This is a genomic window from Bacteroidales bacterium (assembly GCA_023229505.1).
In the GTDB taxonomy this organism is placed as follows: Bacteria; Bacteroidota; Bacteroidia; order Bacteroidales; family JAGOPY01; genus JAGOPY01.
This window is the reverse complement of sequence record JALNZD010000025.1, coordinates 1-57142: the sequence shown is the minus strand read 5'-3', so window position 1 is coordinate 57142 and position 57142 is coordinate 1. Positions and strand designations below refer to the sequence as shown.

The 57142-nt window shown below is 42.5% G+C and carries 42 protein-coding genes and 1 pseudogene; 23 read left to right on the top strand and 20 right to left on the bottom strand.

The window, feature by feature from the left end; genetic code table 11:
* Positions 1–336 precede the first annotated feature (336 nt).
* The 3 genes from M0Q51_10270 (at position 337) to M0Q51_10260 (ending at position 4777) form a co-directional block, all read left to right on the top strand.
* Positions 337–1953 (top strand): leucine-rich repeat domain-containing protein, encoded by a 1617-nt coding sequence (locus tag M0Q51_10270; protein ID MCK9400359.1) that lies wholly within the window; start codon positions 337–339, stop codon positions 1951–1953.
* Positions 1954–2809: 856 nt separating this feature from the next.
* A complete protein-coding gene (locus M0Q51_10265; protein MCK9400358.1) occupies positions 2810–3349 on the top strand; it encodes a hypothetical protein in 540 nt (179 codons plus the stop codon).
* Between the two features lie 159 nt (positions 3350–3508).
* Complete coding sequence (locus M0Q51_10260) at positions 3509–4777, top strand: ABC transporter substrate-binding protein (protein ID MCK9400357.1); 1269 nt, start codon at positions 3509–3511, stop codon at positions 4775–4777.
* 333 nt (positions 4778–5110) lie between these two features.
* Here M0Q51_10260 and M0Q51_10255 read toward each other — a convergent pair whose 3' ends face one another.
* Both M0Q51_10255 and M0Q51_10250 read right to left on the bottom strand, forming a co-directional pair.
* On the bottom strand, positions 5111–6226 hold the full coding sequence (locus M0Q51_10255) for a beta-lactamase family protein (protein MCK9400356.1): 1116 nt from the start codon (positions 6224–6226) through the stop codon (positions 5111–5113).
* A 57-nt stretch (positions 6227–6283) separates the two neighbouring features.
* Positions 6284–8020: a S41 family peptidase gene (locus M0Q51_10250; protein MCK9400355.1), complete on the bottom strand. Its 1737-nt coding sequence runs from the start codon at positions 8018–8020 to the stop codon at positions 6284–6286.
* A gap of 420 nt (positions 8021–8440) precedes the next feature.
* On the opposite strand from M0Q51_10250, the gene M0Q51_10245 reads away from it, so the two are divergent.
* From M0Q51_10245 to M0Q51_10235, 3 genes are all read left to right on the top strand, one after another.
* A complete protein-coding gene (locus M0Q51_10245) occupies positions 8441–8890 on the top strand; it encodes a Cache 3/Cache 2 fusion domain-containing protein (GenBank protein ID MCK9400354.1) in 450 nt (149 codons plus the stop codon).
* 230 nt (positions 8891–9120) lie between these two features.
* Entirely contained in the window at positions 9121–10899 is a 1779-nt protein-coding gene (locus M0Q51_10240) for an aconitase/3-isopropylmalate dehydratase large subunit family protein (GenBank protein MCK9400353.1), read from the top strand.
* A 133-nt stretch (positions 10900–11032) separates the two neighbouring features.
* Complete coding sequence (locus M0Q51_10235; GenBank protein ID MCK9400352.1) at positions 11033–12373, top strand: metallophosphoesterase; 1341 nt, start codon at positions 11033–11035, stop codon at positions 12371–12373.
* A gap of 13 nt (positions 12374–12386) precedes the next feature.
* Here the strand turns inward: M0Q51_10235 and M0Q51_10230 are convergent, their stop codons facing one another.
* The 3 genes from M0Q51_10230 to M0Q51_10220 form a co-directional block, all read right to left on the bottom strand.
* Complete coding sequence (locus M0Q51_10230) at positions 12387–13850, bottom strand: aminotransferase class V-fold PLP-dependent enzyme (GenBank protein ID MCK9400351.1); 1464 nt, start codon at positions 13848–13850, stop codon at positions 12387–12389.
* Positions 13851–13914: 64 nt separating this feature from the next.
* On the bottom strand, positions 13915–16902 hold the full coding sequence (locus tag M0Q51_10225; protein MCK9400350.1) for a hypothetical protein: 2988 nt from the start codon (positions 16900–16902) through the stop codon (positions 13915–13917).
* 94 nt (positions 16903–16996) lie between these two features.
* Complete coding sequence (locus M0Q51_10220) at positions 16997–17647, bottom strand: ABC transporter ATP-binding protein (GenBank protein ID MCK9400349.1); 651 nt, start codon at positions 17645–17647, stop codon at positions 16997–16999.
* 329 nt (positions 17648–17976) lie between these two features.
* Here M0Q51_10220 and M0Q51_10215 point away from each other — a divergent pair, with 329 nt between their 5' ends.
* From M0Q51_10215 to M0Q51_10205, 3 genes are all read left to right on the top strand, one after another.
* Positions 17977–19407: a glycosyltransferase family 39 protein gene (locus M0Q51_10215; GenBank protein ID MCK9400348.1), complete on the top strand. Its 1431-nt coding sequence runs from the start codon at positions 17977–17979 to the stop codon at positions 19405–19407.
* Between the two features lie 327 nt (positions 19408–19734).
* On the top strand, positions 19735–20925 hold the full coding sequence (gene sucC / locus M0Q51_10210) for an ADP-forming succinate--CoA ligase subunit beta (protein ID MCK9400347.1): 1191 nt from the start codon (positions 19735–19737) through the stop codon (positions 20923–20925).
* A 73-nt stretch (positions 20926–20998) separates the two neighbouring features.
* Complete coding sequence (locus M0Q51_10205) at positions 20999–21661, top strand: protein-L-isoaspartate(D-aspartate) O-methyltransferase (GenBank protein ID MCK9400346.1); 663 nt, start codon at positions 20999–21001, stop codon at positions 21659–21661.
* Positions 21662–21671: 10 nt separating this feature from the next.
* Here M0Q51_10205 and dnaB read toward each other — a convergent pair whose 3' ends face one another.
* The 4 genes from dnaB to M0Q51_10185 form a co-directional block, all read right to left on the bottom strand.
* Positions 21672–23204, bottom strand: a complete 1533-nt coding sequence (gene dnaB / locus M0Q51_10200) for a replicative DNA helicase (protein ID MCK9400345.1) — start codon at positions 23202–23204, stop codon at positions 21672–21674.
* Between the two features lie 232 nt (positions 23205–23436).
* Complete coding sequence (gene rho, locus M0Q51_10195) at positions 23437–25221, bottom strand: transcription termination factor Rho (GenBank protein ID MCK9400344.1); 1785 nt, start codon at positions 25219–25221, stop codon at positions 23437–23439.
* Positions 25222–25407: 186 nt separating this feature from the next.
* On the bottom strand, positions 25408–28287 hold the full coding sequence (gene gcvP, locus M0Q51_10190; protein ID MCK9400343.1) for an aminomethyl-transferring glycine dehydrogenase: 2880 nt from the start codon (positions 28285–28287) through the stop codon (positions 25408–25410).
* A 54-nt stretch (positions 28288–28341) separates the two neighbouring features.
* On the bottom strand, positions 28342–30780 hold the full coding sequence (locus M0Q51_10185; GenBank protein MCK9400342.1) for a sodium-translocating pyrophosphatase: 2439 nt from the start codon (positions 30778–30780) through the stop codon (positions 28342–28344).
* Positions 30781–30934: 154 nt separating this feature from the next.
* Between M0Q51_10185 and M0Q51_10180 the strand changes: the two genes are divergently transcribed.
* Genes M0Q51_10180 through M0Q51_10160 form a run of 5 tightly spaced genes read left to right on the top strand, consistent with a single transcriptional unit; the run spans position 30935 to position 35117 of the window.
* Positions 30935–31519 carry a bifunctional nuclease family protein gene (locus M0Q51_10180; protein MCK9400341.1) on the top strand — a complete coding sequence of 195 codons (585 nt, stop codon included), beginning with the start codon at positions 30935–30937 and terminating at the stop codon, positions 31517–31519.
* A complete protein-coding gene (locus M0Q51_10175) occupies positions 31516–32901 on the top strand; it encodes a Na+ dependent nucleoside transporter (GenBank protein ID MCK9400340.1) in 1386 nt (461 codons plus the stop codon). Before M0Q51_10180 ends, M0Q51_10175 begins: the two co-directional genes overlap by 4 nt.
* A 54-nt stretch (positions 32902–32955) precedes the next feature.
* Positions 32956–33750 carry a thymidylate synthase gene (locus M0Q51_10170; protein MCK9400339.1) on the top strand — a complete coding sequence of 265 codons (795 nt, stop codon included), beginning with the start codon at positions 32956–32958 and terminating at the stop codon, positions 33748–33750.
* A complete protein-coding gene (locus M0Q51_10165; protein MCK9400338.1) occupies positions 33747–34235 on the top strand; it encodes a dihydrofolate reductase in 489 nt (162 codons plus the stop codon). Before M0Q51_10170 ends, M0Q51_10165 begins: the two co-directional genes overlap by 4 nt.
* Positions 34236–34283: 48 nt before the next feature.
* A complete protein-coding gene (locus tag M0Q51_10160) occupies positions 34284–35117 on the top strand; it encodes a hypothetical protein (GenBank protein ID MCK9400337.1) in 834 nt (277 codons plus the stop codon).
* An 8-nt stretch (positions 35118–35125) separates the two neighbouring features.
* Here M0Q51_10160 and M0Q51_10155 read toward each other — a convergent pair whose 3' ends face one another.
* Both M0Q51_10155 and M0Q51_10150 read right to left on the bottom strand, forming a co-directional pair.
* Positions 35126–36394 carry an asparagine synthetase B gene (locus M0Q51_10155; protein MCK9400336.1) on the bottom strand — a complete coding sequence of 423 codons (1269 nt, stop codon included), beginning with the start codon at positions 36392–36394 and terminating at the stop codon, positions 35126–35128.
* Between the two features lie 48 nt (positions 36395–36442).
* The gene (locus M0Q51_10150; protein MCK9400335.1) at positions 36443–37225 is read right to left on the bottom strand and encodes a hypothetical protein; all 783 of its coding nucleotides are present in this window, start codon (positions 37223–37225) and stop codon (positions 36443–36445) included.
* Positions 37226–37416: 191 nt separating this feature from the next.
* Between M0Q51_10150 and M0Q51_10145 the strand changes: the two genes are divergently transcribed.
* The 8 genes and pseudogenes from M0Q51_10145 to M0Q51_10110 all read left to right on the top strand — a co-directional run bounded on the left by M0Q51_10145 (position 37417) and on the right by M0Q51_10110 (position 45808).
* A complete protein-coding gene (locus M0Q51_10145) occupies positions 37417–39675 on the top strand; it encodes an aconitate hydratase (GenBank protein ID MCK9400334.1) in 2259 nt (752 codons plus the stop codon).
* Between the two features lie 64 nt (positions 39676–39739).
* The gene (gene porQ, locus M0Q51_10140) at positions 39740–40804 is read left to right on the top strand and encodes a type IX secretion system protein PorQ (protein ID MCK9400333.1); all 1065 of its coding nucleotides are present in this window, start codon (positions 39740–39742) and stop codon (positions 40802–40804) included.
* A 136-nt stretch (positions 40805–40940) separates the two neighbouring features.
* The gene (locus M0Q51_10135) at positions 40941–42047 is read left to right on the top strand and encodes a DNA replication/repair protein RecF (protein MCK9400332.1); all 1107 of its coding nucleotides are present in this window, start codon (positions 40941–40943) and stop codon (positions 42045–42047) included.
* On the top strand, positions 42044–42334 hold the full coding sequence (locus M0Q51_10130; GenBank protein MCK9400331.1) for a DUF721 domain-containing protein: 291 nt from the start codon (positions 42044–42046) through the stop codon (positions 42332–42334). Before M0Q51_10135 ends, M0Q51_10130 begins: the two co-directional genes overlap by 4 nt.
* 316 nt (positions 42335–42650) lie before the next feature.
* A pseudogene (locus tag M0Q51_10125) lies at positions 42651–42755 on the top strand (IS4 family transposase).
* Between the two features lie 427 nt (positions 42756–43182).
* Positions 43183–44052: a hypothetical protein gene (locus M0Q51_10120; GenBank protein ID MCK9400330.1), complete on the top strand. Its 870-nt coding sequence runs from the start codon at positions 43183–43185 to the stop codon at positions 44050–44052.
* A 72-nt stretch (positions 44053–44124) separates the two neighbouring features.
* Entirely contained in the window at positions 44125–45360 is a 1236-nt protein-coding gene (locus tag M0Q51_10115) for a hypothetical protein (GenBank protein ID MCK9400329.1), read from the top strand.
* A 133-nt stretch (positions 45361–45493) separates the two neighbouring features.
* Complete coding sequence (locus tag M0Q51_10110) at positions 45494–45808, top strand: helix-turn-helix domain containing protein (protein MCK9400328.1); 315 nt, start codon at positions 45494–45496, stop codon at positions 45806–45808.
* Between the two features lie 165 nt (positions 45809–45973).
* Here the strand turns inward: M0Q51_10110 and M0Q51_10105 are convergent, their stop codons facing one another.
* The 8 genes from M0Q51_10105 to M0Q51_10070 form a co-directional block, all read right to left on the bottom strand.
* The gene (locus M0Q51_10105; protein MCK9400327.1) at positions 45974–47794 is read right to left on the bottom strand and encodes a hypothetical protein; all 1821 of its coding nucleotides are present in this window, start codon (positions 47792–47794) and stop codon (positions 45974–45976) included.
* Positions 47779–48393, bottom strand: a complete 615-nt coding sequence (locus M0Q51_10100; protein MCK9400326.1) for a fumarylacetoacetate hydrolase family protein — start codon at positions 48391–48393, stop codon at positions 47779–47781. The genes M0Q51_10105 and M0Q51_10100 overlap by 16 nt, the downstream gene beginning before the upstream one ends.
* Before the next feature lie 4 nt (positions 48394–48397).
* Complete coding sequence (locus tag M0Q51_10095; GenBank protein ID MCK9400325.1) at positions 48398–50002, bottom strand: NADP-dependent glyceraldehyde-3-phosphate dehydrogenase; 1605 nt, start codon at positions 50000–50002, stop codon at positions 48398–48400.
* 51 nt (positions 50003–50053) lie between these two features.
* Positions 50054–50857: a 3'-5' exonuclease gene (locus tag M0Q51_10090; GenBank protein ID MCK9400324.1), complete on the bottom strand. Its 804-nt coding sequence runs from the start codon at positions 50855–50857 to the stop codon at positions 50054–50056.
* Between the two features lie 89 nt (positions 50858–50946).
* Positions 50947–52152: a 2-oxo acid dehydrogenase subunit E2 gene (locus tag M0Q51_10085; GenBank protein MCK9400323.1), complete on the bottom strand. Its 1206-nt coding sequence runs from the start codon at positions 52150–52152 to the stop codon at positions 50947–50949.
* Between the two features lie 106 nt (positions 52153–52258).
* Positions 52259–54229 carry a glycosyltransferase gene (locus tag M0Q51_10080; GenBank protein MCK9400322.1) on the bottom strand — a complete coding sequence of 657 codons (1971 nt, stop codon included), beginning with the start codon at positions 54227–54229 and terminating at the stop codon, positions 52259–52261.
* Between the two features lie 60 nt (positions 54230–54289).
* Entirely contained in the window at positions 54290–55528 is a 1239-nt protein-coding gene (locus tag M0Q51_10075) for an NAD(P)/FAD-dependent oxidoreductase (protein MCK9400321.1), read from the bottom strand.
* Between the two features lie 16 nt (positions 55529–55544).
* A complete protein-coding gene (locus tag M0Q51_10070) occupies positions 55545–56417 on the bottom strand; it encodes a universal stress protein (protein ID MCK9400320.1) in 873 nt (290 codons plus the stop codon).
* Positions 56418–56529: 112 nt separating this feature from the next.
* Here M0Q51_10070 and M0Q51_10065 point away from each other — a divergent pair, with 112 nt between their 5' ends.
* On the top strand, positions 56530–56790 hold the full coding sequence (locus M0Q51_10065) for a DUF4342 domain-containing protein (GenBank protein MCK9400319.1): 261 nt from the start codon (positions 56530–56532) through the stop codon (positions 56788–56790).
* A 122-nt stretch (positions 56791–56912) separates the two neighbouring features.
* On the opposite strand, the gene M0Q51_10060 is transcribed toward M0Q51_10065, so the two are convergent.
* A partial coding sequence (locus M0Q51_10060) for a hypothetical protein (GenBank protein MCK9400318.1) occupies positions 56913–57142 on the bottom strand: 230 nt, incomplete at its 5' end.

The following is a 57142-nucleotide window of genomic DNA, read 5'->3' as shown; positions in this document are numbered from 1 at the left end:
AACTCTTTTCATAGTACTGAGTTTTTAAAGGTTAAAACTTAATTCGGGGAGCTGTCACTCCCTACTCAGTACTATTTTACTAAATTTGTTGGAAACTATCCCACGAATGTGGGATTTAGTTCAACAATCGCGCAAAGACCAGGCCGGCGCTTAAAATTGCTCCCCGTGGCAGGCGCGTATAAGGAACATGGATCAAAGAACAAAGAAAAAGTGTAAATTTATATGCGCCTGCCACGGGTAGCAAAAACCCGGCCCAGGCCTTTGCGCGCGAGCGTTACAGGGCATTTAGAGAATTTGATTAATAAATGTTATTCAACTAGATATCAAAACCTTCAGATGAAAATACTACTTTTAATATCAATAGCTTTGTTGCTTTCATCATTAGGTTCATCCCAGTCTTGCATTCCTTATGGTATTGAGTTTTCTACTCAGGGTCAAATCGATAGTTTCCAGGTAAATTACCCTAATTGCACAGAAATTGAGGGAAATCTTTGGATAATTGGAAATGAAATTACAAATCTGAATGGATTAAATGTATTAACTTCTATTGGGGGAGAACTTTATCTTAATAATAGCGATGCTCTTACCAGCCTTATCGGGTTGGATAATGTGACTTCAATCGGGAGGCTGATCATTTATTCAAATAATTTACTCACTAATTTGGAAGGGCTGGGAAATGTTATTACTATTGAATATCAATTATTTATAACCACTAACATTTCCCTTACCAGTTTATCAGGATTGAATAATTTGACTACTATTGGACAATTCCTTGAAATTATTTACAACGATTCTCTGACCAATCTGGCAGGACTCGGAAATCTAACTTCTATCGGAACTTACGTTTGGATTGCAAATAATCCAGCCCTATCTAATATATCGGATCTGGGGAATTTGAATTCAATAGGGGGTTATCTTACAATTTTTTCAAACGCAGGATTGACCACTTTAGATGGATTGGATAACTTGACTTCAATAGGGGGTGATAATTATGAAGGCGACCTTGCCATTTATGATAACACTGTATTGACAAGCATAGCAGGATTGGACAATCTTGACGCAGGTGCAATCAGAAACTTAGCGATATATAATAATCCTTCTTTAACTATCTGTGATGCCCAAAGTGTATGCAATTACCTTTCAAACCCTAATGGAATAGTTCAGATATACGCCAATAACACAGGTTGTAATAACCTACATGAAGTGGCAAATGATTGTGGCATTACTATTCCTTGTCTGCCCTTTGGTAATTATTATTTCACAACGCAAGCGGAAATTGATAGTTTTCAGTCATTCTATCCTAACTGTATTAATTTGCAAGGTAGTGTATACATTGAAGGAGGGGGTGATATTGCAAACCTGTTTGGATTATCGGTAGTGACTTCCATTGGAAATAATATAGAGATCCGACTTAATGATTCATTAACAAGTCTGAATGGGCTGGATAATTTAACTTCATTAGGTGGAAAATTGATTATTCGCTACAACGATGCTCTAACCGATATAAAAGGAGTGGGCAATATAGATGCTGGCTCAATAACTGACCTTTGGATTCATAATAATGCTTCTTTATCCTCTTGTGAGGTTCAAAGCGTTTGTGATTACCTGGCAAGTCCGAATAGCACTGCTATTATCCAATTTAATGCAGCAGGATGCAATACCAAGTTGGAAATATTAGCCGCTTGCCAGGTAGGTCTGAACGAAAATACCAATACAGAAAGCGACATCATTATTTACCCCAACCCTGGATCAAACCAAATAACCATTGAAACATTAATAATACCAACAAAAAGTCAGATATTAATGTTCAACTCTCAAGGTCAGGCAATTATCCAAAGATGGATAACGGGGCCAAGGACAATAATTGATATTAGTGATTTAACACGAGGAATTTATTATATGAAACTGACTAGTGATAGTACCGTTAAAATATTTAGAATAATAAAGAACTGATTGCTAAATTTCAGTATGGTACAATGTTATTAAAACGCCCTGTAATCGAGTAGGCTGCCCCGTCAGCATCGCCGACGGGGAGAGCCTCTCACACCACCGTGCGTACGGGTCACGTACACGGCGGTTCGTTAAGCATAGCCCAGCCGCTCTTTACACCAGATGAGCTTGTTCTCTTTAAAATAAGGCTGGTAAACTCAAGGTTTAAACCTCCTGATTGAATCAAGAACGACTTAATGTTCAGTCCTTCGCTACTTTTGTGAGCCATCCGGCTATCTATGCCGGCTCGTTTCGGTAACTACTATGACCTCTGCTGACTTCCCGGTGTATCGTTACCGACACACATGGATCTCCCCCGGTAAGAGCATTTTCCTTCCTCCGATTCCTGCGACATCTACATAACTACCCTTTTTATGTTCTTTGGGCGTTGTAAAGCTGTGGTTACTTACCCGGATAATTATGCCTCATATGCCGTTCCTGTTCGTCAGTACCGGATTTTGCAGTCTCGCTTCCTTCAGTGTATGGGTCACCCCAAGCCACCTTGCGACTTGCTAATACTTCAAGGCGCTACACCTGTGTATAAGGGACTTGCACCCTCTGGAAAATATATACCACACTTGTCGTTGGCTCTTGAAATTTTATTTGTATTTTTAAACTTTTTCAACAGCGTCCAACAAGTGTGCGCAGCATGCTCATGCAGGGCACACACAAGGCATATAGTTAATTGGCGGGTGAGCAGTTTTCAAATCTTTTGTACTTTTATGCAAAGTAAGTTGTAACCAGATAGGAAAGTACCTTAAAACGCGAACTAACCATATGCCAACCGTCGTGCGCTATTTCAATTACAAAATGGGGAATTATGACAAGAATTGAAGAAATCTTGCAGGAAAAAATAAAACCGAAAGAAAAGCAGATAATTTTAGTCGAGTCTTTAGTCTCGAAAGAGATTTCAATGGAAGATTTTATTATGTTTTTTGAATCTGCTTCTGATATTGATAAAGGCACTTGCGCAGACGTCATGAAGCACGTTTCAGATCAAAAGCCCGAACTACTCAAGCCTTATATTGATATCCTCGTGAAATATATAAATTACAAAGCCCCAAGAGTCAAATGGGGCGTGCCGGAAGCGATTGGCAATCTCGCAAAAGATGACGCTGAAAAAACAGCGACCGCCATCCCCTATCTGCTCAAAAATACTACTGATGATAAAATCAATACCGCGGTAATAAAATGGTGCGCGGCTTTTGCCCTTACGGAAATTGCTAAACATTATCCTGGTTCCAGAAAACAGCTGATGCCGATTTTTGAAAAGATTATTAGAGAAGAAAAGAATGACGGCGTGAAAAATGTTTATGTCAAAGCAATTAAAATAATTGAAAAAAATGATGCAAATATTTAATCCAAATTTTTAATATATAAAGAGGTGTGAGTTGGAAGCCATAAAAATTGACATTAGTATTTAATTAGTTGATAATGACTCTCGTCGAAATACATCGCCACTCATATTCACAAAAATTTATGTTCATAAATAAAACTAACTTTAAAGCAAAAGACAGATATGAAAAGAGATTCAAGAAATTTGACTTACTCATTATTAGTAGTGATGAGTTTTGTGTTGATTTTAGCCACCGGTTGTGAGGAAACTGTATTAAAAGATCCTCTGGACGGAAAAACTATCCAATTTGGGGCACTGCTGGATCTTAGCGTTAACGATCCTGAAAATGGACTCTGCACGAAAACTGCCATTGAAATTGCCCTGGATGACCTGAACAATTATACCGGGACAGTCGGCCGGGACATCAACTTTACCTGCAGATTCGAAGATACGCACATGGATACGACCGAAGCGAAAAACCTGATCAGTGAAATGTACGAAGATGGGATTGATATGTTTGTGGCGGGTCCTTATTCCAGCAGCGAGCTTAAAGCCATAGCTCCCTTTTTAGCCCAAAATCCGGTCGTATTGATCAATTCAAACAGTACGGCAGTGGGACTAAACCAGGCTGGTAGTCATTTTTTCCGGATTATCTCCGATGACAGTTTTCAGGCAAGAGCCTTAGTCAGAGCAGTGGTAACAAACGGAGTGAAAGCCGTCATCCCAATTGTACGAAATGATGTCTGGGGCAATTCGTTATTAGAAGACTTTACAACCGGATTCGAACAGGAAGAAGGAGTGATCTACTCCGGGGTAGTTTACGAACCTTCCGAAACCTCTTTTTCAGCAGCAATAAGTACAATCGAATCACAGGTGAACAATGCTCTGGCAGTCTACGATACATCGCAGGTCGTTGTGCTGGCGCTGACTTACCATGAAATTGAGATGATTTTCGATGCCGCGCGCCAGAGCGAATCGCTGGGTTCAGTGACATGGTACGGTTGTGACGCCACTGCCCAGCTGAAGGGATTGATTACCGACAGCGATCTGGCGGAATTTGCGATAAAAACGGAATTCCTATCACCCATTATGGGTATCATAAACGCATGGAGTACGCCCGCTTTTACAGCAGATCTATCAGCCAGGATTGAATCCCAAACCGGTAACATTCCGAATGCTTACGCATTATCGACTTACGATGCCACTTTCATCATGGGCTTGGCATGTCTGGAAACCGGCGATACCGACATTGATAAAATACTCGCAATCATCCCTTTGATATGCAATAATTATGCGCAAATGGGAATATCGCGGCGACTCAATGCCAGCGGCGATCTTGAGACGGCTGATTATGTTTTCTGGAGGGTGTCACATAACCAGAGTGGATATTACTGGGAAAAGATTGCCACATATCTTTCTAACAGTGATTCGTTTCAATATAAGTGGGAATAAAATATTTCATTGTCTGTATGATGAAGTCCTGAATTTTTATCTTGATTCTTACCGTCAGTATTTTCAACTTTCGGCATGTTGAATTTGAATTATTTTTGTCTGATTTACGAAAGCCGAATTGATTATTAATACTCTTTCCGGCAACATTTCCCGTTCTTTTGCCAAATTTCTGAAAGGTGAGTTCGCACACCACGATTCCTACGACTACTAACAAACGCGCAAGCGGGAATCTGTTTGTAATTTGCATAAATAAATTCTAACTTTACACATTAAACCCGGCCCGGGCCTTTGCGCTCGAACGTTGGGGCAGACTTGTGTATTTGGAGGATGGTTTTATTTTTTTACAGCCTCCAGATAAATAGTCATTAGCCTGGTTGCAAGAACCATTGGCTTGTCGGTTGTCGCATTGTAATTGATCACGATGGTGACATTTTCCGAAGGACAATACCCCGCCCAGTTTTTATATCCCGGGATGGTTCCGGTATGGCCCCACATGGGAGGATAAATCTTATGCATGATTCCCAGTCCATATTCTTCGCAATCTTCATCCGTGGCAGGAACAACTGTGAGCCGCTGAGTTTGTGTTTCCGGTGTAAGCAAAGTGCCTTTGTAAAGATGTTCCACCCAGGTCTTCAGGTCATACACATCGGCAATGATGGCGCCGGCAGCACCGGCCATGGAAGGATCATACGCCTGTGACACATCGGTGCTATCCCCTTCATACCACCCGTAACCGTGAACAAATGCACCCGTCATCACCTGGTTGGTAGGGTAGATGGTATTTTCCAGGTGAAGGGGATCGAGGATCCGATGCTGAATCTTTGCTGCAATAGGGTTCCCTGTGAGCTCTTCCACAATCATCCCGGCGATAATGGTATTGGTGTTGGAATATTTGAAAGCTGTCCCCGGAGAAAAATAAAATGGTTCCGTTTTAACCATGTCGATCATCTCCTGGCTGGTCCACTTTTTTAACGGATCCGTGATAAGACTCATCTGAAACAGGTTTGTTTCCGTATAATCAAAGATGCCACTCGTGTGATTGCACAACATCCGGATGGTGATGCTGTCGGCTTTAGGGAAATCGGGGAGAAACAAACTAAGCTTATCCGAAAGATTGATTTTTCCTTCATCTACCAACTGAAGAAGAACCGTGTAGGTATATGTTTTTGTGAGACTCCCCATCCGGTATTTCATCGATGGGTCAGGTTTTTCGCCGGTAGCCCGATTGGCTTTCCCTTTTCCTACGACCCACGAGAGGTTTCTGTCTGGAGCCCAGATCCCGATAATCATACCGGGTACCCCGGAATTAGCGAGGATGGAATCGCTCACATGTTCCCATTCCGCAACAATCTGTTTATTCAGATCGCCATACGGATCACTCTCTTTTTTACATGTGAGCAGGCCCATACACATCAATGCGAGGATCAGTAAAAACAGTTTTGATTTCATGGTGCTGATATAAAATTATAAGACGAATCTAAACTTCAGTTACTATACTATCCGTTGTTACAGAACGATGCATTTCCGGGTAACACTAACATTACCGGTACTGATCCTGTAAAAATAAATCCCGGGCTTTGTATCTCCTGTACTCCATTTGACCGTATATCGTCCCTCATTTTGTGGTTCATCCACCAGCGTTGTCACCACTCTCCCGCAAAGGTCGTAAATTGCAAACGCAACTACAGCGGCTTCCTCCAGCCGGTACGAAATCGTTGCATAAGATGTGATGGGATTGGGAAAGATATGATCCAGGATCAGTCCTGCGACGCCCGGATGCTGTTCGTTAATTCCAAGCATGGAATTAAGTTCCTGTATCGCATAATTCAACTCCACATCAATGCTGTCGATATAGAGCTGATCGAGGACCGTATCATTTATGGGAACACGGATATCAGGTACGATACCGCCCACCATGTTTGAATCGCTATCGAGCTGGATATTAAAGTCTTTGTCCAGGGAGCGTCCCACGGGGAATCTTAAGTATAAATCATCGGGTGGAGGGTAGAGATAATGGATTGACCACCATTCTATCATGCCAAAAGAACCGTTGCTCCCGTAAAAGCTGACCACTTTGTTGTTGGGCAACCGTTGCAATGACATCGGAATTCCCTCTCCGGAGCTTATATTGCGCGGACCTACCATTACCATCACAGGGTTTGAAAAGTATAAACCCTGAGGTTCGGTGAATAAAGTACCGTTGGGATATGCCGGGTTGATATAGGGACCTAAGGTTTGTGGATTGAAATGTAGAATGGGCAGAGGCCAAAGTTCAAACTGGCCGCTGGCAGGATTATAAAAACTCTGCTGTTCATACAGAATGGTATCGGTGGAAAAAAATCCAGAAAGCGCGGCCGACAGCATATCTTCTCCACCGGTGTTCACGCGCATATCCAGGATCATACCAGGTGAATCATTCGTGTTAAAGAGAGTGATCGCTTCCCTGAAATCAGTGTAAATGCTCGCCAGCGTGGCGGAATCCCCCCCTTCGCTGGTCAGTTTCAGATAGCCGTAACCACTTGGCTGAAGGATCTCATACGATACGGTAGGCCCGGGATCCACGGGCGACAGGGAAGTCTGGTCAAACGTAGCATAGGCGTCATCAACGGCTGTAAGTGTAGCTGTAACAGGGTCAGAGGCGCCCCGGTTACGGAACTTTATTTTCATGGTTTGACCGATGGGAGCCCTGCCGATGAACCGGAACTGATTCAGTTTTCTACATTCCCGGGTGGCAGGGTTTGCTTCCGCCCATAAAACGGGAACCGTATCCAGAACCTCGTTCACGGGCCGGTCATTAATTTCCAGAATATCAGCCCCAAATTGCATTCCGGCAAAGGCAGCAGGTGATCCCGGATTCACAAGGCGGGTCACTATACGGTCATCATCCAGTCCGGAGAGGGCAAATCCGTAACTTCCCCCGATCTGCTGATAACGGGCATATGCTTTGTGATCTTCCCACCCGGTACCCCGGACTGAAACATGTCCGTCAGGTACCGAAGCGACATATTCACGTAATGCAAGATAAAAGGCATTGGTATCGTTATCTGATCCGGCATTGATAATTTTGGGCTTTATTTGGCCGTTCAGGGCCTCCCAATCGATGGCTTTCCATTCACCGAAGGCATAATAGACCTGAAACCTCAAATGCATGGAATCGTAGGTAGTCACGAAATTAGCAGGCTGGGAAAACAGATTGAAGGCACCGGAGAAAATTGTAAGAGTCAGCAAAATGAATTTTTTCATGGCTTATTCGGGAATATAATATACGAAGTAAATGTATGACAAAATCGTGAAAAGTCAAGGAATCAGAATTAATAAAATCAATCATTTTATTAATTTAACTGGATTCGTTCTTTGAGTTGATTTTATATTTTTACTTTTATTTCAATATTATTAAATTATTATCTTGCAGTGTTTGTACAAACTGATATTTTTATAATTTACTGATATTTGATTTGTTTAACCAAAAACTAACGAGTGATAGATTGCAATTTTGCGACCTATTTAGTAGGTTGCGTTTTGAACATAAACACACAATGATTGCATTTAGACTTTAAATTTTAAAAGAAATATTCACTAAACAATAGGAGGTATGAAATGTTAAGAAACTTTTTAAAACATTGCAGCAGGCTGACAGCGGTGCTATTTATTATTGGACTTTTGGTGGGATGTTCGTCAAAGACTGAGCATTCGGCAATAATCAAAGAGGCTCTGAACGTCATGAAAGCCAGTGCCGCAAAGCTTGGCGAGCCCAAAGTGGTTGAAGACTTACTGTTTTTCGGAACGACCAGGATGAACAACAACTATGAGCTCGTTGACTCATTGCAGGCCAAGTATGGTTGCACGGCCACGTTCTTTGTGAAAAAGGGCAATGAATTCATCCGTATTAGTACCGATGTGATGCAGGAAAGCCATCGCGCTATTGGCACTCAACTGGATCCCAATGGCCCCGTGATTGTGGTGATACGGAAAGGCGAACCGTTCTATGGGGTCGTTGATATTCTTGGCAGTCAATATGAAACCGGTTATGAACCGATTAAAAACGCTGATGGCGAAATCATCGGAATTTATTATGTCGGCTTCCAGATTAAACAAAAGCAAGATCGTGATTAACTGAAAGAACGGCCCAATCCGAGGGTTACGGCTCGCGCGCGTCGAGCCTGGCCCTTAGTTTTGGTGCTAAAGAAATCGATCATTGAGCAAAGTAAATTCGAGGGCATTCGGTTCAGAAAACTATCAATCTCACGAAAGTTTGCAGTGCCGCAGCTTAGCGCCCATCCGTTATAGCCAATACATTTAAAACATGAAATTTGCTCTTCTGAATCTTTTAAAATTCAATACTTATGGCCGGAAAAACTTTTGCTGAAAAGATTTTCGATGCACCTGCAGGCAGCATCGTATTCAAAAAACCTGATATCGTTTTATCACACGATAATACCTCAAGCATTGGCAGTACATTCAATAAAATGGACGGGCAAAAAGTGGCTGATCCGGATCAGTTACTCATTATCCTTGACCATAATGCCCCGCCCACTGATGCGAAACTGGCCAACCAGTATCAAAAGATCAGGGATATAGTAAAACAACAGGGGATCACTAAGTTCCATGATGTAGGTGATGGAATCTGCCACCAGATCATGGCCAATTATGCCAAGCCCGGGATGCTGATCGTTGGCAGCGACAGTCATACGGGCACGGCAGGGGCTTTCAACGCATTTGCCGCCGGTATTGACCGGACGGAAACGGCAGGCTTGTGGAAACTGGGCGAAACCTGGTTCCGGGTTCCGGAAACTTTAAAAATCACACTTACTGGCCATTTGCAGAAAGGTGTCTTTGCGAAGGATTTATCTCTATGGATAATCGGCATGATAGGTTCCAGCGGGGCAGATTATATGTCAGTGGAATTTCATGGAGAAGGAGTGAAATCCCTGTCGATCTCCGAAAGGATGACCCTGGCAAACCTGGCATCTGAAATGGGGGCCAAGAACGCAGTTTTCCCGGCGGACAGTGTTTTAGAGGAGTACTTTGGCAACAAAATACAGGGCGTTTGGGCAGATGCCGATGCCATTTACGCTAAAGAAATCGAGATCAATCTCAGCAAAGTATTTCCCGTAGTTGCAGTGCCTCACCATGTTGATAACGTAAAAGCCATCTCGGAAGTGGAAGGTACTCCCATCCACCAGGCTATGGTAGGGACCTGCACCAACGGCCGTTTTGATGACCTTTTTGAAGCGGCCAGGGTCCTTAAGGGTAAGAAACTCCCTCCTGGTATGCAGATGCTGGTAATTCCGGCTTCTAAAGAGATTTACCTTCAGGCCCTTCGCGAAGGCTTAATAGAGATTTTCATGAATGCCGGAGCCAATGTACTGGCTTCTTCATGCGGACCATGCCTGGGAACAGGGCAGGGGATACCGGCTGACGGGTATAACGTGATCTCCACTGCCAATCGTAATTTTAAAGGCCGCATGGGCAATAAGGAGGCAAATATCTACCTTGCCTCCCCGGCGGCTGTCGCTATGGCTGCCCTTGCAGGGAAAATTGTTGACCCCAGGGGTATAAAATCGGATGATAAATTCCCTTTTCAGAGCAAACAATCTAAAACAGTGATGATTAATGCAGATGACGACCGTTTAATCGACGGGGTATGGAACTATTCCGATGTGGATAACCTGAATACCGACCAGATGTTTGCCGGTAACTTAACATATAATGTCCTAAGCTCCGAACCGGAAAAGATCATGCCTTATCTCTTCAAAGGTTTCGATGATAGCTTTGCTGAAAGGGTGAAAGAAGGACACATAATCATAGCAGGGGCTAATTTCGGATGTGGCAGTTCAAGGGAACATCCTTCCGTCGGCCTTGCTTATGCAAACATCCAGGCTGTGATCTGTAAATCCGTTAACCGCATATTTTACCGATCATCTGTCAACCAGGGATTGCCAATCATCCTGGTTCCCGAAGCTGTAGATTATTATGAGGCGGGAGACCTTGTCAGCATCGATTTTGCAAAAGGGACTGTCCGGATCAAAGACAAAACTTTCCATTTTGAACCGCTTCCCCAGAAATTGATGAAAATATTTGAAGCCAAGGGATTGGTTAATTACATTAAAATGGGGGTATAGTTTTTTTTATTAATTTTGCGGCCTTTGCGTGAACTTTATGTATTTCCATATGTTCATTGCTTAATTTATGACAATTAACTAATTTTCAATTCGTTTCCTGACTAATACTAAACTTCCGGGCGAGCCCCTATTCATGCGAAAGTACTTTTTTATCATCCTTACCATTTTAATGCTTATTCCGGCCTATTTCCTTTTTGCAGAAGCACATCCTAAAACAGCAGAGCGGTTTCCATTTATGGTTTTCCTGCTGGCAATTGATATCTACCTGTGGGTTTCCCTCAGGAAAAAGATCAGTTCATTAACTGTTCCGGTTAAAGTAACTCTGGGAATACTTTACTGGATACCACTGGCCGCTTTTGTCTTTCTTACCTCTATCTCTTCCATAAATAATGTGAACCTCGCCCATCCTCCTTTAATAGCCTATATTTTTGGTATTGCCGTGGTTGCTTATTTTTCAAAATTGATTACGGTTGTCTTCTTTCTGCTGGCTGATTTGTATAGGATTATATTATTTATATTCAGGCATGCCTGGGTAAAAAAAACGGGTAAACCGGTTAGTCAAGGAACTACGGCAATTTCCCGCGGTAAGTTTTTGAGAACAATTGGTCTGGCGACAGGTGGCCTTTTTTTCAGCGGGATGGTAATCGGAATGATCAAATGGGCTCATGATTTCCGTGTAAGGCTGGTGAATTTAAATTTGCCACAACTCCCTTTGTCTTTTGATGGACTGAGAGTAGTTCAGATTTCCGATCTGCACCTTGGAAGTTGGGCATCTGTCGATCCCATTGAAGAAGTAGCGGGCATTATCAACGACCTTGACCCTGACCTTATACTTTTTACCGGGGATATAGTCAATTACAGCACCAATGAGGCTTTTCGCTTCAGGGATATTCTGCAAAGCATACAGGCAAAACATGGTGTTTATGCCATACTGGGCAACCACGATTATGGTGATTATGTCAACTGGCCTTCTGAAGAAGCCCGGGAAAAGAATTTAACGATGTTGTATGATTTTTTCAGGGAAATCGGTTGGAAATTATTACGAAATGAAAATGATGTCATTGAGATCGAAGGTGAAAATCTTGCGCTGATTGGCGTCGAGAACTGGAGTGCCAATTCCAGGTTCCCCAAACTGGGAGATCTCCCCAAAGCAATGGTTGGAATCAAAGATGTTCCTGTAAAAATCCTTTTATCTCACGATCCCACTCACTGGGAAAAAGAAGTAAGCCTAAATTACCCTGATATAGATCTGACTTTGTCGGGACACACTCATGGATTTCAGTTTGGTGTCGAACTGAAGCATTTTCGCTGGAGTTTTGCACAATATATTTACAAATATTGGGCGGGATTATATCAGGTTGAAGCTGCGCAAAAACCACAATATCTTTATGTTAACCGTGGTTTAGGCATGATTGGTTATCCCGGCCGTGTCGGAATTCTTCCGGAAATTACCCTTATTACCCTGGAATCCTGATTTTTATTAATTTTCAAAGATCAAACCAATCCTTAACTAATGCCGTTTTGTCTTCCGGCTCATTCTTATGCTTGAATTCATTGGTATTGCGGTTGTATATATAATCTTTTCCCCATTTTTTATGATTTTTTTGTACTTTCCTGATAGCATCCAGGATATACAGAAGTTCATCATTTGTCATTGTTGGGTGCAAGGAAAGTCTTATCCAGCCGGGTTTCTGGGAAAGATCGCCTGAACTGATCAGGCTGGTGATCAGGTGGGATTTATCATAAGATACGTCCAGCAGGTAGTGGCCATAAGTTCCGGCACAGGCGCAGCCTCCGCGCAACTGAATGCCAAACCTGTCATTCAGCAGTTTGACAACCAGGTTGAAATGAATATTTTGCAAATAAAAGGAAATGATCCCCAGCCGGTTACGATTATTTTCGGCCAGCAAATGAAGATCAGGTATCCGGTCCATTTCATGGAATGCCAGGGTCAATAACTCTTCTTCCCGTTTTAGGATATTTTCAGTTCCCATTTTGTTTTTCAATTCGATAGCCAAAGCAGCCCTGATAGCTTGCAGAAAACCAGGTGTGCCTCCATCTTCCCTAGCCTCAATATCATCGAGATACTTGTATTCACCCCATGGATTAGTCCAGTCGACAGTGCCGCCACCGGGTTGATCCGGCGGCCGGTGACCTTTGTAAATGTGCTTATCGAAGATCAATACCCCCGAACTGCCTGGCCCTCCAAGAAATTTATGAGGAGAGAAAAAAATTGCGTCCAGCTTTTCCATCGGATCGGCAGGATGCATATTCATATCGACATAAGGTGCAGAAGCCGCAAAATCTATGAAGCAATAGCCGTCATATTCGTGCATAAGTTTAGCCATCTGATGATAAGGTGTCTCTATACCTGTTACATTGGAGCAGGCCGTGAAAGAACCGATCTTGACATTACGGTCCTTGTATTTCTCCAGCAAAGAGCGAAGCTGGTTGAGGTCGATAAGAAGATCAGGTGCTGGTGGGATTTGCACCACATCACACATTGTCTCGAACCAGGAAGTGTGGTTGGAATGATGTTCCATGTGGGTGATAAATACAACCGGCCTTTCATCTTCTCCCAGGCAATCGTGCTTGGAACCGAGGCCACAGCTTTTCAACCCCAGCATCCGTTGCATTTTATTAACAACGGCCGTCATCCCAAAACCAGCAGTTATAATAACATCATCCGGTGATGCATGCACATGTTCCTTGATCTTCTTATGGGCCAGGTGATATGCTTTGGTCATGAGGGTGCCTGTTTCACTTGTTTCGGTATGGGTATTCCCGACAAATGGGCCTATGGTATCAATGATCTTCGCTTCAATAGGGCGGTACAATCGGCCGCTGGCAATCCAGTCAGCATAAATAAGCGGAACTTCACCAATAGGGGAAATAAATTGATGATCAATACCGATTATATTATCCCTGAATGGTTTAAAATAGCTTTCCATAAGGGGTATTTTGGAAGGCAAAGATAAGAAAATCGGGCAACCCGGCATCCTGGTTCAGACCAGCTTAATCGCTGTAAGAAATCTGCATTAATGACACTTCAAAGTCTCCTCCTTCAGGATAGAATGTGATCCAGTTATTGTCATCGCTGAACCATTTATATTGTGCGCTGATCCTTACAACAAACTCGAACAGGTCTTCCCCGGCAGGAACTTTTACGACAACACCACCGTTCTTGGTCTGGTCTTTCCCAAAACTGATGATCAGTTTGTAATCTACTTTTGAAACATTTCTGGCTTTGAAGAATATATAGTTGCTTTTACGGTCTTTGACAGGCACAGGGATGAATTCGAATTTATGCTGGGTATTATTCGCGATAAGTAAAGGATCTTTGTTGATCTGAACAATGGATCGTTCACTGAGGAGTTTTAAGATGCGGCGAACCATTTCCCTGGGGTACTCTTCTTCAGGCTTTAAAACAAATGAAGCGCGGTAGGAATCAATGGCATTGTCATAGATTTTCGAAGCATAAAACTTATCGGCATCAGCGATTGCTTTATCGTATTCTTCCTGGATCAACTGCCTTTTCTTCATTATTTGTTCATTGACCGCCTTCATCTTGTCCAGGGGATAAAGCTCATTTGGTTTAAGCTCCAATGCACGGTCGTATTGAAGTTTGGCCATATCGAAATTCTGCTGGTCAAAATAATTATCAGCTTTAGAAATAGCAGATTGGTATGCCTGATCACGCTCAGCTGCGATAAATTCAAGCTTCCGGTTGATATCGATGATCTGTTTGTTGGGAAAGTCTTCCGCAGGTTTAACTTTCAGGGCTTCCTGGTAGGCAGCCCGTGCTTCTTCATATTGTTCCTTTTTCAAATATTCTTCAGCACTGGCTAAAATTTTGCTGTATTGATTATCGATTTCTTTTTGTTTCCTGATTTCTTCTTTTATAACTTCTATCTCAGAAATCTTTCTTAGCGGATAAGGTTCATCCGGTTTCAGACTGTTGGCCACCTGGAACTCATAGATAGCATTTTCGTAATCCTTGTCAAGAAGATGCTTATCGGCGAAAGCAACAGCTTCATTGTATTTCTTCAGGATTTCTTCCTGACGGGTTATTTCAGTAAGGGCATTCTCAATTTCTGAAATCTTTTCTTTTGGGTATTGTTCACCAGGTTTGAGCTTCTGCGCCGACTGGTAATCGGCTAAGGCCGTCCGGTAGTCCTGTTCGAGAAGAGAGCTGTCAGCAGTTGCGATGATATCCTGATACTGTTGGTCAGCAGCTACAAAAGCAGGAATTTCAGCGGAGTCGGGACCTACTTCATATACTTTAACTTCTTGATAAGCGGCTAAAGCTTCCTGGTATTCTTTTTCTGACATCGAATTATCCTCATCAGCAAGTACTTGTCGTTTCTGATCTTCTAAGGCTTTTTGCTGCTTTGTCTTGTCAGCTATGATAGTTTCGATCTCTTTGATCTTTTGAAGCGGATATTCCTCCTCAGGGTTAATTCCCGCGGCATTCCGGAATTCACGTATGGCTTCATCAAACTTCTTGTCGTATAAAAGCTGGTCAGCCTTTGTGACAGCTTTGACATACTTGTCGCGCCTCCCGAGGATTTCATTGATCATCGTGATCTGGTCTATTGGATACTGCTCTTTTGGGAACAAATCAAGAGCTGCACGGTATTGTTCGCGGGCTTCCACATATTCATCCGAAAAGAACAGGCGGTCAGCCCCTTTAATAAGATTATCATATACCCCTCTCTGGCTTGCCAACTTCGAAAGTAAAGTGTTGATCTCATCTACCTTTACTTTTGGATATTGCTCCAACGATTTGATCCCTGATGCCCTGGTATATTCATCCCGTGCTTCTTCATAAAGTTCTTCCTTATATAGTTCGTCAGCTTTTGCAATGCTCTGCATATAGGCCTCTTCCTGGGACTTTCTCAGGCTCAGGGCATTGTTGATGTCGCTTATCCGCTGTTTGGCATATTCCTCATCCGGTTTGAAACGCAGTGCATTATTATATTCTACAATCGCCTGTTCATAGTCCTGCTGATTAAAAAGCTTATCTGCCAGGGCAATTGTAAATTCATAGCTCGACCGGTTAGCCTTGGAAAGGTCCATCAGGGCGATATCGATTTTCTCAAGCATGCGTTTGGGGTATTCGTCAGCAGGCTTGATGGACTGGGCTTGCAGATATTTTTCCTTCGCTTTCTCAAAATCTTTTGAGATGTAAAGATCATCCGCATCATTAATAATTGCAGCGTAGGAATCCCAGGCAGTTTTCAGATTTAGTGCTTCTGCCAGTTTCTGCTTTGGAATGGTTTCATCCGGCTTCAGCTTAATGGCTTGCTCTAAATTACTGATGGCTTCACCGTATTTATTGCGTGAAACCGCAAAGTCAGCTGCCTGGAGGAAGCTATCGTAATCGCCTGTTATGGATTTCTTATCTGCCAATAATTTTTCAATTTGGCCGGCTTTTTCTTTCGGGTATATTTCCGCAGGCTTCAGGGAAGAAGCATTACGATATTCTGTCAATGCATTTTCAAGTTTTCCTTCCTTAAGAAATTGATCCCCTTTGATAATGCTATTTTGAAAATTTTCTTCCTGCAGTTTGGCATCAGTCATATTTTTACTGATCTCCTGCACCTTTCCGCCAGCGTAACTGTCACCAGGGAGTATTACTAATGCTTCCTGGTATGTTTTTAATGCGGCTTCCAGGTCATTTTTCCCCAACAAATCATCTGCCAGTTGAATCTTTTGCTGGTACAATGAATTCTGGTACATCTGGACTTTGATCATATCAAGCGATTGCTGAAGACGGTCTTTGGGATACTGGTCTTCCGGTGCAAGTCTGACAGCAATCTGGTAAGAGGCCTTGGCATTGATATAATCCCCTTTCGTAAAATAGCTGTCGGCCATTTCAATGGTCTTCCGGTATTCATCTGCATTTTCCTGGGCGTATCCGGCCATTGCAAAAAAAATAACGAAGACCAGAAAAAAGAATCCTGCCTTATATCGAGAGGTCATGGTATGTTTACTCAGCATTAAATCTTCATCAAAATTAATATCTTAATATGGCTTCACTTCCCGTCAGGATAACTTATTATGAACAACAAAGTGTGAACAGGAATGTTCAGGCTCAGCCAATTTTTCCGTCTTTCATGGTGATCATCCGGTCGGCCATTTTTGCAAGTTCCAGGTTATGGGTAACGATGATAAAAGTCTGCCCGATCTGGTCGCGGAGACTGAAGAATAACTGGTGAAGCTCTTTAGCAGCAGCCGAATCGAGATTTCCGGAAGGTTCATCAGCCAATACAATACGTGGGTGGTTGATAAGTGCACGTGCAACGGCAACCCGCTGCTGCTCGCCGCCCGAAAGGGCAGAAGGCTTATGGGTCAGCCGGTCTGAGAGGTTCATTATACCGAGAAGCTTTTTAGCCCGCTCTTCGGCTTCCTTTCGGGGAACCCTGCCGATGAAGGCCGGGATGCAAACGTTCTCCAGCGCTGTAAATTCAGGAAGAAGATGGTGAAACTGGAAAACAAAACCGATTGTTTTATTGCGAAATGCAGCCAGTGCCTCTTCATTTAGTTCAGTGACAGGCTTATTGTCATAAAAAATGCTTCCGGAATCGGGCTTGTCAAGTGTGCCAAGAATATGCAATAAAGTGGATTTCCCCGCACCGGATGATCCTACTATTGACACAATTTCTTTCTCCCTGACAGATAAATCAATACCTTTCAGGACTTTAAGATCTCCGAATGATTTATGGATCCCTTGAGCAACAAGCATGGTTTGATGCGTTAAAAAAACAAAGATATAACGAAATCGCGGTTTAAGTATTGCATGGGGGAGAGTCGTTAGTCGTTAGTCGTTAGTGGAACTCCCAGGATTTACCCAAATATTTATTTAATCAATTGAGCGTCTTTTAATTATTTTTACTTTGCTTAATCATTATTTAAAAGGATTGGTGGTGATAAAAGAGCAGGAAATTTTCTATGTTTAAAACATATTTTAATGATAATCAGATAATTCTCCTCTTATCGGGACTGATTTGTTTTCTGTTAAGTCTTAAATTTCATTTGCGAGAAAAGCAAAAGCTTTCCGTCATTTTTTTGATGTTGACAGCTATCTTAATTTATTGCTTTGCAGGCTTACTCGATCCCTTTTTAAATATATATGATGAAAGATTTCATGCCCTGGTTGCGAAAAACTTACTTAATCACCCTTTAAAGCTGACTTTGTACGATGATCCAATCGTAAATATGCCCTACGACAGGTGGGATAGATATCATATCTGGTTGCATAAACAGCCACTATTTTTATGGCAGATTGCAATCAGCTTCAGATTATTTGGGGTATCTGAATTTGCTTTAAGGTTACCCAGTGTTATCTTAGGTGTTGTCCTGGTTTTCATCGGATATCGTTCCGGGAAATTATTGGTCAATAATAGAACGGGATATTTAACCGGAATTTTGTTCATCACTTCTTTTTATATCTTCGAATTGATAGCCGGCAGGCTAATGGTTGACCATAATGATTTATCGTTTCTTGCATATGTTTCGTTGAGCATCTGGGCTTTTATTGAATACCATTATTCTAAAAAAAAGCTATGGATTTATCTCATAGGCCTTTTTTCAGGTTTTGCCATATTATGCAAATGGCTGCCTGGTTTGCTGGTCTACTCCGGTTGGTTTGTATTAAAGGTGCGCGAAAGAAAATTTAAATACAACAACCTGAAAGATTTACTCTTATCGGCAATTATTACAATTATTATCGCCCTGCCATGGCAGGTATTCACTTTTATAAATTACCCGGCCGAGGCAAAACTTGCCCAACAGTTTAATGTGAGGCATATATTCGAATCTCTTGATGGCCACGGTGGTACTTTCTGGTATCATTTTGATCAATTTGATACCTTGTATGGAAGTATCACGTCTTTTTTAATCATACCGGCATTTATTGTCATGTATCAAAAGATTACCGACAGAAAATTATACCTGTCAATTATAAGTATGATTGTTATCGTCTATCTTTTTTTCTCATTGGTTCAAACTAAAATGCCTTCTTTTACAACCATAACTGCCATGTTCATCTTTATTTCTTTAGCAGCTTTGCTGGACTATGGCCTGAATTATATTTCAACGTTGCATATAAAACCATGGGTTAAGCATCTGATAATCATTTTAGCAATACTTTTATTAGTCTCCTCAAGATTCAATATAGAACGGATTCAGGCAATTCATACTTTATGGAAAGATGATAATTCATATTCACGAATGCTTTTACACAATAAAAATATTTTTCAGTCTCTTAAATTACCTGAAAATGCTGTTATTTTCAATGTAAAGGGCCAGCATTATATTGAATCGATGTTCTACACCGGGCTTCCTTCCTATCGTTTTGTGCCCTCCAGGGAACAATATCTTGATTTAAAAGGGAAAGGAAGGGTTATTGCAATTTTCAAACCCTTAAATAGTGAATTACCGGAATATATAATAAATGATCAGACAACAATAATTATCAATGAAATCCTTCAGGGATATAATTGATGAAACCCAGCCTTTGAGGATAAGGATATAGTCCATTCCATTGATGAAATCCGGTTTTTGATTTGATATATTTCCTATTTACTGGGAAATATCAAAAATAGCACCCCCAACATAAGTTCATTTTTTGCCACAAAAGCACTAAAACACCAAAACTCACCAATGTTATTAAGTTGATAATCAATATTTGGTGATATTTTGTGAATTGGTGTTTTGGTGGCAATTTTGATTTTTTACACTTTTAAAAGTGAACTCAGTATTGAAAATTTTACCTTCTTAAATAATCGAAAAGGATTAATTTTGCCGAACAGGTCTTTAAAAATTTCACACATGAATTTACATGAATACCAGGGGAAATCTATCCTGAAAAGATACAAGGTTGCAGTGCCGGCGGGAATCGTGGCCTATACACCCGACGAAGCTGTCAGGGCTGCTGAACAGATACAGGAAGATACCGGCTCTGACCGGTGGGCGGTTAAAGCCCAGATCCATGCCGGCGGACGCGGTAAAGGAGGCGGTGTTAAAGTGGCTAAATCCCTTGAGGAAGTAGAGCAATTTGCCCGGCAGATTATCGGGATGCAGCTTGTTACCCCTCAAACCGGCCCGGAAGGAAAGGAAGTCAGGAAAATCCTCGTTGAACAGAATATTTTTTACAAGGGTCCTTCGGAAACCAAAGAGTTTTATATGAGCGTGTTGCTTAACAGGGCCATAGGACGCAATATGATCATGTATTCACCGCGCGGCGGGATGGACATTGAAGCAGTCGCTGAAGAAACACCCGACCAGATCTTTAAGGAAGAAATTGACCCACGGACCGGCCTGATGCCTTTCCAGGCCAGGAGAATAGCTTATAACCTGGGATTGCACGAAGATGCGTTTAAAAACATGGTTAAATTTGTCCATGCATTATACGAGGCTTATATTCAGTCTGATGCAAAACTGTTTGAGATTAACCCGGTCATTAAGGCCGCTGATGATAAAATCTTTGCCGCTGATGCCAAGGTGGCTATAGATGACAATGCGCTCTACCGTCACCCGGACATCCAGGAAATGCGCGATTATCACGAAGAGGACCCCATCGAAGTAGAGGCAAGTAAATTCAGGCTCAGCTATGTCAAACTTGACGGAAACGTGGGATGTATGGTCAATGGCGCAGGGCTTGCCATGGCAACTATGGATATTATCAAATTATCAGGTGCATCCCCTTCCAATTTCCTTGATGTTGGCGGCACAGCTGATGCAAAACGTGTTGAGGAAGCTTTCAGGATAATACTTAAAGACCCTAATGTTAAGGCTATCCTGGTCAATATTTTCGGCGGTATTGTAAGGTGCGACCGTGTTGCCCAGGGTATCGTAGATGCTTACAGGAATATTGGCGAGATCCGTGTGCCGATAATTGTGAGGCTGCAGGGCACCAATGCTGAGGAAGGGGCAAAGATTATCGACGAATCAGGTCTGAAGGTCCAATCTGCCATCCGGCTTGAGGACGCTGCAGAATTAGTAGCTAAAGTGCTTGGTTAGAAAACTATTAAATATTGATGGTAAATTATTCATTATTTTAGCAGTAATAACAATACTGTTAAATCACACCTGCATGTCCCAGATTAAAGATCCGGTCAATTATTCGGAAGAGAGGGCTGCAATGGTCCGGTACCAGATCAGGTCAAGGGGTATTAAAGATGAAAAAGTACTAGGAGCGATGTTGAAAGTGGAACGCCACCGCTTCGTACCGGCAGCATACCGTAATGAAGCATATGAAGATTATCCCTTGCCGGTTGGTGAAGGCCAGACTATTTCCCAACCTTATATTGTGGCCTTTATGACCGAAGCTCTTGAACTTAAAAAGGAGGACAAAGTGTTGGAAATCGGCACGGGTTCGGGATACCAGGCCGCTATCCTGGCCGAGATCTGTGATTCTGTTTTTACTATAGAAATATTCCGCTCACTCGGCCTATCGGCAATCAAAACACTCAATGAATTGGGCTATTCCAATGTTTTTGTCAGGATCGGTGATGGTTACCAGGGATGGGCGGAACACGCCCCTTATGACGCGATTATTGTTACTTGCGCACCGGCCAATATACCGGAAATGTTAGAAGCGCAACTTGCTGAAGGGGGAAGGATGATTATTCCTGTAGGTGGAGAATATACACAAAATCTGATCCTGCTCGAAAAAGAATCAGGTAAACTTCAAAAGAAAAGCGTCTTACCGGTCAGGTTTGTCCCTATGATTAATGAGGATGGGGAGAAATACTGAAGAAACCCGGCTAGAACGGGGTATCCTCATCTTCCATATCGTTCATCTTTGAAGAAATAGTCCGGAGTTTTTCCGGCAGGTTGCCATTGCCTGGCCCGGAATCCGGTTCGACAGCATCGTAATCTAAGAAACGGGCATAGCGGGCCACGAACTTCAGGTTTCTTTCACCTAAAGGCCCGTTCCTGTGTTTAGCCACACTGATCTGGGCCAGTCCGGAAGTCGGTGTGCCATCGTCCAACTGGTCGATGTTGTAATATTCGGGCCGGTAAATGAAAAGCACAAGGTCGGCATCCTGCTCGATGGCGCCTGATTCACGCAAGTCGGAAAGGATAGGCTTTTTAGAACCACCCCGTGTTTCCACGGCACGGCTTAACTGTGACAGGGCCAGGACAGGAATATCAAGTTCTTTGGCAAGGCTTTTCAGCGACCGGGAAATATTGCTGATCTCCTGTTCGCGGTTACCCTGGCGGTCATAATTGCCGGTCATAAGCTGAAGGTAGTCTACAAAAACCATTTCGATATTATGCTGCGCTTTGAGCCGCCGGCATTTAGCCCGCAGCTCGAAAATCGAAAGGGCAGGCGTATCGTCTATAAATATGGGCGCATCAATGAGCCGGCTGATCTTTGAGTTGAGTTGTTCCCATTCATAATCTGCCAGGTCGCCTTTACGAAGTTTTTCAGCAGGAAGCCCTGATTCGGCAGATATCAGACGTGTGACGAGCTGGACAGAAGACATTTCAAGCGAAAATAAAGCCACCGGTTTATGAAAATCAACAGCTATATTACGGGCCATTGTAAGGGCCAGTGCCGTTTTCCCCATACCGGGGCGTGAAGCAAGGATGATCAGGTCCGACCGTTGCCAGCCTGAAGTTATACGATCGAGTTCGGTAAATCCGGATGGCACCCCGCGCAATTCTGTCTGCTGATTTTTTGCAGCTTCAATATATTGCAACGCTTCCTTCACCAGGGTGTTCATATCCATGGTGTTGCGCCTGAGGTTACTGTCACTGACCGTAAACAATCCTTGTTCAGCTTTGTCAAGCATATCAAAGACATCCATGGTATCTTCAAATGAGTCTTTGATGATTTCGGATGAGATCCGGATCAGTTCCCGCTGGATATATTTTTGAATGATAATGTGTGCGTGGTATTCAACATTTGCAGAAGAAGCCACCCGGTTGGTAAGCTGGGTGATGTAATAAGCCCCTCCGGCCAGTTCCAGATCACCATTCTTTTTCAGCTCACTCGTGACGGTCAGGATGTCAACCGGCTCGGAGCGGCCAAATAAACTCATGATCGAAGTATAGATGACTTTATGCTGATCCTTGTAAAAGACATCAGGTTTGAGGATATCGATGACAGAAGTAAGGGCATCTTTTTCCAGCATGATAGCCCCTAACACAGCCTCTTCCAGGTCGACCGCCTGGGGTTGTACTTTCCCGTGTTCAAATGCATTATCCTGATTAGTGGTTCTCCTCTCAAAAGGCTTCCTGGAAAAGCCTTTTAGTTTTTCTGGCGGGTTGTAACGGCTGTTTTCTTCCATGGGTCAAATGTACGACATACTGACCCGGTTTATGCCCCGTAAGCACTGAATTTATCACCAAAATTGGTGTTAATAAATAGTGAAAAAAACCTGAAAAGATGATTGTTATGGCAATTGAAAAAGATTATTGACATACATCAAAAAATCCTTCAATTAGAATCAATCAGCAGAGCTTAAATAAATTTTCAATGAAAGACAGGCCCGCAAAGATGCAGCCGACCGGAACAATCCTTTAAGAGTTCATCGAAATCAGAAACTCCTCATTACTCCGTGTAAATTTCATTTTATCTTTCAGGAACTCCATTGCTTCCAGAGGGTTCATATCGGCTAAATGGTTCCTGAGAATCCAGATCCTTTGAAGAGATTCTTTATCAACCAGGAGTTCTTCACGGCGTGTGCTTGAAGCGACGATATCAATTGCCGGGTAGATCCGTTTATTCGACAGTTTCCTGTCGAGCTGCAACTCCATATTACCGGTTCCTTTGAATTCCTCAAAGATCACTTCATCCATTTTGGAACCAGTGTCGATCAGAGCGGTGGCAATAATTGTGAGTGATCCACCATTTTCAATTTGCCTGGCAGCTCCGAAAAATCTTTTAGGTTTCTGGAGTGCGTTTGACTCAACCCCGCCTGAAAGAACCTTGCCTGATGCCGGTGAGACGGTATTATAAGCCCTTGCCAGCCTTGTAATTGAATCCAGCAGGATGACTACATCATGTCCGCATTCCACAAGCCTTTTGGCTTTTTCCAGGACAATATTGGCAATTTTAGCATGTCTTTCAGCCGGTTCATCAAAAGTCGAAGATATTACCTCTGCATTTACATGCCTTTGCATATCGGTAACCTCCTCTGGTCTTTCATCGATCAGCAGGACGATCAGAAAGGCTTCCGGATGGTTATATGCAATTGCGTTGGCAATTTCCTGCAGGATAACGGTTTTTCCGGTTTTTGGCTGTGCAACGATCAGGCCTCTCTGACCTTTACCAATAGGGCAGAACATATCGATGACTCTCGTAGTGATACTGGCATCGGGGTAGTCAGTGATCTTAAATTTTGTTTGTGGGAAAAGCGGAGTCAGAAAGTCGAACGGGATCCTGTCGCGGACTTCTTCCGGTTTACGACCATTGATCATCTCAACTTTAATAAGAGGGAAGTATTTTTCGCCCTCTTTTGGCGGGCGGATGCTACCCTCAACGGTATCCCCGGTTTTCAAACCAAATAATTTGATCTGTGATTGCGATACATAAATATCATCAGGAGAATTGAGGTAATTATAATCGGAAGATCTCAGAAAGCCATAACCGTCAGGCATGATTTCCAGGACACCTTCCGCATTGATAAAACCTTCATATTCAAAAGGAAACTCATCTCTTTTCTTGGTTAACCGTGGCCTGAAACTGGGGTCACGCATAGGTGCCTGGAAATCCTCATCTTTAGTTGGGGTGAATCCTTCTATTTCAGATTCAGACTTCTCAACCTGTGGAATGGTTTCTATCCCGGCTCCTGACTCTGATTCCGGGTTGACAATGATATCATCGTCAGCGTCACCATTCACTATTTCAGGCAATAAAAGATCATTATCTTTTTCGACCTCGCTAGTGAAGGGTTTATTTTCTACATAATCATTGACCGGTTTTCTCTCTATCTTTTTCACCAGTTTTGGCCTTCTTTCTTCGGCAGGTTTATTTTCCTCCAATGGTTTATCAATAGTTTCAGGCATATTTTGCTGCCGTTGATTAAACCTGGGGCTAATCCTGCGCTCTTCTTGAGGATGATCTTCTGCAACTTGCTTAGGTTCTTCGGTGATAATTTTTTTCTTCCGGCCCCTTTTGGATTTATTTATATCAGGGATAAAACCCGGCTTCTCATCCTTTGCAGGAATGAGCGCTTGCTGATCCAGAATTTGATATACCAGATCCTGCTTCATCAGCTTTTCATACTTAGGGACATTTAAACCCTTTGCAATCTCTTGTAATTCAGGCAACGACTTGCCGTTTAATTCAATAATATCGTACATCTTGTTTTTTTAATAAATGAACAATAACAAAACTTTTACCAGGAAAATCAGTTTAAAAAAAGAAAACACCCAAGCGTAAAAGCCGTAAATTTTCTAATTCCGATTAAAATTGGGTTTATGAGAAATAAATGGAATTCTATCGAATGAGGTTGCAAATATACAATAATTATATTACAAACAAACTAACTATTGATAATCTTCTGTCGGATTGCATGTACAAATCAGATTCCTGTCGCCAAAAGCATCATCTATTCTTGTCACAGGTGGAAAATATTTGTCCTGAAACATATTCGCAATGGGGAAAGCTGCTTTCTGCCTTGTATACGGGAAGTTCCATTCTTCTGCTGTCAACATTTGAGCCGTATGGGGTGCATGTTTGATAACATTATCAGTTTTATCAGCTTGCCCGGTTTCTATTTCTTTTATCTCTTCACGTATCCGGATCATTGCATCGCAGAAACGGTCAAGCTCAGAAAGAGGTTCACTTTCTGTTGGCTCAACCATCAGGGTGCCATGAACGGGAAATGCTACGGTAGGTGCGTGAATGCCATAATCCATCATTCTTTTCGCAATATCGACCACAGTAATGTCTGCGGTTTTATGGAACTCATTGCAATCGAGGATCATTTCATGCGCTGCCCAGCCATTTTTACCGGTATACAATATCTTGTAATGCCCTTCCAGCCTTGATTTGATATAATTAGCATTCAGGATGGCATATGCGGTCGCTTCTTTCAATCCTTTTTTTCCGAGCATTTTAATATACCCGTATGAAATAGGAAGGATAAGTGCGCTGCCATAAGGTGCGGCTGAAACCGCGCTAATTGCTTTATCACCACCGGTTTTAATCATTGGATGGGAGGGAAGGAATGGTACCAGATGCCTGGCCACACCGATCGGGCCTACTCCCGGACCTCCGCCTCCATGCGGGATAGCGAAAGTTTTATGAAGATTCAGGTGGCAAACATCAGCCCCTATAGTTCCGGGGTGGGTATAACCCACCTGCGCGTTCATATTTGCACCATCCATATAAACCTGCCCACCATGCTGATGAACTACCTCTATGACTTCGCGTATATTTTCTTCGAACACTCCATGAGTAGAAGGATAAGTGATCATCATGGCAGCCAGGTTCTGGCTGTGTGCTGATGCATTCTCCTTCAGATCCTGTAAATCAATATTACCTTCCTGGTCAGTTTTGATAACTACCACCTGCATTCCAGCCATAACGGCACTTGCTGGGTTTGTGCCATGGGCCGATGCCGGAATCAGGCAAATATTTCGATGATTGTCCCCACAGTTGAGGTGATACTGCCGGATTACCAGAAGCCCTGTATATTCTCCGGAAGCACCGGAATTAGGTTGCAGTGAAATTGCCGCAAAGCCTGTGATCTCGCATAAGTCTTTCTCCAGGTTATGTATCATTTCATAGTAGCCGGAAGCCTGATCAGCCGGGACAAACGGATGTACGGCACCAAATTCAGGCCAGCTGAGCGAAAACATCTCAGCTGCTGCGTTAAGTTTCATTGTGCATGAACCAAGCGGTATCATAGTCCTGTTGAGAGCAAGATCTCTGTTTTCCAGCTTTTTCATGTAACGCATCATTTCGGTTTCCGAATGATAACGGTTAAAGCATGGGGCTGAGAGCATAGGGCTCTTTCTGATCAGCGTACCAGGCCAAAGTTGTGTATGTTCATTACTAATGGTCGAAAATACTTCTTCAGACTGTTTCTTTCCGGCTGCTTCTGCAAGGACATCCAGGATGTTTTTGACATCATCGTCTGTAGTGGTTTCATCCAGGCTGATACCAATAGTGCCATCATTGATAAACCTGAAGTTCATGCCATTTTGCAGGGCGATAGTTTCAACTACATTCTTCCCGACTCCCGCCGGAAGTTTAACTTTTAAGGTATCAAAGAACAGGTTATTGGTCTGATGATAGCCGATTTTTTCAATTTTTTCCGATAGTAAAACAGCGAGTGCATGAATTTTCGCTGCTATTTGCCTGAGTCCATGCGGGCCATGATAGGCAGCGTACATTCCTGCCATGATGGCAAGCAATGCCTGCGCCGTGCAGATATTGGATGTTGCTCTTTCGCGTTTAATATGTTGCTCGCGTGTTTGAAGGGCCATCCTGAGTGCTGTAGTGCCATTGGCATCCTTTGATATCCCAATGATCCTGCCAGGCATATTTCTTTTATAATCATCTTTTGAGGCAAAAAAACCAGCGTGAGGGCCTCCAAAGCCTAACGGGATCCCGAAACGTTGGCTTGACCCGACAACTACATCTGCTCCCCATTCACCTGGCGGTGCCAGTAAGACAAGACTCAAAAGATCAGCAGCAACGACAGCCACTCCTTGCTTTTCATGGACGCATTTAACAAAGTCTTCATAAAGATGGATTTCTCCGAATTGATCAGGATATTGCACTATTCCGCCAAAAAACTCATCGGTAAAGACAAACCCTGCATGATTGCCGGTAATAATTTCAATCCCAAGCGGGATAGCCCGGGTCAGGATTACAGCCAGGGTCTGAGGGAAGACATTGACAGAAACAAAAAATTTGCAGGCATTTCTTTTTACCAGGTCCCTTGGCCGCGAGTTGAAGGCCATGATCATGGCTTCAGCTGCTGCAGTGGCCTCATCCAGCAAAGAAGCATTGGCAATAGGCAGCCCGGTGAGGTCAGCGATCATGGTTTGGAAGTTCAGAAGAGCTTCTAACCTGCCTTGTGAAATTTCTGCCTGGTAAGGGGTATAGGAAGTGTACCAGCCCGGATTTTCCAGGATATTACGCTGAATAACCGGTGGTGTAATGGTCCCGTAATAACCTAACCCGATATATGTTTTGAATAATTTATTCTTTTTGCCCAGTTCCCTGATATGATTCAAATATTCATGCTCGCTCATGCCATCAGGAAGATCGAGGTCTCCGGAAAGGCGGATCGAAGCAGGAATAGTTTCATCGATAAGTTGGTTTATCGAGTTTATTCCTATGACTTTCAGCATTTTATCCAGGTCGTGCTCCCCGGGCCCCAGGTGCCTTTTTAAAAAATTTTCAGAATTCATTTTAAGATTATTTAAAGGGACTCCATCCCAAGGGATGGAGTCCCTTTTGCTATTTTATTGCCTGATCCTCATTTTATAGAAACTACGGTAGACGAATACCAGTGAAACCATCAGGAAGGCAACACCGAAGTAAGGTGCAATATCCCTGAATTGAGCTGCAAGGGCTATCTGCATTGCCAGTAAACCGAAGAGGGTGGTGAACTTAATGATCGGGTTGAGGGCAACTGAACTGGTATCCTTATATGGGTCTCCCACGGTATCACCAATTACGGTAGCGTCATGAAGGGGAGTGCCTTTTTGTTTCAGGTCGACTTCGACCACCTTCTTGGCATTATCCCATGCTCCACCGGCATTTGCCATGAAAATAGCCTGGAACAGACCAAAGACTGCAATTGAAATAAGATAACTGACGAATAGCGAAACCGGCATAGCGGCATTCAGCTTTTCAGCAGCAGTACCCGTTTCATCGAAATTCATTGGTGCTGCAAGGCATGCAAATGCAAGTGCAAAAAAGAAAATCGCGATAAAGATGTTGAACATGCCTTTTTGAGCATATACCGTGCAGATTTTCACTACCTCCTTTGATTTTTCCACAGAAGCTTTCTTTTCGGCATTCGGGTCAAGGTTGATATTCTCTTTGATGTAAGCAACAGCCCGGTTTGCACCTGTGGAAACAGCCTGGATCGAAGCGCCGGAGAACCAGTAAACCACTGCGCCACCAAGGATGAATCCCAGGATCGAATAAGGATTTAACAGGTTCAGGATTTGCTCGGGTTGAACGCCAAGTGTCTCTCTGATTACAAGGATGAGAGAGAAGATCATTGTTGTGGCTCCGACAACAGCAGTGCCGATTAATACCGGCTTTGCCGTTGCTTTGAAAGTGTTGCCCGCCCCATCATTAGCTTCCAGGTAATGCTTTGATTTGTTAAAATCCGGTTTGAAACCAAAATCTTTCTCGATTTCCTTATCGATGCCTTTAATGTCTTCGATCAGCGAAAGCTCATAAATCGACTGAGCATTATCGGTAACCGGTCCGTAGCTGTCGACCGCAATCGTGACAGGTCCCATGCCGAGCATACCAAATGCAACAAGGCCAAAGGCGAAGATCGCCTGGTAGTCCATAAAAGCATGAAGATTATAAGTGCTGGCTATGTAAGCTCCAAACATCAAAACAAAGAAAACCATGCCTTGCCAGAAGGCACTGAAATTACCTGCTACCAATCCTGACAAGATGGTTAAGGAAGCGCCGCCTTCTTTGGAAGATTCGACTATTTCCTGGACGTGGCGTGATTTAGTACTGGTGAATATCTTGGTGAATTCGGGTATAAGCGCGGCGCCAAGAGTACCGAAACTGATAATGATCGATAAGGGAATCCAGACCTGGTAATCCAGGTTGCCGATCATCAGATAGCTGGCTATGAAGGTAACCAATATGGAAAGAATAGAAGTTATCCAGACTAATGATGTGAGTGGTTGTTCAAAGTCGATATCGTCAGCTTTTCCAAAACGTGCCTGGCTAATGGCCCTGTTTATCCAATAGGCAACAATTGATGTGATGATCATCAGGATTCGCATCACAAATATCCAGGTGAGCAATTGGGTCTGAATGGCGATGTCATGCACAGCCAGCAAAATAAATGAGATCAACGCCACCCCTGTTACACCGTAAGTCTCGAAGCCGTCGGCAGTAGGCCCAACAGAGTCCCCTGCATTGTCGCCTGTACAATCGGCAATAACTCCGGGGTTTCTCGGGTCATCTTCGCCGATCTTGAAAACGACTTTCATCAGGTCAGAACCGATGTCTGCAATTTTTGTAAAGATTCCGCCTGCGATCCTGAGAGCAGATGCACCAAGTGATTCACCGATAGCAAACCCGATAAAACTGGCCCCGGCATATTTGCCTGGTACAAACATCAGGATAATCAGCATCATGATCAGCTCTACGCAGATTAAAACTACACCGATACTCATCCCTGCGGCGAGGGGTATGTTTAAAAGCTTGATCGGTTTTCTTTCCAGAGACGCAAAAGCCATCCTAGAGTTGGCCAGGGTGTTCATCCTTATCCCAAACCATGCCACTGAATATGAGCCAAGGATACCTACAACTGTCCATCCCAGGATCATTAATACACCACCTATACCAAAGCCACCTTTCGGATCATTGGGGTCGTGTGAAAGATAACCGAAGTAAAATGCAACGGCTGCTCCGATAAAAACAAAAAGGATCATCAGAAAACGACCCTGTTGCTTCAGATAGGTTTTGCAGGTTTCGTATATAACCTGGGCAACATCGAGCATTGACTGGTGAGCCTTTAGCTTTTTGACCTGCACAAACTGATAAAGCCCGAACATGAACCCTAGCACAGTGATCAGAAAGCCCCAGTAAAGGATATGCTGGTTCTTGATATCTGACGGGATCACCAGGTTTGCCTCACTGGCAAAAGTCAGCATTGGCAGAAGAAAAACAGAAAGTAAAGCAAGTAATTTTTTCATATGGGTTGATTTTTGGTTTTGAATCTAGTGAGAGAAGCAAAAGTAAAAAAGTATTTTAAAAATACAATCCCATTTTATCAACAGCAATAATGCAGGTAGAAAAAATATTCTACTTTTATCCATCAAAAAAACTACCCTGAAAAAAGAATAGTGGATGGATAAGATCAGGCTTGAGATCGTAGGAATGTCATACAGTCAATCGCAGAGCGGTGCTTATGCCCTTATCCTGGGAGAGGTAAAAGGTAAACGAAGGCTGCCAATCATTATCGGAGGATTTGAAGCCCAGGCCATTGCTGTGGAACTGGAAAAAATGAAGCCTACCAGGCCATTGACACATGATCTTTTCAAAAGTTTTGCCGATGCTTTTCTTGTTCAGCTTAAAGAGGTCATAATTGATCAGTTTAAACAAGGTGTTTTTCATGCTAAACTTGTCTGTGTGCAAAATGATGTTGAAAACCTTATTGACTCCAGGACTTCTGATGCTGTTGCATTAGCCATTCGTTTCAAATGTCCGATCTTCACTTATGAAAAGATTATGGCAGAAGCGGGTATGCTTATGGATGAAAATGCTGCGTCCGCTGCTGATCTGGCCGGCCCTGTTGAAGAAACTGCAAACGCAGCATTTGAAGAACATGCGCTGAGTGAACTGGAAGAAATGCTTGAAAAAGCTGTTGATCAGGAAGATTATGAAAGAGCTTCTAAGATTAGGGATGAGATCAGAAAGAGAAAGAAAGAATGACTATATTAAGTTTTTTACCAAATATTGTTTTAGCCCAAACGGGAGTAAAAGTTTCACAAGCAATAGATCTGGCCGGAAAAGGTTTTTCGATTGATTCCATACTCAGGGGGCTGTTGGGATTAATTGTCCTTATAGGAATTTGTTTTTTATTCAGTACGAACCGAAGGGCAATCAGCTGGAAGGTAGTGGTTTTCGGCCTCCTGTTTCAGTTTATCCTGGCAATTGCGGTATTGAAGGTGCCGGCAATACAGCTAATCATTGAATTTATCGCGAAAATTTTCATAAAGATTCTTGATTCTTCCAATGCCGGCAGCGCATTTTTGTTTAAATCACTCGTGACCCATAAGGTTGAAACCGGTTTGATCACTTTTGCCTTCCAGATTCTTCCAACGATAATCTTCTTCTCAGCCCTCACGAGTGTATTATTTTATTACGGCATTATCCAGAAAGTGGTGTACGGAATGGCATGGCTTTTAACCAAAGTGTTGCGTATTTCGGGAGCTGAAGGACTGGTTGCTTCGAGCAACGTGTTTCTGGGCCAGACTGAAGCCCCGTTCCTTATCAAGGAATATTTGCCTAAAATGAACAGATCGGAGATCATGCTCGTTATGGTTGCCGGTATGGCAACCATGGCAGGAGGGGTGCTGGCTATCTATATCGGTCTGCTGGGTGGAGATGATCCGGTCGGAAAAATGTTATTTGCCAAGCATCTGATTACCGCATCAGTGATGGCTGCCCCGGCAGCGGTGGTGACTTCCAAAATGCTCGTACCTCAGACTGAACCTATTGAAAGCGATATTAAAATCACCAAAGACAAGATTGGTAGCAATATCCTTGATGCCATTGCCAACGGGACCGGCTCAGGGCTCAGGCTGGCAGCAAATGTTGCAGCCATGCTGATTGCTTTCATCGCCCTGATCTATTTTATCAATTTCACTATAGGAAAGATTGGCGACTGGACGCATCTCAACAATTTAATTGCGGATATGACCGGAGGCAATTATACAAAAATCAGCCTTCAGTTCCTTCTAGGCTATGCGCTTGCCCCACTGACCTGGCTTTTAGGGGTAAACTGGCATGACGTGCCTCTTGTCGGTCAGCTTCTCGGTGAAAAGATAATCCTCAATGAGATGATAGGGTATGCGAGCCTGAAAGAACTCATCTCTTCCGGGGCGTTTTATGATCAAAAATCAATCATTATCGCTGTTTATGTGCTCTGTGGGTTTGCCAACTTTTCCTCGGTGGGGATCCAGATTGGCGGTATCAGTGCTATTGCACCAAACCAGCGGAAGACACTCTCAAGCCTCGGATTCCGCGCACTGCTCGGCGGAGGGTTGTCTGCACTGCTCTCAGCTACTCTTGTTGCGATGATACTGGGATGAGGAGATTAAAAATTTTCGATTTTCGATGGACGATTTTCGATTTACGATTTAAATATGAAACAATACCTTGATTTAATTGAACATGTGCTCAAAAATGGAGCGGAGAAAGCTGACCGCACCGGAACGGGTACTATCAGCGTGTTCGGTTACCAGATGAGGTTTGATCTTCAGCAAGGCTTTCCGGTGATGACAACGAAAAAGCTTCACCTGCGATCTATAATTCATGAGTTATTGTGGTTCCTGAAAGGGGAAACGAACCTGGACTATTTACATGCCAACAATGTGACTATTTGGGATGAATGGGCTGATGAGCATGGTGAACTCGGTCATATTTACGGATATCAATGGCGGTCATGGCCCTCTCACGACGGGCAGTATATTGACCAGATAGCCAATGCCGTCAGATCCATCAAGGAAAATCCTGACTCAAGGCGCCATATTGTGAGCGCCTGGAATGTCGGAGAACTGGATAAAATGGCCTTGCCTCCCTGCCACCTCCTTTTCCAGTTTTATGTGGCCGGTGGAAGATTATCCTGTCAACTCTATCAGCGAAGTTGTGATATCTTCCTTGGCGTGCCTTTCAACATTGCTTCCTATGCCTTGCTGACCATGATGATGGCCCAGGTTACAGGACTTAAGCCCGGTGATTTTGTCCACACTTTAGGGGATGCCCACATTTACCTGAACCATGTAGAGCAGGTCAGGCTTCAATTGAGCCGTGTACCATTTCCGCTGCCTCAAATGCTCATCAACCCTGATAAAAACAATATCTTTGGCTTTGTTTTTGAAGACTTTCAATTAGTAAATTACCAGTCACATCCTCACATCAAAGGAAAGATTTCTGTATGAAGAAGATTTCCATCATTGTAGCCATAGCTGAGAATTTTGCCATCGGTAAGGATAATCAATTGCTCTGGCATATACCCGCTGACCTTAAAAGGTTTAAAAAAATTACCGGCCATCACCAGGTGATCATGGGCAAACTGACTTATGAAAGTTTACCAGTACGGCCATTGCCAAACAGGAAAAATATTGTTATATCCGACAATCCCGTGGATTCATTTGACGGATGCACAACGGTACATTCCATCGAAGATGCTGTTGAATTATGCAATGAGCAGGATGAAAGCTTTATCATCGGGGGAGGCTCTGTTTACAAGCAATTTCTTCCGTTATGCAATAAGCTTTACCTCACACAGGTCCATAAAGATTTTGAGGCAGATACTTTTTTCCCTCATCTGGACTTAAGTCAATGGAATCTGATCGAGAGAGAAGACCATGGTCCGGATGATACGAATGATTTTTCTTATTCTTTCCTTATCTTTGAGAAATAAAAGTAATTATTAGCGAGTTATTATATTAGTTAAAGTGAACCATTCCCAATGAAGAAGTTGATCATTATCATATTGGTGTTATTATTGCCCATGCTATGGTTGGGTTCCTGCAATAATAAATCCACCGAAGTGGACTATAATCCCAATGTGTTGTCTTCAAAGGATTATGTCCGGGCAGAAGATGCCATACTGGAAATCGTGAATGCGTTTTTTAAAGGGATTCGTGACTCGCTCGTCGTTAATAATAGTTACGGATACATCGATGCCTGCGATGTGAGTTACCATCTTGCTGAAAACTCGATGAATTTTGGATATGGTAATGTGAACCGTATGTGCCAGGATAATAAATTCAGAAGAGGACGTTTCAATGCGACTTTCTCAGGCCAGGTTTTCCTGGAAGGGGTGACAGCAAACATTATCACTGACAGTCTTTTTGTCGATGATTTCTTCATAGAAAGTACCATGGAAATTCAAAACCTGGGATTAAATGACAATAATTTACCAGAATATTCTTTAAAAGTAATTTCAAGCCTGATCATGCTCCCGGACACCACAAAGATAAACGGAGTCACCTTATCGACTGATTTTCATATGGTTTGGGCAGAAGGTTCATTGACCCCGCCTATTCATGAGGACGACATCTACCTGATCAGCGGAACTGCAGCGGGTGTATCTTCAGATGGGTATGAATTTTTAACAGATATTAAGGATCCTCTGATTGATTACGTTGACTGTTTCTGGATTTCACAAGGGATTAACCAGATTACCGTGTCTTCAGCGGAATTTCCAGCCGGCGATATCGACTATATCACGGAAGATGGCTGTTACAACCAGTTCTACTTCTATTTTAACGATAATCTTTTTTATGATTTTATTAAGTAGCTTAGGGCTTACGTTTTCCTCTTCTGCTGCCTTGCTGCAGGGAAAAGGATGTTGTTAAGGATGAGCCGGTAGCCGGGGGAATTCGGGAACAATTCGAGCTCAGTAGGGGGGTCTCCCACTTTGTGCGAATAGTCTTCCGGATCATGTCCGCCGTAAAATGTCCAGAACCCCTTGCCAAATTCACCATGGATATATCTTGCTTCGTTAAGGGGCTTGTTTTCACCCATCACTAAAACACTCGATTTGATCTGATCTTTGTTAAAAGCAGTCGTTTGTCCCATGAAAGCTTTTATGACCTGTGTATGGTTCTGGCAAAGCATAGTGGGGATCGGATCCCATTTGGCTGAGAAATCGAATAGGGTGAAGAAGTCTTTTCTTTCTATGTCTTTAGGTCTTGTATCAGTTACATCGATAGATGATATTTCGTATTCGTAGGGGTTAGTGCTGATGGTAAAATTAGTGAAGGCAAAGCAGTTGCCGTAATTGAGTTTTTGCTGAGCATCGGGATCCATTGGGTCACCGTCGAAAACAATATCACAAATATCAACACCATCAGCGGAGAGGGATACATCATAGCTGTCGGGTGCTGAACACATTGCAAACAGGTAACCACCACCCAGGACATAGTCTCTGATCTTTTTTGAAACAGCCAGTTTGCATTCAGAAACTTTTTCAAATCCGAGTGTATGCGCTGTTTCCTCATTGATCCTGACATCTTCCTGGTACCAAGGGAAATTCCGGTAAACAGACCAGAACTTACCATACTGACCGGTGAAATCTTCGTGATGGAGGTGCAGCCAGTCATACATAGGCAAAAGTCCCTCAATCACTTCTGTATCGTAGATGATATCATACGGGATTTCAGCATAAGTCAGTACGAGCGTGACTGCATCATCCCACGGAAGTTTGTTTTTCGGTGAATAGACTGCGATACGGGGGGCTTTATGTAATTTAACTGCATCCATGTTGACCAGCGGGTCAGCAATTTCCTGAAGGATATTCGTTGATTGCACATCTGCAATGACCTCGTAACTTACACCACGAATAATACATTCATCTTCAAAAGCTTTATTATGCTGGAACATATAACTGCCGCCCCTGTAATTCAGCAGCCAGTAAATCTCCACATCATAGGTCAAAACCCAGTAAGCAATACCGTAGGCTTTGAGATGGTCCTTCTGGGTATCGTCCATGGGGATAAGCAGGTACGCGGCCGAAGCCTGGCGGATCAGCAATAACAGGAACAGGAGTATGATCGCTTTGCGGATTGAATTCATAGTTTCATTAACGAAGATACATGAAAAATGTTTCAGACATCAGCCTTTTCATTCCCCGGGAGCCACAGTATCTGCTCCGGTTTTGAAAAAATCACTATAGCAGTCCATTATCGCAGCATATAGTTCGTAATCCGATGAATCAAGGATGAACTGAACCTGGAGGGCGCAAAAATCAATGAACTTTTTGATCTCACCTTCATCTTTTATTCCAGTAATCCTCGAAACCACATTTTTATTATACCTTTTATCAGCACTTTCCTTCTTCATTATTTCAGCATATGTTCTCTTTGAATGGGCTTCTTTACTGAATTTTTCATATAGAATGCTGATTAGAGGAAGCCTTATCCCAAAACCACCACTTAAAGAGTAAGAAAGCATTCTCATTTCTTCAGGAGAAGGAAGGTGGAGATCCAGATTCGCTAAGGGGTCTTCAATTTCCATCTCAATAAACTCTTTTTTGAATTGCTGATATGTTGCCGGCCAGGGACGGACGACCAATTCTTTCAAATTAACAGTTTTAGTTTGCATGCAAACTTTAGAATGATAACCTGTTGATGGAATATCGGCTGGTATCAAAATGATTACATGATCGAATGAAATGGCAGATATAATTAATGTGTCGCCTGGCAGAACCCCGATACGGAATTTGCCGTAATAGTCGCCTACAACGCCTTCATTCCTCGATTTAACAAGAATATGGGCATAAGAAACAGCTTGATGGTCTGTATCAGTTATTACACCTTCAAACAGTATTCGTTCTTCACCGCCTGTCTGGGCAAATGTTGTTAAAGCATAAAGGCAAAAGGTAGCGGAGATCAGTCTTTTAAGCATCAAGGCATCTTTAATTTTCAAAAATAACGCTCATAATCGAGTTGAAGTGTTAAGAATCGTTAAAAGTGACGAGTTTCTCAGGTCAATCTCCTTCAGGCGGGGACATTTCTTTTGCTCAAAATTTTTAACTTTGCAGCAATTTCGCCCCCACCCCATGGAGGGGGCAACTTAAACCTCAAAACTTAAACCTAATGTTGTTCGACCTCGATATGATCAGCAGCGTTTACGCCGGAATAGCTCAGAAAGTTGAGATTGCACGCAAAATAGCCGGCCGGCCGCTGACGCTGACAGAAAAGATCCTCTACGCCCATTTGTCTGGTGAAAATGAAAAGGGACCTTACGGCAGGGGTAAATCATACGTAAACTTCAATCCCGACAGGGTTGCCATGCAGGATGCCACTGCACAGATGGCGCTGTTACAGTTCATGCAGGCGGGGAAGAAAAAAGTTGCCGTTCCCGGCACGGTCCATTGTGACCACCTCATCCAGGCGAAAGCCGGCGCTAAAGTAGATCTCCGGGTTGCGCTGGATTCAAATAAAGAAGTGTTCGATTTCCTCTCTTCTGTGAGCAATAAGTACGGCATTGGATTCTGGAAGCCGGGTGCGGGCATCATACACCAGGTGGTACTCGAAAATTATGCTTTTCCGGGCGGCATGATGATCGGCACTGATTCTCATACAGTCAATGCCGGAGGGCTTGGCATGATTGCCATCGGCGTTGGCGGTGCGGATGCAGTCGATGTAATGGCCGGGATGCCTTGGGAACTGAAATTTCCAAACCTTATAGGAGTTAAGCTCACCGGCAAATTAAGCGGCTGGACATCTCCCAAGGATGTTATTCTGAAGGTTGCCGGAATTCTGACCGTGAAAGGCGGAACAGGCTGTATTGTGGAATATTTCGGACCGGGCGCAAAGGAGATATCCTGTACCGGCAAAGGAACCATCTGTAATATGGGGGCAGAGATCGGGGCTACCACTTCCCTGTTTGGTTATGATGCTACAATGGAAGCCTACCTTCGTGCTACCGCCAGGGCGGCAGTGGCAGATGCGGCTAATTTTGTCGCAGGACAACTCACTGGTGACCCTGAAGTTTACGAAAATCCTGGCCGGTATTTCGACCAGGTAATCGAAATAAATCTTTCAGAACTGGAACCGCATATCAACGGTCCATTCTCCCCGGACCTGGCCACCCCGGTTTCCACATTTGCCGAAGCGGTGGAAAAGAATGGCTGGCCGGAAATGCTGGAAGTCGGACTAATCGGCTCCTGCACCAACTCATCTTTTGAAGACATGACCCGCGCAGCATCCATTGCACAACAAGCATTGGACAAGAAACTGAAAGCGAAATCAGCATTTACCGTCACTCCTGGTTCGGAACAAGTCAGGTACACAGCCGAAAGGGATGGCTACCTTGAAGTTTTTGAGAAAATCGGCGGGATTGTGCTGGCTAATGCTTGCGGCCCCTGCATTGGGCAATGGGCAAGGCATAATGCCGATAAACAGGAGAAGAATTCGATCATGACCTCCTTCAACCGGAATTTCGCCAAGCGCAATGATGGCAACCCCAATACACACAGCTTTGTCGCCTCCCCTGAGATTGTGACGGCCTTTGCCATTGCCGGCACCCTGAAGTTCAATCCGCTGACTGATTCACTGAAAAATGAAGATGGTAAGATGGTAAGACTGGATGAGCCAAAAGGATTGGATTTTCCTGTGAGGGGATTTGACGTAAAAGACAACGGCTACCAGGCACCGGCTAAAGACGGGAGCAGGGTGGAAGTGGTTGTTGATCCGAAATCAGACCGGCTGAAGCTATTGGATCCTTTCCCGGCATGGGATGGCAAAGATCTGACCGGTTTGAAGCTTCTCATCAAAGCCAGGGGAAAATGCACTACGGACCATATCAGCATGGCCGGGCCCTGGCTCAAATACCGCGGACACCTCGACAATATTTCAAAAAACCTGCTAATCGGTGCTGTAAATGATTTCAACGGTAAGACCAATCTCGTCAAAAACCAGCTTACCGGTGAATATGGTGAAGTTCCGGCCACAGCGAGGAATTATAAAGCTGCCGGTAAAGGTTCTATCATTGTGGGGGATGAGAATTACGGGGAAGGATCATCTCGCGAACATGCCGCCATGGAACCCCGCCACCTGAATGTGAAAGCCATCCTGGTCCGCTCCTTTGCCCGCATTCATGAAACCAACCTGAAAAAGCAGGGAATGCTGGCTATTACTTTTGCGAACCCGCAAGACTATGATAAAATAAGGGAAGACGATCTTATCGATATCATGGGTCTAAAAGAAATGAACCCAGGCAAACCGCTGACACTGGTTCTGCACCATTTCGACAACAGCAAAGAAGAATTCCCTGTCAATCATACCTATAATAAGAACCAGATAGAGTGGTTTAAGGCAGGGGCAGCGTTGAATTTGTTCAGGGAGCATTGATTTTTTTATACTAATTTTAATCCTTCACCGTTAACTATTAATCGAAACAATAATTGATCAAAGAGTGAAAAAGATTCTACTATTATCTACTATGCTGTTTGTTCTGATATTTTCTTCAGCAAGGCTTGCCGGGCAAGTTGGGGGAAAGGGGACATATCAGTTTCTAAACCTTCCGAACTCAGCCCGGATTGCTGCACTTGGTGGCAACTTCCTCACGATTAACGATGATGACATCACCCTGACACTTGCCAACCCGTCGCTGATCAATGAGCAGATGGACAACCAGCTAGGCTTCAGTTTTGTTGACTATTTTACCGATATCAATTACGGGTTTGCCCAATATTCAAGGACTTTCAATAAAGCCGGCAGTTTTGTCGGAACCATGCAATACATCGATTATGGTAAGTTCCAAGAAGCGGATGAAGCCGGGGTTCAGTATGGCTATTTTCATGCAGGGGAGTATGCTTTAAATATCGGCTGGGGCAGGAAACTAACGCCTCGGTGGTCAATAGGATCTAATCTTAAATTCATCTATTCTTCCCTGGGGTCTTATAACTCTTTTGGCATGGCAGTGGATGTAGCCGGTTCTTACTTCAGTAAAGATGAACTGTTCGACGCTTCCATCATATTCCGTAATATTGGTTACCAGATCGTTTCGTACCGGGCCGGAAACCATGAACCATTGCCTTTCGAGATACAGGGAGGCTTATCAAAAAAATTCAAGCACATTCCTTTCAGAATATCTGTATTGCTAACCCACCTGGAAAAATGGGATGTGCGCTATGAAAATCCTGTCAATCCTTCCGGCGGTATCGATCCGATCACTGGTGAACCAAATAAAATAAGCGGTATCGATGAATTTGCTGACAATCTTATGCGGCATATCATTGTTGGCGGCGAAGTAACTATAGCAAAATTCCTGAGCCTGCAAGGATCTTATAATTACCAGAGAAGGCAGGAAATGAAAGTACCGGAAAGGCTTTCCACTATTGGGTTCTCCTGGGGCTTTGGCGTCCATGTGAAACAATTCCATTTCAGTTATGCACGGTCAGCCTACCACCTGGTAGGGTCACCCAATTTCATTACAATCATGGTGGACCTGGATGGGTTTGGGGGTAAAAAAGAGTGAAGGTAAGACTGTAAGACGGTAAGACTGTAGGACTGTAAGATAATTGGACAATTGGGCAGTTGGACAATAAAACAATAGAACAATTGAACAATTGAACACGAAGATCATGCGATTATCATAAGATGGATTTACTTGAATGTATTTACAGAAATTATCGATTACAAATTTTAAAAATTATGAGGAAGCCATACTCCCTTTCTCCGATAAGATCAATTGTTTTATAGGCGATAACGGAGCTGGTAAAACCAACCTCCTGGATGCTATTTATTACCTCTCTTTTTGTAAAAGTTATTTTAACGCGGTTGATACTCAAAATATCAGGCACCACGAAAGCTTCTTCAGTATCCATGGTACTTACATGAAAAACGGTGACAGGCCTGATGTCATTTCCTGTATCCAAAAAACTGATCAACGGAAACTTTTTAAATTCAATCAGAAGGAATATGAAAGATTGGCCGATCATATCGGCCTTTTTCCGCTGGTCATGGTTTCGCCTTACGACCGGGACCTGATCAACGAAGGCAGTGATATCCGGCGCCGTTACCTGGATGGAGTCATCGCGCAATTCGACAAGACCTATCTTGATAACCTGATCAACTATAATAAAGCACTCGCCCAACGAAATGCTCTTTTAAAGCATTTCTCTGATACCCGTTCTTTTAATCCTGATAAGCTTGAAATCTGGGACCGGCAACTTATCGATTATGGTCATAAAATCTATGAAAAGCGCACTTCTTTTTTGAAGGACTTTATCCCGATTTTCCGGCATTATTTCGGGTTCATTTCAGAAGGAAAGGAAGAAGTCGCCATTCAATATGTTTCCCAGCTTTCAGAACGGAATCTCGGTCAACTGCTGGCTGTTTCTGTCGAAAAAGACCGTGCGGCAAGGTTTACCACCCAGGGTATCCATAAAGATGACCTTGAATTGATGATCTCAGATTATCCATTGAAGAAGTTCGGGTCGCAGGGGCAGCAGAAATCTTTTGTGGTGGCCATAAAACTGGCGCAGTTTGATTACACACGCGACATTAAAGGTTTTAAGCCAATCTTACTTTTTGATGATATCTTTGACAAACTCGATGAAAATCGTGTGCACCAGATCATTCGTCTTGTGAGCGAAAATAGTTTCGGACAAGTTTTTATCACAGATACACAACGGTCAAGGATTGAGAAATTGTTTGAAGAAGTTGATATTAATCACAGGATATTTGAAATCAGGGAAGGAAAGGTAGAGCCATTATGAAAATTAATAGTGACAGGCCAATCAGGGAGGTGCTTAAAGAGCTTATCGAGACTTACCGTCTTGAAGGGAAGTTAAATGAGGTGAAAGTTATCCATTCCTGGGAAAAAGTGGTCGGGGAGATGATAGCCCGTCACACTAAAGACCTTTATATAAAGAATGGAAAGCTTTTCGTGAAAATCGACTCTCCGGCTTTAAAAAATGAACTAACCTATCAAAGCTCGACTATAATAGAAAACCTCAATGCTGAAGCAGGGTGCAAAGTGGTTGAGGAGGTCATTTTTATTTAGACATTCAAAAAAATTTAGATACTGGGATTTTTGGAAGAATGAAAATATCCAAATTTTTTCATGGTTTTTCATTTAATCCATTGAAGGAAATTGTTTTGTGTGTAGTTGGAGTTAAAATCGGGGTAAAATTTAGATACTTTTGTTTTGGATTAGGAGATTTGATCGTTTTTTATTCCATTGGATTTTCAACTTGGAAACATCTAAAGTATGTTAATATTTAGAATCTGTCTATATTAAGCTTACCTATTGATATCACTGAATTTATTTCCTATATTTGCGGGTGAATAATAAGATTCCTTTAGGGTATCGGAACATTTTCAAATGGGTAAAGCAGCATCTTAAAATTCAAACATTTTGGGGCCAAAGCGAAAATGGTGTCAGGACACAGGTTTGGATCGCTATTTCGACCTATTTGATCGTCATCATTGCTAAAAAGAAACTGAATTTGCAACATTTATTGTACGAAATCATGCAAATGATAAGCCTTTCAGCCTTCAATAGAACACAGATCAAATAACTATTTATAAACGAAGAAAATCAAGATGTCAAAGAACAATTTTATAATCAATTGAAAATGTTTTAACTAAGACGCAACGCTAGTGATTATTAGTAATAAATATAAATTAACTACCTCTATTGCTTTTATAAATATATTGAGCTATATTTGATGTGTTAAGAGAAAAGATAATTAAAAGGTTGTTCTTGACATTTCCTTGTTTAATTTATTCTCATTTAGTGTTGCAGTATAATCTTTATTCCTTAAAAGTCATTTTATTAGTTAAAATTAAGCTATTGAATTAGAGTTATTTGAGAAAGTTTCTTAATAATCACCATTAAATTTTATCCTTATGAAAAAGTATATCTTTATTTTACTCCTTATTGCCACCATATTTCTTGAATTTGGTTGCATTAAAGAAAATCATGAACAATCCAACAATGATAAATCATCAAATAATTTAATGTTAAAAATTGACACAGCGTACGTTCATACTACTCTATTAAATAATAAGTCAATTATACAGGATCATTTAAACTTAATTGCCAAGAGTCTTGTAGGAATGATGAATGATTCGGTTTTTAAAAATCTTGTTGTTAATGAATCATTAAAACGAAATGTATTAAAAGAGTATGCGGTAACAATTAGCACTCTTAATGATATTTACAATGCAAATAATGAGAATTTGGATTCAATATTGAGAGAATCATTATTAAAAATGGGTGGTACTCATAGTATGTGTGATTCCCTGGAAAATATTATAAATTCATTTGTAATTGATAATATTACATTCATTCCGAAAATATTTATGCCTACCCTGGGTACGGTATATTTCGATCATGGCTCATGGAATGGAATTGATGTTAGATTTGTTGCTATTTCTCAATTTTATATACCAAGCGACATTCCAACATATGCAATAGCCGATAGCTTAAATGTTACTTTTCAAGGTTGTGATAAAGTTTTTGATCGACCTACTTGGTATATTAGCGTAAGCCTGGATCTTGAGAATGAGCAGTTTAATAGAAATATTGTTGCATTAATTTGTCAGCCAGGTGAAGAATACACATGTGTATGCCGTCCATCACAAATTGGTAATCCGGATTGGTGTGATTGGGATGATTATCCAGGTGGTTCAGGGAATTGTGGCCTACCAAAGCCGGATGGGGACTGTCAAATGGAGTGTCCAATTGCTTATTATCCAATGTTAATAACATATTAGCGTTTTCAAATATTACTATAACAATTTAGGAAAGATTATTTCTTTAAACATCACAAAATAGTTTTGGTTATAATGCAAAGCATCTTCTTTATAGCATTCCTTATGTTAAATCAGGCTTACTTGCAACAAAGTTATACGAAAAATGAAGTACTCACAAAAAATATTGAATTATTAAAAATAGATTCATGCACTTTATTCAATAGTGAATTTAATAGTGAATATTCATCTTTTTTTGTAGAAGTTGATCATGAGTTTATTACATTATTTGATTATAGTTCTTGCTATTTATACAAATATGATTTGGACGGAAAATTTTTAGCGAAAATTTTCATTCATAAGTTTTCTGATAATAGTCCTTTACTTGTTGAATCATTTCAAACTTCAAATAATTTCTTATTCTTTTTAAAAACAATAAGATTATATTATTATGATTATAAGGGATATAAAAACTCTGGTAAATTAAATGTAAATGTTGATGATGGACTGATAAATAAAAAATGGGGTGCAAATCCTCAATTTTTTGCAGATTTAGAAAATAAAATATTTATCCTTCCAATATCTGTTATCCCTGAGGATTTAATTGGCAATGAACAAAGATGGGTGATGACTGACTATTATAAAAGCCCTGGACTTTTTGCTATTTATGATATATCTGGGCTATTAAATTCTGAAGTAAAAGCCATATCTGATACTTCTTCAATAAGCATACAAAGAGTAATAGGTCTGAGAGATCATATATATTGGGAAACCGAATTTCTCCCCCATATGGATAATCTGAATTGGAGTTATGATTCAAAATCTATGAGCATATATTATGCCGAAAGTGCCACTTATTTAATTAATCAATGTGCAATCTCCGGAAACATGATAAGAAGTTTTGGCATGCCGGGAGGTTGGCTTGAATCAAATGACAGTATAGTCACCCTGAATAATTTAAAGGAAACCCGACCGGAAATATCAATTCAACTAAATGAAGCTAAACTTAATTCTCTAATGTACGAAAATGTCTATTGCGATAATGAAACTTTATATAGGTTGTATAGTAACCCTTCTAAAGATACTACAAAAGGAATTATTGACCAAAGAGAACGCCTAAATGCACAAGATGAATTAATTAATAATAGAAAAAGATATTTGCAAGTTTATAACATCAAAAATGATTTTAATTTAGTTCAGGATATTCCACTTCCACCTAAATTTAAAATTATAACAATCATCAACGGCGTAATTTATGCCAATCCCTTTTTCGATACTAGTAAAAAAGAATTCAAGATATACAAATACATTTTCTCAAGTAAATCAAAGTAATACTGAACCTGAAATTTTCAGACTATTGTAATCTTCTAAAAATTCTTCTGTTTTTTCGTAACCCTTCGGTCTGATGCATCTTGACCCTTGATGATTCGCCACCTACCTTTGCCAGCATCAAATCTACAAACTTATGAGCAGATCTGAAAATTTGCAGGTAAAGATGTTTGCCCTGATCGAAGAATTATATCAAAGCAATGTTAACCGGAAAGAATTTTGCCGTCAGCATAGTATCTCTGTCAACTGTTTTTATTATTGGCAGAAGAAGTACCGGCAGCAGGCACAAAGTGATCAACCATGTTTTATTACTGTACGCACTGGAAAAGGTTCTATTACCAGGCATGGGTTCTCACACCCCATCGTCCTATCGTATCCCAACGGAATCAGTTTGCAGTTACCGGCGGGAACACCCATGGCAACCATTGGGTCGTTATTTCGTTTGATCTGAGCGGGCATGTTTTCTTTGTCATCATCGCTGAGCCACTCATAAAGGTTATCATTGGGTTTATTACAGTCCTGTTGAACCTTTTGTTTAGGTTTATGAGATTTGATTACGCCCCTTGCTTTAACCAGTTTAATTGTCCATATAGCTCAGGCTCATACATAGGAAATGTCAATTCGTGATTTTAAAAATCGTGTAGCCTTCATAAATAGCAATGCGTACTTTTTCCTTGTTCCATAAATATATAAGTATCGTTTTGCTCTCTTGTGGAATATCGTGGATGATCATAACATGGCGGAATAAGTGATTATGCTGATCCCAAACAGGGTGCAGATGATCAAGGTCAATGGCTTCATAAGCCAGGGTATTCCGGTTTTCATCAAATACTTCAACAACAACGGCTGCTTGCAATGTTTTTTTTGGACTTTCCAAAGTAAGCTCCGTTTCAAGCCGGAGGCTCTTGCCTTTTATACTGTCAGAAGAGATTTCAAACAAATTGTAGTATTCTCCTTGCCCATGGATTGGATTTTCTAGTGTAAGTGTTTGGAATGAAATGAAATCCGGTCCGGCGATCTTCCGGTATAATGCTGTTTGCGTGCTTTGGTCCGTTAATATTGGCTCAAATAAGCCTCTGATAGAATCCGGAAGTGGGAATTCGTGAATGAGAAAATCAGCGCTTGGATTTGGAAAAGCTTTCCAAGTCAGAGGATTCAATAAACCGCCTGAACGGTAATTCATAAATGCCCAGCCCTGTCGGCGTGCCTGGTAGGAAGAAACGACCGGGGGGAATGGCTTTCGGCTTGCATCATCTTTTATATACTGAAAAAATGCAGGAGGCACTTGCTGGCTGTTTCCATATACCGATTTCTTTAAGCTGACCTGCTCTATGGAATAAACCAGGATAAATACAAAAGGGATTACTGCAATCAGGGTATATCGCCTGAAAGCAGCTGGCAAACTATCCAGGGCAAAAAATACCATCGCGTAAAAAAGTGGTACAAGGTGCATGGCAGCCCGGTCCTCCTGAAAATTAACATTCCAGAAATAGTATAAAAGCAATGAACCAATCCAGCTGATAAGGAGCAATGCAGGAAAAATAGCGTGCCCTTTCGGAAGATAATGACGTTCTTTCTTCGTTATCAGCACAACCAACGTACCAAAAACGACAATTGCAAATGAAAAAACGGCCAAACTTTCAATTATAATTTTAAACCGGCCTGAAATCATTGCTGCCAGTGATTCAACAGTTACTTTGAAAAAACCGGCGGATGATCCGTAATAAAAGCCTGCTGCTTCGCGGACCTGAAATGAATAGAATATAAAATAAAGTGAGGATAATCCTCCGGCAAGGAAAACGAATAAGATTGAGGTTATGACTGTTTTTTTCTGAAGAGATTTTAATTTGAAAAGCAGCAGCGCTAAAATGAAAATATGTATCGACAGGCTGATGAAGATCAGGTTGAGGTTTGCCGCTGTTGCCAAAATTGAATACAGCACTGCCAGGATGACCGGCTTCAGCCTGGTTTCTTTGATAAGATTGATAAGTTCATAGAGCGCTCCGGTCATCAATGCGATTGAAAGGCCATAACCCCTGGAATAGCTGAAAAATTCGAGAAGAAAATGGGTGCCGGCAGACAGAAGTATAAACCCCCATTTTGCGAAATTCCAGTTCAATAGCCTGGAAAGTTTAAAGATGAAAAAGAAATAAACCAGTGTGGTGAGGACATTAGGCAGCCGGAGCGCCAGGGGAGATGAACCGAAAATCTTAAAGGATACCCATGTAAAGATCGAATTAAGTATGTGATTATTTGCATCAATGGTCGAAAAGGGTGGAAAGAGCTTCCCAGGCTGGATGTACATGAAAAAAGTGGCTGCTTCGTCACTCTGGAAAGGAATAAAAATTGCCCTTAACCAGGTATAAATCCAGGCAATAGTGACGAGAATTATAAAGACAGAGATAGAATACCTTGCTTTACCTACTTGATGTTGCATGTCAGCATAAGATTTCCTTCAAGATAGGCTTCAAGCTTGTCGCCGATCTCTACCGGGCCAACACCGGCAGGAGTGCCGGTGAAAATGAGGTCTCCCGTTCGAAGGGTCATGAATTGTGAAACATAAGCAATAATCTTTTCGAACGAAAAGATCATTTCATCAGAATGGCCCTCCTGGACTCTTTTCCCGTTCAATTCGAGGTGAAAGCTGATGTTTTTCAGATCAGGCATATTTTCTTTGAGGACGAATTCAGGACTGATAGGTGCCGAGTAATCGAAACCCTTGGCTATTTCCCAGGGGAGGCCTTTTTCTTTGCATTTCTGCTGAAGGTCACGGGCGGTAAAATCGAATCCGAGGCCGATCTGGTCATAATAATCCTGTGCATACTTTTCAGGTATTGATTTGCCGACTTTGCAAATTTTCAGAACCAACTCAGTCTCATAATGAATATCTTTAGAGAAATCCGGATAATAAAACGGACGGTTCCTGATCACCAGGGCTGTATCAGGCTTAAGAAAGAATACGGGATTATCAGGTAGCGGATTACTAAGCTCACGGGCATGTTCCACATAATTTCGGCCGATACAGATGATTTTCATGGTACTAAAATATGAAATCCGTCGATAAAAAGTTCGACTTGTCTTCTTTTACGATAGTGGTGATGATTTGCTTGTTGAGGTCATTGCTTTTTGCTGCAACAAGGCTACGGATGGAGAATACCCTCAGTGCATCAGAAACTGAAAGGGTGCCTTCCGCAGAATCTTTCCTTCCGGTAAATGGGAAGGAATCAGGCCCCCGTTGGCACTGGCTGTTGATATTCAGCCGGCAGACCTGGTTGACCAGCGGATCGATCAGTTTTGAGATGTCATCTGCATCTTTTCCGAAAATACTGATCTGCTGACCGTAATTGGAGGAAGTTACGTAATCCAGTGTTTCCTGTATATCATGGAAAGGAACTATGGGCACAATGGGGCCAAATTGCTCTTCAGACCATATTCTCATGTCATTGCTGACCGGGTATAAAATGGCAGGCGTGAAGAAAGTATGGAAGACTTGTCCGCCGGAAGGATTTAATATTTTGGCCCCTTTTGAAACCGCATCTTTGACCAGTTCTGTGAGGTAGTCTGTTTTACCGGCTTCGGGTAGTGGAGTAATCTGTATGTTTTCTTCCCAGGGCATCCCGCTTTTCAAACCGGCTATCCCTGCTGCCATCTTTAGGTTAAATTCCTTTGCGATGGATTTATGTACGAAGATGATTTTCAGCGCTGTGCATCGCTGGCCATTATATGATAGGCCTCCCAGCAGGCATTCCATAACCGCAAGGTCCAGATAGGCATCAGGGAGGATGATGGCCGGGTTTTTAGCTTCCAGCCCCAGTACACTGCGAAGCCTGTGTGGCTTAGGATGTTGCTTTTTAAGAATGCTGGCCACCCGGCTGGTCCCGATAAATGCGAGCACATCGATCTGTCCTGACTCCATCAAAGGGCCAACCACGTCTGAACCATGCCCGTAAACCGTGTTCACTACCCCGGGGGGGAAAGCATCCCGGAAAGCTTTTAACAGGGGATGGTGCAACAAAACACCATATTTTGGCGGTTTGAAAATAACCGTATTGCCCATGATCAGGGCCGGAATAAGGGTGGTGAAAGTCTCATTCAAGGGATAATTATAGGGCCCCATGCAAAGTACAACACCCAGTGGCGACCGCCTCACCTGGCCGATGATTCCCTGCTCGATCTGGAAGCGTGAAGAGTTGCGGTCCAGCTCCTTAACGGCTTCAATGGTATCACGGATATATTCAACCGTCCGGTCAAATTCTTTTGCTGAATCATTGTATGTCTTGCCGATTTCCCACATCAACAGGTTGATGACGCTTTCCCTCCGTTCTTTCATCCTGAACATGAAATCCTCCAGGTGCGCTATCCTGTCTTCGACAGATAAAGTAGGCCAGCAACCACGGCCGTGATCAAAAGCCTTAACAGCGGATTCAAGGGCCAGGCACGATTCATTGGCTGTCATCAGTGGGTACTCTCCAATCAGATACGGGGAAATATTTCCTGAATTATCTTGAATGCATACCGGCGAAAAAACTTTCTGATAAGGGCCATTCCAACTTAATAGCTCGCCGTTGATAAGATAATCACTTTGGAAAACAGGCTCATTAAGGCGGAATCTTTCAGGGATCTGGTCAATGGAAGGGAAAGTCATTGGTTAGTGGTTAATGGTTATGGTTAATGGTTGGGAATTTTTAATTATTAATTATTTCCCCATCCTCTTCCAGATAGCCTGTATAACCCTCTTAGTAGACAGCGGGAACTGGCTTTTCATCATCCAATCATAATAGGATGGCTCTTTCCGGAAGACATCCTCGATAGGTCGTCCTTTATATTTGCCGAAATTAAGGATTTCCTGCTGCTTCTCATTAAACACGATATGACCAACCAGATCGACATTTTGTGTATAAAAGGAAAAATCATGTAAGTCTTTGACATTGTTTTGCACAGGCTGACTTGTGATACCATCGGGGTTGATGTATTCCTGTCCTTTGTACATATCAAGCTGGGCTTTAAGGACTTCGTATGTGGCCATTGCATCAGTTTCGGCAGAATGTGCCATTTCCAGGTCTTTATGACAGTAGAACTTATAGGCAGCTTTGAGATTGCGCGGTTCCATCTTGTGAAAAATATTCTGGACATCAACAATATGGCGGTCCATCAAAGAAAAATCTATGCCAACACGCAGGAATTCCTCGACAAGCAGAGGAATGTCAAATTTGATGGCATTATAACCTGAAAGGTCAGCCTGGTCAAGAAATTTCTCTAAATCCGGAGCAATTGAGCTAAAAGACGGACAGTCTTTCACATCAAGGTCGGAAATACCGTGGATCATTGTCGATTCCTTGGAAATGGGTATTCCGGGGTTCAGGCGCTGTGTAAACACTTCCTGTTTACCTTCAGGCATTATTTTAACGACAGAAATTTCGACAATTCGGTCTGTCGCGACATTGAGTCCGGTTGTTTCGAGGTCGAAAATGGCAAGTGGGCGGGATAGGCTTAGTTCCATGAAAGGAGATTTATTGTTATTGGTTAATGGTTAGTAGGTAGTGGTTGAATAATCTTAAACTTTGCACTTTGCACTTTGCACTTTGCACTTTACAGGTTCCTGTTTATGTCCCAGTTTTCTAATATTTCTTTCATCTTCTTCAGGAACATGCCGCCGAGTGCACCGTCGACGACACGGTGATCATAAGCCAGCGAAAGGATCATGATGTGCCTGATGCCGATAAGGTCTCCCTGCGGTGTTTCTATGACAACCGGCTTTTTTCTGATGGCGCCGATGCCAAGGATCGCTACCTGGGGCTGGTTAATGATCGGGGTGCCGGTTAAACTGTCGAAGGTGCCAAAGTTCGTAACCGTGAATGTGCCTCCCTGGATTTCATCCGGGATAAGGCTGTTTTTTCGAGCCCTGTCAGCTAAGTCGTTCACATCTTTGATGATTCCGAAAAGACTCTTCTGGTCGGCATTTTTGATCACCGGAACAATCAGGTTTCCGTTTGGCAAAGCGGTAGCCATGCCAATATTGACCTTCTTGCGATGTATGATGTTGTATCCGTCCACCGAAGCGTTCACCCTGGGAAATTCTTTGAGTGCCAGCGCTGATGCTTCAATGAAGATATGTGTGTAAGTAAGTTTTTCTTTCTCACGTGCAAAGAAACTGTCTTTTGTTTTTTCCCTCCAGGTTACGATGTTGCTTACATCGACATCGATAAATGATGTCACATGAGGGGAAACATGTTTCGACATTACCATGTGGTCGGCGATCAATCGTCTCATCCGGTCCATCTCAAATAATTCATCACCGCTTTCCATTACAACCTTTGGAGTTTCATATACGGGAGCCGGTTTCGATGCAGTTATTCCTGCCGGTGCCGCAATACCAGCGTCAGGCTTATGCTGAAGGTAGTCAAGGATATCCTGCTTGGTAACCCTGCCATCTTTACCAGTCCCTGCAATCCCATCGAGTTCCCGAATGGATATATTTTCCTTTTTCGCAATACTTTTTACTAAAGGGGAATAGAATTTCTCAACTGTTGTTTCATCCTTCGGGGTTGCTTCACCTCCCATATCAATAATGGCAATGACTTTTCCGACCGGAACGACATCGCCTTCTTTAAATAGTACTTCTTCAAGAATCCCTTCAACCGGTGAGGGAATCTCCGAATCAATCTTATCTGTGGCTATTTCAGCGAGTGCGTCATCTTCGGAGACTTGGTCACCCTTGCTTTTCAACCATTTGATAATGGTTGCCTCTATGATACTTTCGCCTAACTTGGGCATTATTATTTCAAATCTGGCCATGAAGATTTATTTTGGTTCGAGAGCGCTTTTTTGCCTTGCTGGTAAGCGCCTGCAAAAGTAATCATTTAAATTAACAAAGAATCGTTCTGAATTGTTTGCCTGCTCATCAACTTTTCCTGCCCAGGTTCCTGAAACCTTTCACGATGATGTTCAGGTCGCTGTTTGTGCTGTAATCACGGGCGTAGATAAAATTAAGCCTTCGCTTGATCTCTTCAGATATATTATCCTTCCCAAAGGCATCTAACGGGTTCAGGATCCCTTTGCGGATATGGGGAAGCCGCTCCATATCATAGTGTTCGTCACGGATATAACCTACCCAGGAGCATAAGGATACCGCAACCAGAAAAATGTTCCTGATCAATCCCCATGGCTTGTTTACAAGGAATACCAGCAAGGGTAACATTAAGATTACACCAATACAGGCAGCCAGGTCAAGCAGGCGTTTGTTCCTTTTATTTTCAACATTCGTAATAGCATTGAGATTGACCGTGTATAGATCGCCGGCAGTATTGATCGAATTGCTTCCTATGATTGAAAGGCTGTCTTCCGGGGCGATTTTAAAATCAACATTCAGGTCCTGCAAAGATGACATCTGGTCGATGATTGCCTGGTGGCTCATGCTTTTGGAGCAGAAAATGACCTCATCTATCCTGTAAACCCTGATTATTTCATTGACTTGCGACAATGAACCGATAAAACCATCATTTTTTTGCTCCCTTGCTGCGACCGAGATCAGTCCGATAAAGCCAGGGTTGCCATATGAGCTTTGCAACAGTTCCCAAACTCTTTTAGCTTCATCGCGGTCACCTATGATCACAAACCGCCGGTTTCTCATCGGTCCAAACTGGATATTGCGGAACTTTGCCAAATGAAAAACGGTCCTGGTGGCTGACATCACCATAATGGCCCAGACAGATCCTAAGAGAATAATAGCCCTGGAAAACCTAAGGTTTTCAGGCAGCAACGCATAAGCCACCAGGATGATGATCGTACCAAGTAAAATGCCTCTGAATATCCTGGAGAATTTTACCGGTTTATCATAAGTTCCGTTGAAATAGCCTGATATTAACCAGACAAGTACGTAGCCAGGCACCGCCATGGTAAAGAATCCGGGCGGATATCCTCCCCCCTGGCGGAAAATCACGTGTTCTTCCCAGTAATTGATGATGAAGAACATCCCGCCATAGATCAGGATGGCATCAAATAAAGGCAGCAAAGCCCTGGATAAGAAACGGTTGAAAATCGCCAGGAATGCCCTGAAGTAAATAGCCAGGTGGATCAGGAAAGAAAACATCCTTGCTCTTTTGGAGGTGAAATGTTTCCTGGCAAAAATGATCATCGCATTATAGAAAAGAATGACATAATTAATGCTTCCTTTCTTCGTGCTTTCCCCTTTATAATGAATGATACGTGTTTCGGGATAATAATAATTCTGAAAACCGGCTTTAAGTATCCTGTATGACAGATCGATGTCTTCCCCATACATAAAAAAAGTCTCGTCGAGCAGACCAATTTTATCGAGGACTGTTTTTCTCAGCAGCATAAATGCGCCGTTTAAAATCTCGACAGGATTTATCTGGTCTTTATCCAGGTAACCGAGATGGTATTTACCGAAAACTTTGGATTTCGGGAAGAACCTTGATATTCCGAAGATCTTGTAAAAAGCCACGGAAGGAGTTGGAAGCCCGCGTTTTGATTCCGGCAGGAAATTGCCTTTTCCGTCAATCATTTTTACTCCGAGGCCGCCGGCATCCGGGTGGGTATCCATAAACAACAGGATCCTGGAAAAAGTATCACTTTCGACAACAGTGTCGGGGTTCAGCAAGAGAACATAATCCCCGGTTGACTTTTTAATAGCCTGGTTGTTGGCTTTTGAGTAACCTGTATTTTCCTTGTTCTCGATTAGGGTAACTTCAGGGAACCTTCCCCGGACCATTTTGACCGATCCGTCGACAGAGTTATTGTCAACGACGAAAACTTCCGTTTGCAGGCCTTCGCTGGCGCGGCGAACTGAATGCAGGCATTGCTCGAGGAAGTATTTAACGTTATAGTTGACAATGACAACGGATAGTTTCATCTGTCTCAGGTTGAATATCAAAGGCAAAAATACAAATCATGAAGCTATCATGGACAGGTATTATAACCCAAGTAACAATTTAAGATAAAATAATGTCTTGCTAAGTTTTTTTTTCTCTTTATTGCTATAAACCATTTCCGAAAGCAACTCCCGTGTATTTTCATGACGGGAAGCTCTGCCAATGACAAGGTTCAGTAACCGTTTCTTACGGGCGAGACTTTGTAATTTCAGTCCTAAATTTAATTCGGCGCCCAGCTTTTTATAGATTACCTGCTGGTAGTTTTTGGAATTCAAGTAGCTGAAATTATTTTTATCAAGGCAATCCGAAGCGATTTCTGCGGCAATGTAACCGCTGACCATTGCATTACCGATACCTTCGCCTGTAAAGGGATCTATCAGCCGGGCGGCATCACCGAGCAATAAATAGTTATCTCCTGCGATCCGCAAAGGGCCGGTATAAAAAGGCAGCCTGTTCGCCTCAATCTTGCCATTAAGTTTTGCATTATCGAACCGAACTTGCAAGTGAGGATATTTTTCAATTAGATGGAAAAGCAATTCTTTCAGGCTGCGCGGATTATTTCTGGCCAAGGGCTTGGGTAATGCAAGGCCGACATTGGCTGAGCCGTCTTGAAAGGGGAAAATCCATAAATACCAAGGGAGAAGCTCTTTTAAAAAATGTATCTCAATGGCATTTTGCTGATCGGTGCCTGTTACATTATCAAAATATCCTCTTATGCCTATTCCTTCTTCAACCTGGCCAGGGTAAGAAGGATCCAGTTGTTGGATCAGCTTTCTGTCGGCACCTGCAGCAAGAAGGACCATGCGTGTTTCTGCAATACATCTGCCATCCGTATCTTCCAGGATAATCGTACCGTCTTTCCGGATTAGTTTTTCAATATGGATTCCTGCTTCAGAGTTAACTGTGGAAAAACTTAGGGCCTTCTTTAGCAGAAAATGATCGAAATCAATTCTTTTGCAAACATAACCTGTGGGGAGAAAGAAATGATCTGATTTAAAAGATAACTCTATCATTTTCAGATCAGGTGAATAGAAACGCACAGCCCTGGAACTGGATGCGAAACTTGATTGGCTGAGCCCGGAAACATAATCAGGATCGATCTTGTTCAGGGTGCTGATCACTTTGCCACTCAAGCCATCACCGCAGATTTTCTCACGTGGAAATTGATATTTATCGATAAGCAGGCAGGGGATACCCTTTTTAGCGAGCGCTAAAGCCGCTGATGTACCTGCCGGTCCTGCGCCAATGATGGTAATGTCGGATTTGATTGGATCGGGCATCTGTCAACTTTACGTGCTATTGGATTGGTCTGACAGCCATGATTGGAATGCGGGTAAGAAAAAGATCTTCCTTTGTAATGCCCTGATAGAATATATTTTTAAGGATGTTTCGTTTATGGGGGATGAAGGCGATCAGATCAATTTTATGCTCTTCAAGGAAATTCCCAAGTGTCTCTTGTTGGCGATTATTATCAAGAATGTGAAAAGATATCCTCCCTTCCAGCTTTTTAAGTGTATGGTTTTCAGTGAGATTTTTAATTTCCTGCTTTGCCTCGACATTATCATCATCTTTCAATAAATGCAGACAGAAAATATTCACGTGGAAAGGCGAAAGGACAGTGTCAATTTCAAGAATAGCATCACAGTCAGCCGGGTCGAAGGTAGTCATGTAAGCCACGTTGCTGATCGAAGGAGTTTCTTCCAGCCCAGGCACAGCGATAACAGGGATTTTTGTATTATCAATGATCCGGCGCGCCACCGATCCTGATAGCAGCCTTTTCTTACCCATACCACTGGAACCCATGATGATAAGGTCGGGATCAAGTTGCTGAATAGCCTGAAGGATTTGCACTTCCGGGTCGCCGCTTCCCATCTGGTAATTGACTTTGACCTTTGAAAACCCCGATCGTGAAAGGTTGGAATTTAATTCATCAGCCATTTCCTTGAGCCTCGATTCTTTTTGTTGATGGAAATCGAGTATAATTTCATCTGTCAGCATAATCCCTGACTCAAAACCGGTATTAAATCCCCCGTCAGAAAAATACAACTGGTCGAAAAATGAATAAAACAAGGTAATTTCAGCTCCGGTAGCTTTTGCAATTACCAGGGCATATTGGCAGGATATGTCGGTATGTGGCGAAAAATCAACAGGCACTAGTATCCTTTTCATATCAATATTGAATTTGGAAATGATTCAGATCAAATATACATCAAAATCAGGAACCAGCCACCGATAAATGCTTAATTTTGATCAATAACAAAATTGGTTAAAAATATTTATCATGGAAACACAAAATAAATCGGAATTCAAAGTTACCGGAGAAGAACTATTGGCAAAGATCAAGGAATTGATCCACGAAGGCAATGTCAGGAAGATCATTATCAAAAATGAAAAGGGAGAAACTTATCTTGAGATTCCGGTTGCAATCGGACTTATCGGAGCCATTTTAGCGCCTGTCTTTGCAGCTATTGGAGCCCTTGCAGCCCTGGCCGCTAATTTTACAATCGAGGTTGAGCGGAAAGAGGATGAACAGGAGAAATGAAAATTGAAAGTTGAAAATTGAAATTTGGTTTCTTAGAGCTCGATAAGATTCAGCTTGTATTGGACAACCATCAGATTGCTTAACCTCTACGAGGTATTTTAGTCTATGGGGTTTCTTGGATTTTACAACACTAAGTCGTCTACGACGAATTCTGCATAGCAGATAAAGTACTGTAGAAGCGTGAAATACGGTTTGAAATTAATTCCCCGTAGGGGATCAACAAAAGGTGTGCCGGGCATGTAGTAAATCTCAATGGTGCGGGGGTAAACGCCTCCAAGTCCAAAAAGAGCCGTAATGGCCGGAATCTTATAGCCGAAAGCAAGGGTGTCCCGGGCGACCGGGAATCCGAAGG

Coding starts and splice junctions, on each gene's coding strand:
- M0Q51_10270 (MCK9400359.1), top strand. CDS start 337: ATGAAAATACTACTTTTAATATCAATAGCTTTGTTGCTTTCATCATTA.
- M0Q51_10265 (MCK9400358.1), top strand. CDS start 2,810: ATGACAAGAATTGAAGAAATCTTGCAGGAAAAAATAAAACCGAAAGAA.
- M0Q51_10260 (MCK9400357.1), top strand. CDS start 3,509: ATGAAAAGAGATTCAAGAAATTTGACTTACTCATTATTAGTAGTGATG.
- M0Q51_10255 (MCK9400356.1), bottom strand. CDS start 6,226: ATGAAATCAAAACTGTTTTTACTGATCCTCGCATTGATGTGTATGGGC.
- M0Q51_10250 (MCK9400355.1), bottom strand. CDS start 8,020: ATGAAAAAATTCATTTTGCTGACTCTTACAATTTTCTCCGGTGCCTTC.
- M0Q51_10240 (MCK9400353.1), top strand. CDS start 9,121: ATGGCCGGAAAAACTTTTGCTGAAAAGATTTTCGATGCACCTGCAGGC.
- M0Q51_10235 (MCK9400352.1), top strand. CDS start 11,033: ATGCGAAAGTACTTTTTTATCATCCTTACCATTTTAATGCTTATTCCG.
- M0Q51_10230 (MCK9400351.1), bottom strand. CDS start 13,850: ATGGAAAGCTATTTTAAACCATTCAGGGATAATATAATCGGTATTGAT.
- M0Q51_10225 (MCK9400350.1), bottom strand. CDS start 16,902: ATGCTGAGTAAACATACCATGACCTCTCGATATAAGGCAGGATTCTTT.
- M0Q51_10220 (MCK9400349.1), bottom strand. CDS start 17,647: ATGCTTGTTGCTCAAGGGATCCATAAATCATTCGGAGATCTTAAAGTC.
- sucC (MCK9400347.1), top strand. CDS start 19,735: ATGAATTTACATGAATACCAGGGGAAATCTATCCTGAAAAGATACAAG.
- M0Q51_10205 (MCK9400346.1), top strand. CDS start 20,999: ATGTCCCAGATTAAAGATCCGGTCAATTATTCGGAAGAGAGGGCTGCA.
- dnaB (MCK9400345.1), bottom strand. CDS start 23,204: ATGGAAGAAAACAGCCGTTACAACCCGCCAGAAAAACTAAAAGGCTTT.
- rho (MCK9400344.1), bottom strand. CDS start 25,221: ATGTACGATATTATTGAATTAAACGGCAAGTCGTTGCCTGAATTACAA.
- gcvP (MCK9400343.1), bottom strand. CDS start 28,287: ATGAATTCTGAAAATTTTTTAAAAAGGCACCTGGGGCCCGGGGAGCAC.
- M0Q51_10185 (MCK9400342.1), bottom strand. CDS start 30,780: ATGAAAAAATTACTTGCTTTACTTTCTGTTTTTCTTCTGCCAATGCTG.
- M0Q51_10180 (MCK9400341.1), top strand. CDS start 30,935: ATGGATAAGATCAGGCTTGAGATCGTAGGAATGTCATACAGTCAATCG.
- M0Q51_10175 (MCK9400340.1), top strand. CDS start 31,516: ATGACTATATTAAGTTTTTTACCAAATATTGTTTTAGCCCAAACGGGA.
- M0Q51_10170 (MCK9400339.1), top strand. CDS start 32,956: ATGAAACAATACCTTGATTTAATTGAACATGTGCTCAAAAATGGAGCG.
- M0Q51_10165 (MCK9400338.1), top strand. CDS start 33,747: ATGAAGAAGATTTCCATCATTGTAGCCATAGCTGAGAATTTTGCCATC.
- M0Q51_10160 (MCK9400337.1), top strand. CDS start 34,284: ATGAAGAAGTTGATCATTATCATATTGGTGTTATTATTGCCCATGCTA.
- M0Q51_10155 (MCK9400336.1), bottom strand. CDS start 36,394: ATGAATTCAATCCGCAAAGCGATCATACTCCTGTTCCTGTTATTGCTG.
- M0Q51_10150 (MCK9400335.1), bottom strand. CDS start 37,225: ATGCTTAAAAGACTGATCTCCGCTACCTTTTGCCTTTATGCTTTAACA.
- M0Q51_10145 (MCK9400334.1), top strand. CDS start 37,417: ATGTTGTTCGACCTCGATATGATCAGCAGCGTTTACGCCGGAATAGCT.
- M0Q51_10135 (MCK9400332.1), top strand. CDS start 40,941: ATGTATTTACAGAAATTATCGATTACAAATTTTAAAAATTATGAGGAA.
- M0Q51_10130 (MCK9400331.1), top strand. CDS start 42,044: ATGAAAATTAATAGTGACAGGCCAATCAGGGAGGTGCTTAAAGAGCTT.
- M0Q51_10120 (MCK9400330.1), top strand. CDS start 43,183: ATGAAAAAGTATATCTTTATTTTACTCCTTATTGCCACCATATTTCTT.
- M0Q51_10115 (MCK9400329.1), top strand. CDS start 44,125: ATGCAAAGCATCTTCTTTATAGCATTCCTTATGTTAAATCAGGCTTAC.
- M0Q51_10110 (MCK9400328.1), top strand. CDS start 45,494: ATGAGCAGATCTGAAAATTTGCAGGTAAAGATGTTTGCCCTGATCGAA.
- M0Q51_10105 (MCK9400327.1), bottom strand. CDS start 47,794: ATGCAACATCAAGTAGGTAAAGCAAGGTATTCTATCTCTGTCTTTATA.
- M0Q51_10100 (MCK9400326.1), bottom strand. CDS start 48,393: ATGAAAATCATCTGTATCGGCCGAAATTATGTGGAACATGCCCGTGAG.
- M0Q51_10095 (MCK9400325.1), bottom strand. CDS start 50,002: ATGACTTTCCCTTCCATTGACCAGATCCCTGAAAGATTCCGCCTTAAT.
- M0Q51_10090 (MCK9400324.1), bottom strand. CDS start 50,857: ATGGAACTAAGCCTATCCCGCCCACTTGCCATTTTCGACCTCGAAACA.
- M0Q51_10085 (MCK9400323.1), bottom strand. CDS start 52,152: ATGGCCAGATTTGAAATAATAATGCCCAAGTTAGGCGAAAGTATCATA.
- M0Q51_10080 (MCK9400322.1), bottom strand. CDS start 54,229: ATGAAACTATCCGTTGTCATTGTCAACTATAACGTTAAATACTTCCTC.
- M0Q51_10075 (MCK9400321.1), bottom strand. CDS start 55,528: ATGCCCGATCCAATCAAATCCGACATTACCATCATTGGCGCAGGACCG.
- M0Q51_10070 (MCK9400320.1), bottom strand. CDS start 56,417: ATGAAAAGGATACTAGTGCCTGTTGATTTTTCGCCACATACCGACATA.
- M0Q51_10065 (MCK9400319.1), top strand. CDS start 56,530: ATGGAAACACAAAATAAATCGGAATTCAAAGTTACCGGAGAAGAACTA.